This window comes from Roseburia inulinivorans DSM 16841 (assembly GCF_000174195.1).
GTDB lineage: Bacteria > Bacillota > Clostridia > Lachnospirales > Lachnospiraceae > Roseburia > Roseburia inulinivorans.
This window is the reverse complement of record NZ_ACFY01000140.1, coordinates 1-49,629: the sequence shown is the minus strand read 5'-3', so window position 1 is coordinate 49,629 and position 49,629 is coordinate 1. Positions and strand designations below refer to the sequence as shown.

The 49,629-nt window shown below is 44.6% G+C and carries 39 protein-coding genes and 7 pseudogenes; 40 read left to right on the top strand and 6 right to left on the bottom strand.

Features of this window, described 5'->3' with window-relative positions; all coding sequences use genetic code 11:
* The 7 genes and pseudogenes from ROSEINA2194_RS23635 to mobQ form a co-directional block, all read left to right on the top strand.
* A pseudogene (locus ROSEINA2194_RS23635) lies at positions 1-1,903 on the top strand (DUF4368 domain-containing protein); the annotation flags it as partial.
* Between the two features lie 68 nt (positions 1,904-1,971).
* A complete protein-coding gene (locus ROSEINA2194_RS14455) occupies positions 1,972-2,592 on the top strand; it encodes a CHC2 zinc finger domain-containing protein (protein WP_009860802.1) in 621 nt (206 codons plus the stop codon).
* Positions 2,570-3,949: a DNA primase family protein gene (locus ROSEINA2194_RS14450; protein ID WP_009860801.1), complete on the top strand. Its 1,380-nt coding sequence runs from the start codon at positions 2,570-2,572 to the stop codon at positions 3,947-3,949. The genes ROSEINA2194_RS14455 and ROSEINA2194_RS14450 overlap by 23 nt, the downstream gene beginning before the upstream one ends.
* 186 nt (positions 3,950-4,135) lie before the next feature.
* Positions 4,136-4,321, top strand: coding sequence for a hypothetical protein (locus ROSEINA2194_RS14445; protein WP_009860800.1), 186 nt, complete (start codon positions 4,136-4,138; stop codon positions 4,319-4,321).
* Positions 4,322-4,338: 17 nt separating this feature from the next.
* Positions 4,339-4,551: a DUF6471 domain-containing protein gene (locus ROSEINA2194_RS14440; protein WP_014078521.1), complete on the top strand. Its 213-nt coding sequence runs from the start codon at positions 4,339-4,341 to the stop codon at positions 4,549-4,551.
* Between the two features lie 4 nt (positions 4,552-4,555).
* Positions 4,556-4,762, top strand: a complete 207-nt coding sequence (locus ROSEINA2194_RS14435; RefSeq protein WP_009860798.1) for a hypothetical protein — start codon at positions 4,556-4,558, stop codon at positions 4,760-4,762.
* A 438-nt stretch (positions 4,763-5,200) separates the two neighbouring features.
* Positions 5,201-6,907, top strand: coding sequence for a MobQ family relaxase (gene mobQ / locus ROSEINA2194_RS14430; RefSeq protein ID WP_009860797.1), 1,707 nt, complete (start codon positions 5,201-5,203; stop codon positions 6,905-6,907).
* A gap of 19 nt (positions 6,908-6,926) precedes the next feature.
* Here the strand turns inward: mobQ and ROSEINA2194_RS14425 are convergent, their stop codons facing one another.
* The 4 genes from ROSEINA2194_RS14425 to ROSEINA2194_RS14410 are packed head-to-tail and all read right to left on the bottom strand — an operon-like array spanning position 6,927 to position 11,630.
* On the bottom strand, positions 6,927-10,082 hold the full coding sequence (locus tag ROSEINA2194_RS14425) for a type III restriction-modification system endonuclease (RefSeq protein ID WP_009860795.1): 3,156 nt from the start codon (positions 10,080-10,082) through the stop codon (positions 6,927-6,929).
* Between the two features lie 6 nt (positions 10,083-10,088).
* Complete coding sequence (locus ROSEINA2194_RS14420; RefSeq protein ID WP_009860794.1) at positions 10,089-10,607, bottom strand: hypothetical protein; 519 nt, start codon at positions 10,605-10,607, stop codon at positions 10,089-10,091.
* Between the two features lie 7 nt (positions 10,608-10,614).
* On the bottom strand, positions 10,615-10,926 hold the full coding sequence (locus ROSEINA2194_RS14415) for a hypothetical protein (protein WP_172727133.1): 312 nt from the start codon (positions 10,924-10,926) through the stop codon (positions 10,615-10,617).
* 5 nt (positions 10,927-10,931) lie between these two features.
* Positions 10,932-11,630: a DNA methyltransferase gene (locus tag ROSEINA2194_RS14410; protein WP_009860792.1), complete on the bottom strand. Its 699-nt coding sequence runs from the start codon at positions 11,628-11,630 to the stop codon at positions 10,932-10,934.
* A 105-nt stretch (positions 11,631-11,735) separates the two neighbouring features.
* On the opposite strand from ROSEINA2194_RS14410, the pseudogene ROSEINA2194_RS14405 reads away from it, so the two are divergent.
* From ROSEINA2194_RS14405 to ROSEINA2194_RS14395, 3 genes and pseudogenes are all read left to right on the top strand, one after another.
* Positions 11,736-12,137, top strand: a pseudogene (locus ROSEINA2194_RS14405) (GNAT family N-acetyltransferase); the annotation flags it as partial.
* A gap of 92 nt (positions 12,138-12,229) precedes the next feature.
* Complete coding sequence (gene aph(3')-IIIa, locus ROSEINA2194_RS14400; protein WP_001096887.1) at positions 12,230-13,024, top strand: aminoglycoside O-phosphotransferase APH(3')-IIIa; 795 nt, start codon at positions 12,230-12,232, stop codon at positions 13,022-13,024.
* A 488-nt stretch (positions 13,025-13,512) separates the two neighbouring features.
* Positions 13,513-14,121 (top strand): annotated as a pseudogene (locus ROSEINA2194_RS14395) (aminoglycoside 6-adenylyltransferase); the annotation flags it as partial.
* Positions 14,122-14,166: 45 nt separating this feature from the next.
* Here the strand turns inward: ROSEINA2194_RS14395 and ROSEINA2194_RS14390 are convergent.
* The gene (locus ROSEINA2194_RS14390; protein ID WP_007888782.1) at positions 14,167-16,755 is read right to left on the bottom strand and encodes an SNF2-related protein; all 2,589 of its coding nucleotides are present in this window, start codon (positions 16,753-16,755) and stop codon (positions 14,167-14,169) included.
* A 236-nt stretch (positions 16,756-16,991) separates the two neighbouring features.
* Here ROSEINA2194_RS14390 and ROSEINA2194_RS14385 point away from each other — a divergent pair, with 236 nt between their 5' ends.
* From ROSEINA2194_RS14385 to aguB, 21 genes and pseudogenes are all read left to right on the top strand, one after another.
* Positions 16,992-18,455, top strand: coding sequence for a recombinase family protein (locus tag ROSEINA2194_RS14385; RefSeq protein ID WP_007888780.1), 1,464 nt, complete (start codon positions 16,992-16,994; stop codon positions 18,453-18,455).
* Positions 18,456-18,597: 142 nt separating this feature from the next.
* Complete coding sequence (locus ROSEINA2194_RS14380) at positions 18,598-19,890, top strand: metallophosphoesterase (protein ID WP_007888779.1); 1,293 nt, start codon at positions 18,598-18,600, stop codon at positions 19,888-19,890.
* 12 nt (positions 19,891-19,902) lie between these two features.
* The gene (locus tag ROSEINA2194_RS14375; RefSeq protein ID WP_007888772.1) at positions 19,903-20,802 is read left to right on the top strand and encodes a GTPase-associated system all-helical protein GASH; all 900 of its coding nucleotides are present in this window, start codon (positions 19,903-19,905) and stop codon (positions 20,800-20,802) included.
* Between the two features lie 156 nt (positions 20,803-20,958).
* Complete coding sequence (locus ROSEINA2194_RS14370) at positions 20,959-21,939, top strand: TRAFAC clade GTPase domain-containing protein (RefSeq protein ID WP_007888762.1); 981 nt, start codon at positions 20,959-20,961, stop codon at positions 21,937-21,939.
* A 12-nt stretch (positions 21,940-21,951) separates the two neighbouring features.
* Positions 21,952-22,761, top strand: coding sequence for a TRAFAC clade GTPase domain-containing protein (locus ROSEINA2194_RS14365; protein ID WP_007888758.1), 810 nt, complete (start codon positions 21,952-21,954; stop codon positions 22,759-22,761).
* Complete coding sequence (locus ROSEINA2194_RS24070) at positions 22,751-22,858, top strand: GAP1-N1 domain-containing protein (protein ID WP_289844244.1); 108 nt, start codon at positions 22,751-22,753, stop codon at positions 22,856-22,858. The genes ROSEINA2194_RS14365 and ROSEINA2194_RS24070 overlap by 11 nt, the downstream gene beginning before the upstream one ends.
* On the top strand, positions 22,855-24,684 hold the full coding sequence (locus ROSEINA2194_RS14360) for a GAP1-N1 domain-containing protein (RefSeq protein WP_007888757.1): 1,830 nt from the start codon (positions 22,855-22,857) through the stop codon (positions 24,682-24,684). The genes ROSEINA2194_RS24070 and ROSEINA2194_RS14360 overlap by 4 nt, the downstream gene beginning before the upstream one ends.
* A 454-nt stretch (positions 24,685-25,138) precedes the next feature.
* Positions 25,139-26,284 carry a GGDEF domain-containing protein gene (locus ROSEINA2194_RS14355; protein WP_007888754.1) on the top strand — a complete coding sequence of 382 codons (1,146 nt, stop codon included), beginning with the start codon at positions 25,139-25,141 and terminating at the stop codon, positions 26,282-26,284.
* Positions 26,262-27,185 (top strand): diacylglycerol/lipid kinase family protein, encoded by a 924-nt coding sequence (locus ROSEINA2194_RS14350; protein ID WP_007888751.1) that lies wholly within the window; start codon positions 26,262-26,264, stop codon positions 27,183-27,185. Before ROSEINA2194_RS14355 ends, ROSEINA2194_RS14350 begins: the two co-directional genes overlap by 23 nt.
* A gap of 68 nt (positions 27,186-27,253) precedes the next feature.
* On the top strand, positions 27,254-28,759 hold the full coding sequence (spoIVA, locus tag ROSEINA2194_RS14345) for a stage IV sporulation protein A (RefSeq protein ID WP_007888749.1): 1,506 nt from the start codon (positions 27,254-27,256) through the stop codon (positions 28,757-28,759).
* Positions 28,760-28,910: 151 nt separating this feature from the next.
* Positions 28,911-30,217 (top strand): annotated as a pseudogene (locus ROSEINA2194_RS14340) (amidohydrolase).
* Positions 30,208-30,963 carry an MBL fold metallo-hydrolase gene (locus ROSEINA2194_RS14335; protein ID WP_007888740.1) on the top strand — a complete coding sequence of 252 codons (756 nt, stop codon included), beginning with the start codon at positions 30,208-30,210 and terminating at the stop codon, positions 30,961-30,963. Before ROSEINA2194_RS14340 ends, ROSEINA2194_RS14335 begins: the two are co-directional and overlap by 10 nt.
* 183 nt (positions 30,964-31,146) lie before the next feature.
* Positions 31,147-31,305 (top strand): hypothetical protein, encoded by a 159-nt coding sequence (locus tag ROSEINA2194_RS21275; protein ID WP_021923004.1) that lies wholly within the window; start codon positions 31,147-31,149, stop codon positions 31,303-31,305.
* 151 nt (positions 31,306-31,456) lie between these two features.
* Entirely contained in the window at positions 31,457-34,081 is a 2,625-nt protein-coding gene (alaS, locus tag ROSEINA2194_RS14330) for an alanine--tRNA ligase (protein ID WP_438942530.1), read from the top strand.
* 160 nt (positions 34,082-34,241) lie between these two features.
* Entirely contained in the window at positions 34,242-34,418 is a 177-nt protein-coding gene (rpsU, locus tag ROSEINA2194_RS14325) for a 30S ribosomal protein S21 (RefSeq protein WP_007888736.1), read from the top strand.
* Positions 34,419-35,043: 625 nt separating this feature from the next.
* Positions 35,044-36,492, top strand: a complete 1,449-nt coding sequence (locus ROSEINA2194_RS14320) for an aminotransferase class I/II-fold pyridoxal phosphate-dependent enzyme (protein ID WP_021923097.1) — start codon at positions 35,044-35,046, stop codon at positions 36,490-36,492.
* Positions 36,493-36,551: 59 nt separating this feature from the next.
* Positions 36,552-37,409 (top strand): polyamine aminopropyltransferase, encoded by an 858-nt coding sequence (gene speE / locus ROSEINA2194_RS14315; protein WP_007888724.1) that lies wholly within the window; start codon positions 36,552-36,554, stop codon positions 37,407-37,409.
* Between the two features lie 135 nt (positions 37,410-37,544).
* Positions 37,545-38,804 carry a saccharopine dehydrogenase family protein gene (locus tag ROSEINA2194_RS14310; protein WP_007888721.1) on the top strand — a complete coding sequence of 420 codons (1,260 nt, stop codon included), beginning with the start codon at positions 37,545-37,547 and terminating at the stop codon, positions 38,802-38,804.
* Between the two features lie 71 nt (positions 38,805-38,875).
* Complete coding sequence (gene nspC, locus ROSEINA2194_RS14305; RefSeq protein WP_007888718.1) at positions 38,876-40,009, top strand: carboxynorspermidine decarboxylase; 1,134 nt, start codon at positions 38,876-38,878, stop codon at positions 40,007-40,009.
* An 87-nt stretch (positions 40,010-40,096) separates the two neighbouring features.
* Complete coding sequence (aguA, locus tag ROSEINA2194_RS14300; RefSeq protein ID WP_021923094.1) at positions 40,097-41,194, top strand: agmatine deiminase; 1,098 nt, start codon at positions 40,097-40,099, stop codon at positions 41,192-41,194.
* Positions 41,195-41,322: 128 nt separating this feature from the next.
* Positions 41,323-42,207: an N-carbamoylputrescine amidase gene (gene aguB, locus ROSEINA2194_RS14295; protein ID WP_007888708.1), complete on the top strand. Its 885-nt coding sequence runs from the start codon at positions 41,323-41,325 to the stop codon at positions 42,205-42,207.
* Between the two features lie 126 nt (positions 42,208-42,333).
* Here the strand turns inward: aguB and ROSEINA2194_RS14290 are convergent, their stop codons facing one another.
* The gene (locus tag ROSEINA2194_RS14290) at positions 42,334-42,969 is read right to left on the bottom strand and encodes a lactate utilization protein (RefSeq protein WP_007888707.1); all 636 of its coding nucleotides are present in this window, start codon (positions 42,967-42,969) and stop codon (positions 42,334-42,336) included.
* Positions 42,970-43,168: 199 nt separating this feature from the next.
* Between ROSEINA2194_RS14290 and ROSEINA2194_RS14285 the strand changes: the two are divergent.
* The 9 genes and pseudogenes from ROSEINA2194_RS14285 to ROSEINA2194_RS14250 all read left to right on the top strand — a co-directional run.
* A pseudogene (locus ROSEINA2194_RS14285) lies at positions 43,169-43,839 on the top strand (response regulator transcription factor).
* Positions 43,840-43,858: 19 nt separating this feature from the next.
* Positions 43,859-44,917 (top strand): sensor histidine kinase, encoded by a 1,059-nt coding sequence (locus ROSEINA2194_RS14280; RefSeq protein WP_007888702.1) that lies wholly within the window; start codon positions 43,859-43,861, stop codon positions 44,915-44,917.
* 48 nt (positions 44,918-44,965) lie between these two features.
* Positions 44,966-45,385 (top strand): hypothetical protein, encoded by a 420-nt coding sequence (locus ROSEINA2194_RS14275; RefSeq protein WP_007888700.1) that lies wholly within the window; start codon positions 44,966-44,968, stop codon positions 45,383-45,385.
* Positions 45,386-45,644: 259 nt separating this feature from the next.
* Complete coding sequence (locus ROSEINA2194_RS14270; protein ID WP_007888697.1) at positions 45,645-46,658, top strand: NAD-dependent epimerase/dehydratase family protein; 1,014 nt, start codon at positions 45,645-45,647, stop codon at positions 46,656-46,658.
* Between the two features lie 45 nt (positions 46,659-46,703).
* A pseudogene (locus tag ROSEINA2194_RS14265) lies at positions 46,704-47,527 on the top strand (SDR family oxidoreductase).
* Positions 47,528-47,726: 199 nt separating this feature from the next.
* Positions 47,727-48,389 (top strand): hypothetical protein, encoded by a 663-nt coding sequence (locus ROSEINA2194_RS14260; protein WP_007888691.1) that lies wholly within the window; start codon positions 47,727-47,729, stop codon positions 48,387-48,389.
* Positions 48,390-48,400: 11 nt separating this feature from the next.
* A complete protein-coding gene (locus ROSEINA2194_RS22195) occupies positions 48,401-48,688 on the top strand; it encodes a macro domain-containing protein (RefSeq protein WP_007888690.1) in 288 nt (95 codons plus the stop codon).
* A 100-nt stretch (positions 48,689-48,788) separates the two neighbouring features.
* Positions 48,789-48,929 carry a hypothetical protein gene (locus tag ROSEINA2194_RS21270; RefSeq protein ID WP_007888689.1) on the top strand — a complete coding sequence of 47 codons (141 nt, stop codon included), beginning with the start codon at positions 48,789-48,791 and terminating at the stop codon, positions 48,927-48,929.
* A 148-nt stretch (positions 48,930-49,077) separates the two neighbouring features.
* Positions 49,078-49,557: pseudogene (locus tag ROSEINA2194_RS14250) on the top strand (ATP-binding protein); the annotation flags it as partial.
* Between the last annotated feature and the right edge of the window lie 72 nt (positions 49,558-49,629).

Here is a 49,629-nt window from a genome sequence, read left to right as displayed (position 1 = left end):
AAAAAATCACTGCGCTCTATGAGCGCCTGTCCCGTGACGATGACCTCACGGGCGACTCGAACTCCATTCTGAACCAGAAACGTTATCTTGAAAGCTATGCAGCACAGCGGGGCTACACCAATATCGTCCACTACACAGACGATGGGTGGTCCGGCGGCAACTTTGACCGTCCCGCATGGAAGCGCCTTGTGGCGGACATCGAGGCGGGAAAGGTGGCCCACCTGCTGTGTAAGGACCTAAGTCGGATCGGCAGAAACTATCTGCAAACCGGCTTTTACACCGAGGTAATGTTCCGGCAGAATGGGGTTCATTTTGTTGCTGTTGCCAATAACATTGACAGCGAGGAACAGGACAGCGGCGAGTTTGCCCCCTTTCTCAATATCATGAACGAATGGTATCTGCGTGACCAGTCCAAAAAGGTTTCGGCAGCATACCGTGTCAAGGGCAAGGCGGGCAAGCCCACCACCAACAACGCCATCTATGGCTACAAAAAAGACCCGGAGGACAAGGACCACTGGCTGGTGGACGAGGAAGCTGCCACTGTGGTGCGGCGAATTTTCCGGCTTGCGGTGGAGGGACACGGCCCCTATGAGATTTCCAAAAATGCTCACAGCCGAGAAGGTGGAGTGCCCCGCCTATTATCTGGCCCGCAACGGCAGGGGCAGCCGGAAGAATACCGTGGACACCAGCCGCCCCTATGACTGGTACGGCTTTACGGTCAGCTCCATGTTGGAGAAACCGGAATATATGGGGCATACCGTGAATTTCCGTTCCTCCAAAAAAGTCCTACCGGGATAAGCGGGTAAAAAATGACCCGTCCGACTGGCTGATTTTTGAGAATACCCACGAGGCCATTGTTGACCCGGAAACCTGGCAGCTGGCCCAGCAGGTGAAGCGGACGGTGCGCCGGACAGATACCACTGGCGTCGCCAATCCCCTGACCGGCCTTGTGTTCTGTGCCGACTGCGGAGCAAAGATGTATAACCACCGGGGCAAACACACACGGGCAGATGGCAAGGAGTACAGAAACGACACCTATAACTGTTCCACCTACTGCTTGACCATCGAACGAGAAACCCAGATGTGTTTTTCCCACAGCGTCAGCACCAAGGCTCTGAACGCCCTGATTCTGGAAACCATCCGCACTACCGCCAGCTATGCCATCCAGAACAGGGAGGAATTTATTCAGAAGGTTCGCAGCATTTCACAGGTTCGCCAGCAGGAAGCAGCCAAGGAGCTGAAACGCAAGGTCGCCAAGGAGCGCAGGCGCAGCGCCGAGCTGGACGTGCTGATTAAAAAGCTGTATGAAACCTATGCCATGGGCAAGTTGGAGGAAAAACGGTTCGAGCTGCTGTGTGCCGAATATGAGAAGGAACAGGCCGAGCTGGAACAGCTGCTTGCCTCCGAGCAGGCGCAGCTGAACCAGTTCCATGAGGACACGGACCGTGCCAGTCACTTTCTGGCGCTGGCACAGAAATATACAGATTTCACCGAGCTGACCGCCCCTATGATCCATGAATTTGTGGAGAAGATTCTGGTCCATGCCCCGGACAGAAGCACCGGGGAACGGGTTCAGGAAATCGAGATTTACCTGAACTTTATCGGGAAATTTGAAGTGCCCATGCCCGAACCCACCGAGGAAGAACTGGCTGCGGAGGAAAAGCGCCGCCAGAAGCGCATCCGTGACCATGAAAAATATCTGCGCCAGAAGGAGCGCAAACAGAAGATTGCCGAAGGGCTGATCGTTCCGGGTGAACCGTACCAGCTGGTGTGCCAGTGCTGCGGAGAGTCGTTCCAGTCTATCCGCCCCAACGCTAAATTCTGCAAACCCGCCTGCCGGGAGAAGTTCTACCGGCAGGAAAAGCGGAAAGCCAAAGAAACGGAAGCATCACAAACTGCATAAGGATTGCGGCCTGCCCAAATAAACCGGGCAGGCCGCATTTTTTATGCCCTGAAACGGAGGGATTTTTTATGACACTCTTTGAACTGGTAAAACAGAATATTTGTGTGCCCGATGCGGCTGAACACTATGGGCTGCAAGTCAGCCGAAACGGGATGTGCAGCTGTCCGTTCCATGAGGACCGGCACCCCAGCATGAAGCTGAACGAGCGTTATTTTTACTGTTTCGGCTGCGGAGCCACCGGCGATGTGATCGACCTTGTGGCGAAGCTGTTTGACCTGAGCAGCTACGAGGCAGCACAGAAGCTGGCCCAGGATTTTGGGATTGGCCCGGACAAGCCGCCTGCGGCAGCTGCCCTGCCCAAACCGGAGCGTCCCCTGCTGAAAGCATACCGGCAGGAGCAAGTGCGCTGCCTGCGGGTATTGTGCGATTATCTGCATCTTCTGGAACGCTGGAAGGTGCAGCACACACCCAAGACACCGGAAGATGTTCTGGATGACCGGTTTGTGGAAGCCTGCCAGATGCTGGACTATGTGGAGTATCTGGCAGATTTGCTCATTGCCGCCGAGCTGGAACAACGGGTAAAAATCGTAGAAATGCTGAACAAGGATGGTCTGATCGCCGGTTTGGAGGAACGGCTGGACAGGCTGAAAAAGGAGGACGATGCCCATGAAAAACAAAGCGCAGCTTGACGGGATGCCCGTCTGGTTTGATGGAAAAAGCATCAACGAAGCCCTGTTTTGTGAGGAGTTCTTGCAGACGCACAAGATCATCTTCACAAACGGGGCTTTTTTCACGCCCGAAGGCCGTGTGACAGACGAACTGCCCCTGCGGGGAGAGATTTTTGAGGAGCTGAAATGCTGTGCGGTCAGCAACATTCCCCGCAAAATCAGCAACATTGTGGAGCTGATGAAGCTGGCGGCGCTGGTGGAGGATTTTCCCCCGGAGCCGGACCGGATTCACCTTTCCAACGGGACGCTTTTTCTGGATGGAACCTTTGCGGAGGGAAAGCCGGAAAACGTCCGCAACCGTTTCCCCGTGGCCTACAACCCCAACGCCCCAAAGCCTGTTCTCTGGCTGCAATTTCTGGATGGTCTGCTCTACCCGGAGGATATTCCCACCTTGCAGGAATATATCGGCTACTGCCTGATCCCCAGCAATAAGGGACAGCGGATGATGGTGATTAAGGGCAGCGGCGGCGAAGGAAAGTCGCAGATCGGCGCTGTGCTGGGAACTTTGTTCGGTTCCAACATGAAGGACGGCAGCATCGGGAAAATATCCGAGAACCGGTTTGCCCGTGCTGATCTGGAGCATATCCTCCTGTGCGTGGATGACGATATGCGGATGGAGGCTCTGCGCCAGACCAACTATGTAAAATCCATCGTCACCGCCCAGGGCAAAATGGATTTGGAGCGCAAGGGCAAGCAGAGCTATCAGGGATGGATGTGCGCCCGGCTGCTGGCTTTCTCCAACGGAGATTTGCAGGCGCTGTTTGACCGGAGCGACGGATTTTACCGCCGTCAGCTGGTGCTGACCACAAAAGAAAAACCGGCTGGCCGTGTGGATGATCCCGACCTGGCCGAGAAGATGAAAGCCGAGGTGGAGGGTATTCTGCTGTGGGCTTTTGAGGGATTGCAGCGGCTGGCCGCCAACAACTTCAAGTTCACCGAAAGTGACCGCACCAGAGAAAACCGGGAGGCAGTCAAACGGGACAACAACAATGTCTATGATTTTCTGGATTCTGACGGGTATGTTCGCCTGAAAGCCGATCTATCTGCCAGCTCCAAAGAACTGTACGAAGCATACCAGATTTACTGCACCGAGAACAACCTGCCTGCCCTGAAACCACGCAGCTTCAGCGAAGCTCTGATCGCCTGCCAGAGCCGCTACAATCTGGAATACTGCAACAATGTGACCAACGCAGCCGGACGGCGGGTGCGTGGTTTTCTGGGGGTTGAAGTATTGGTGAGAAATCATATATCAGTGTTTTCCGGCGATTCGATGCGTACGTACGTACCGGAAGATGTGCCGGAGGAATGGCGGCGCTGAATCGTGTACGTACGTACGCTTTGATTGACAGTTGTTCTCCCTTTTATAGCAATTCAGCGGTTGTATATCAAAAATCGCTGGCAAAATCGGAGGGGTAAATCAAGGCAAGTGGGAATCGAAAAGTATTTGACGGTTGGAAGAAATCATTTTGCGAAACCGTGCTTCTCACCCCGGTGAACCGAGTGCATGGAACCATGGGAAAATGCACGGTTTCAAACCAAGTCACACGGAACGGGAAAGTCGGAAGGTGCGACCTATGGACGGGACATCACACCGGCAATTCTGAACGGATTTATTGATAAGAGAATTTTTCACGACACAGCGAAGCGGCTATGCCAGAGGGCGTACCGGCTTCGCTTTTTTATCAAGTAAATTTAGGAGGATTTTTGATGATGACGGTACGCAACGAAATTAAGGCACAGATCGTCCGGGCGGGATACACCATGCAGGAGCTGGTTGACCGGCTTCATGAGGAATACGGCTGGTCGGACAGTGTTTCCAACCTGTCCGCCAAGCTCCAGCGAGAATCTATTCGCTATAAAGAGGTCGTGGAGCTGGCCGATGTGCTGGGCTATGACCTGATCTGGCAGAAACGGAGGTAAACCTATGACAAGTGAAGAAAAGAAACTGTTACAGGCAAAGCACCGCTTGGAGGAAGCCCAGGCACGGGACCGGGTGAAGGCACGAAAAGCCCGGACAAGGCGGCTCATTCAGGAGGGCGCTGTGCTGGAAAAAGTGCTGCCGGAAGTACAGGCGGTAGGGCTTGATAATCTGGAAGAATACCTGCGGCGAAAGCTGGCAGCGCACGATTGAAAATGGCTGGGAGGTCTCCGGGAAACCGGGGGCCTTCCTCTTTTTCATCCCGAAGGGCGCACTTACTCACCACCTGCTAAAGCAGGCGGTGGTAGCCCTCCCGTTGGTCGGGCACGTGCGCTCTCCGAGAGGGATTGCGACTCCTGCGGGAGCCGCTGGACAAGGCTGCATTTCTGCCAAACTGCCAGCCTTGCCCATGCAGTCGGCGCAGGGGTTTTCGTTTTGGAATCCCCTGTTCATGGGGTGGTATATTGCCACCCCATCCCGCCGCCTGCCTGCGTCAACCTGCCACCGGCAGCTTGACACAGATACAGGGGTGGAACGATTCGCTCCACCCCTGCTGGTGGTACGTCGCATTTCACGACGTACCTGTTGTAATCGAGTACGGAAGAAGGGCTGCTGCGTTTCACAGTAGCCCTTCGGAAAGGACGATAGACAATGGCGATTTATCATTTGGAGGCCAAAATAGTCAGCCGTGGAGCTGGACGCTCCGCCGTAGCTGCTGCGGCCTATCTGAGCTGTTCCCGGATGCTCAACGAGTATGACGGGGTGCAGCACGACTACACCCGCAAACAGGGCCTTGGGTGGCGGCAGGTTTTTCTGCCAGCCACCGCCCCCGCAGAGTGGCAGGATCGAGAAATCCTGTGGAACGCTGTGGAGGAAACCGAAACCGCAAAGGACAGTCGCCTTGCCCGTGAATTTGTGGCGGCGCTGCCCATAGAGTTAAGCCGGGAGGAACAGATTCAGCTCCTGCAAGATTTCATCAAGGAGCAGTTTGTGGCAGACGGAATGTGCGCTGATGCTGCTATCCATGACCCGTATCCCCCCGGACACAATCCCCATGCCCATATCCTGCTGACAGTGCGCCCGCTGGATGAAAAGGGAAAATGGCAGTACAAGACCGAGAAAGAATATCTCTGCGTCAAAGACGGCGAAGAACAGGGCTTTACCGCCGCTGAGTTCAAACAGGCACAGGCCGACGGCTGGGAGAAACAGTACCAGTACAAAGTGGGCAAAAAGAAGGTGTATATGGCCCCGTCCGCAGCGCAGGCGCAGGGCTATGAACGGGTATCCAAATATCCTAAAAGCACCAAATATGGCAGGCAAAATCCCATCACGGAACACTGGAACAGCGACGAGCAGCTTGTTTTGTGGCGGGCTGCATGGGCGGATGTGGCAAACCGCCATCTGGAGCGCACCGGGCACGAAGAACGCATCGACCACCGCAGCCATGCCGAGCGTGCTCTGCTGGAGCGGCCCACGGTCCATGAGGGTGTGGTTGCCAGAGCCATGGAGAAAAAGGGCATTATCTCTGACCGGTGCGAACTAAACCGGCAGATCAAGGCGGACAATGCCCTGCTCCGGGAGCTGAGAGGACAGGTCAAAAAGCTGGCGCAGGCAGTTAAAAATACCATCCCGGCGCTCGCCGAGACCATGGAGAATCTGCGAAAAAATTTGCTTCTGTTCTGCTATCAGCTGGGGTATCTCCGCAAGGGCAAGGAACGCCTGAATGCTTCGCTGAATACGCTGCGCCCTGCCCTCACACAGTACAATCAGCTTGCAAAGGACATTCGGGATAAGACGAAGGAGCGCCGCAGTCTGCTTTCCGAGAAAAAGGCGCTCTCTGCGGTTCATGTATTCTGGCACCGGGAACTGGCGGCTAAGATTGCGGCACTGACAGAGGATTTGGAGGAACTGCGTTCGGAGAAAAATCTGCTTCTGGCGTCGCTGGCATATTCCGAGGAAGATGCCGCCGATAAATTTCCCAAAGACATCGCCGCCATGGAGCAGAGCCTGAAACGGCTGGAAGAACAGGAACAGAAATATTCCGCCGAGTTGGACGCTGCCCTGAACGAGTATGCCGGGCTTCGGGAGCAGGCCCAGGGCTTCGACCCAGTGCAGCTGTATGAAGCAAGACAGGCCATCCGCCCCGGCAAAGAACAGGAAGCGGAGAACCAGGCACAGCAGGTTTACGTTGAGAAGTACAGCCCACTTCTGATGTTTGACAGTAAAAAGGCGGTGTCCCGGATGCTGGACGAGGATGCAGAGCGGCTGGCCGTGCGGAGAATGGTGCGCCAGACGCAGAAGGAGCAGCAGATTTCCAACAAGGGAAAGCGCAAGAATCAAGGACGAGATGTGAGATAAAAAGCTCTTTCTATCTCTGTCAAATGCGCTTGCGCAGCTCCGTCCAACTGGTTGCAGTCTCCAGCTCCACACCTGCGTCCAGTGCTTTGAAATGCTCCTTGCCGCAGTGGATTTTTAGCTGCTCACTGGTTTTCAGGTGCATAAAGCTGGTGTCACCCTTGGTTTCCAGGACGAAGTACAGCTTTTCCTCACCGTTCTTATTCAGATACACAGCCCAGTCGGGGTTGTACGTGCCAATGGGGGTTTCAATTTTGAAGCGGCTGGGAATCTTGAAGAACATCTTCACATCCGGGTCGTTGTCCAGGGCCACCGCCACCGGCTTCTCTACCGTGGAGCTGTCGTAAACCACATAGTCATAGACGCTGTGTTCCACCTTTACGGCGTTTCGATCCAGGTTAGCAAGCAACTCCGTGGTGTCGAAGATTTCCTGCACATAATATTCCTGGCCATCCAGCTTCACATAACGGATACCGTCGATAGCCAAGGCGTGGCGGTGGCTGCGGATTAGCTCTACGGCTTGCTCCAGAAATGCCTCCGGATTGTTGAGGAAATCGCCACACCGTCCGCTCTCTACCAGAATCCGATTGACGGTAGCCGGGGTCAACAGCGTTTCATCGCTGATGGCGGTGATGATGTCCGGCAGGGCCTGATAATCGTTGGCAATCTCCATCGTCCGCATTTCCCGTTCCATGTGGCTGATCCCGGACTGCTGGATGTGAATATCGGCAGTCTGGGACACCAGACGGGTTTTGGGGATATGGGGCATTTCCTGAAAGGCTTTGACGCAGTTCTTCACCAGCTGCTCTGTGTCAATGCTCACCCGGTAGGCGGTTTTCTGCTTGATCTTGCTCCACAGCTCCAGGAACTCCGGGGAGAGCATGACCTGTTTGTTGAGCCGTACCACCACATCACGGGAGGCATCCCGCACCGGGGGCTTCCGGTCGGCATTGGCGATAATCTGCTCAAAACGCTCTCTGGCAGCTTCATATTTTTTCGGCAGGTCAAGGGTTCCGTTCTTCAAAGCGTTCTTCATGGTATCCTTGACCTTACCGGTGCTGGTGATATACCCCTTCTGCTCAAAATGCTCCAGCAGCTCCGTAGCTTCCTCGTGGGTGACGGTATGTTCCTCTACGGTAGTGATTGTACTGGTGATTCCAATAATTGCCTCTGCTGCCTGTTCAGCGGTCGCACCGTTTTTAATTTGGCGCATGACTTCCGTTACGGGGCTGGGCGGTTCGGTGATTTTCCCTGATTCCAATTCCGCTGTAATTTTTTCTTCCGCTGCCGTCATTTCGGGGTCGGCCATCCATTTGTCAATGGAGCCGTCGTCCATCCAGGTTTTTACCAGCTCGTGGGCCTCTTCTCTGTCAATCGTATGCTCACGGGTAACTTCTTCCTGATAGGTCATCCCAGCAAACAAACTGAGCTGGAGTACACCAAACTTGACGCCAGTTTCGTCCTCGATCTCTTTCTGGAGGGTGGAAGCAAACTCGGAAAAGCTCTCGTTGGCCATGACGTGAAGGACATTGATATTCTTGTCCTCGATGCGTTCACCGTCCTGGTTCACGCACAGGCGCAGGCCACGGCCCACCTTCTGGCGGCAGGTAAAGGTGGACTTCTGCTCGATCAGGGTGCAGACCTGAAACACGTTGGGGTTGTCCCAGCCTTCCCGCAGCGCCGAGTGGGAGAAAATAAACCGCAGCGGACACTCAAAGCTGAGAAGCCACTCCTTGTCCCGCATGATGGTGTTGTAGGTGTCATCGTCGGCCTGGGTGTCGCCCTTGGTGTCCTTCAGGCGTCCTTTCTTGTCCTGAGAGAAGTAGCCGTTATGTACCTTGCTCACATCTGTGGTGAATCGCTCTCGGAGGAGCGCATACTTGGGCTTTGCGATCAGCTCCTGATAGCACTCCTCAAACATAGTGGCGTAGATGCCGGGTGTGCCGTCCTCGTGGCGGTACTTGTCCACCTTATCGATGAAGAACAGGGACAGTACCTTGATCCCCTTGTCCAGATACCGCAGCTCTTTGTCAAGGTGGGTTTCGATGGTGCGCCGGATTTGCGCCTTCTTGACGATGTTCTCGTCCACGTCTCCAATGGCCTTGCCCAGCTTGACCTCCTGGGTATTGCCAAACTCGATATGTTCAAAATCGGGAGTGCAGTCAATTCCGGTAACGGTGTAGCCTTCGTACAGTTCCCGCCCGCCGGACAGCAGGAATAAATCGTCGCCCGGCTTGACAGTCATGGCCTTGCGGGTCACGGCTCCGGTCTTGCCCTTCACATCCAGTTCCACTCTGGCCTTAAAGCCCTTGTCGTTGCTGACGGAAAGCAGCCGCACATAGGCTTGATTGAAGCCACCGGCAACCTGATTGGAGGATACGGCGATCTGCTTGACCAGCCCCATCTGGTAGGCGTCTACCGGAGTCAGGCGGTAAAGCAGATTGATTTTTTCTCGGTGGGTGGCGGAGTACCGCAGCACACACAGGGGATTGAGCGTGGCAATGGCTTCCTTGGCCTTGGGGGTGTTGTCCACGCTCTGGGGTTCATCGATGATAACGATAGGGTGTGTGTTCTGAATAAAGCCCATAGCCGTTTCACCGTTGAGCCGATCCTGCGCTTGATTGATGATGTTCTCCGCTTTCTTGAAAGCGTCGATGTTAATAATCATCACTTCGATATTGGAACTGGTGGCAAATTGCCGCACGTCGGACAGCTTGGCAGAGTTGTAGATGAAGTACCGGCATGGCACGTTGTCGTATTGCAGGCCGAAATGCTCCTGCGTGACCTGAAAGGATTTGTAGACGCCCTCCCGGATGGCCACCGACGGCACCACGATAACAAACTTGGTGAATCCGTACTTGCGGTTCAGCTCAAAGATGGTCTTGGTGTAGACGTAGGTCTTGCCGGTGCCAGTTTCCATCTCAATACAGAACTGGCAGCCTTCCGCTGTGGGGGTCAGGGGCAGGTTATTCCGCTTCTGGACGGTGTGCATATTGGCGGTCAATGTTTCCTGGTCAATGTAGAGAGCATTGCCCTGGCCCAGCTCATTTAAGAAATTGGTCTGGGCTTCCTCCATGACGGAGAAGGTGCTCCGTGTTTTCTCCTGGCCGGCAAACAAATCCACCACAGCGTTGACTGCATCCATTTGGAAGGCTTGATTCTTGAATTTCAGTTTCATGCCTGTTCACCTCTTAAATAACCGCAGGAACAGGGTATAGTTCCATAAGAGATTATCTGCTTCAATGGAGTGCTGAATATTGATAATCTCATATTTGATTCCAACAATATTTTTGCTGTCCATGTAGAGCTTGAGATTTTTATAGCTCTGCACAACATCAAGTTGATTTAGTATCCCATTGTCAAGCACCTGATCTATTTTTGAAGTTAAGTTCCGATATATGTCTTGATTTCCTGTTTCACAATACAGGGCTGCTCGTTCGTAGGCGGTTTTTAGTGCTAATAGTGCATCTTTGCGTATGTCAATCTGCATTTTTCGCACACCAACAATAATTACTTCGTATATCGTAAAGCAAAAAGCAATCCGCTCAATCCAAAGCCACAAAGTATTACCGCTGGAGATAGGGGAAATGAATGTAGAAAGACAAGCAAGTAAAAATGGAATACCAATGTATTCGATTGTTCCAAGTAAGCAATGTACAATGGTTTTTGTGATTACATGAAACCATTTTAGAGTGTTATTCATATCTTTCTCACACCAGTTTCAGCTCAATCCCATGATCCCGCAGGATATAGTAGGCATTAGCCATAGCGGTATCGTCAGCAAAGCTGTCACGGGAGATGATGATTTTTGCCGGGGCATATTCGGTCATCTGCTCCACGTCCTCGGGCTGCACATCCTCGGCCAGACAGACCAGCAGCAGGCAGTCATCGCCCACGCCATAGACAGTCTTGTTATTGATGGAGAACGGTGTCACGGAGTAGGTCAGCGGCACACCCAGTTTGAGCATGATTTCATAAATCATATCCAGGTCGGTGCGCTCCGGCTTCACCCGATGAATCATGCTGTTCATCCGCCGATACAGCAGGTCGAGCTGCTCGTCCTCAATGGGGGTGGCGTCCCAGGTTTCCAGATTGGAGGTGTCCAGCTTGAAAACACGGAAGCCCACATCCAGTTTTGCTGCCATTTCTTTTTTGCATTGATTACCTCTGGACTTTCTTCCCACTCCGCATAAGCAAATCCTTCAAGTGAATCATGCTGATCTTGATGGCGTTTCATTGCACGAACAAACAAACCGGAACTTTCAAGCGCATCTTTTAGCATTTTACCAGCCCGCCGGATTCGCTCCTTACCGATCTCGCAGATATTCTTGTACCCGGTCTTGTATGCCTCGCTCTTTTCGTCGCACAGTTCGGGAAGCTGTACCAGAATAAAGCGCCGATTTCCACCGTCCTCAGCGTTGAGCTGCATCACTGCATGGGCGGTAGTAGCAGAACCGGAGAAGAAGTCAAGGATGATGTCATCCGTGTTAGACACTTGGGAAACTAATTGCTTAATAACCTCGACTGGCTTTGGAAAATCAAATAAATACTTATTAAACAATCCTCCAATTTCCTTGGTTGCAGTATTTGTATAAACGCCAGTGCTGAAAACAGATGAAAAACCAGGAAGATTGTCTGACAGCTCGTTCAAAAATGATTTTTTGCGCGGCCGCCCATCTGGGTTGTCGGGCCAAATAATCCTGCCCTCTTGAATGAGCCGATTCATGGTATTTCGATCATATCGCCAGCCTTTTTCGGGGCATCCGTAGTTTCTTCCATCTGCCGGATTGATTAAATCATAGTGCAAATTTGGACGAGCATCGGCAGTAGCAAGTCCTACCAAGACGAAGAGGATGAAGAGGATGAGGAGGCAGATTGCCTTGAATATATTGACAATACTGATAAGATAATATATCTTTACTACCAAGACGATAAATGCGTCGGAAAAGTTAAACTGCGAAAAAATTGGAACCGGTACGCTTATATAGAAGATATCGCCGTATGTAAGGATTTCAGGGGGCAAGGCATAGGCAGCGCGCTTATCAATATATCTATAGAATGGGCAAAGCATAAAAACTTGCATGGACTAATGCTTGAAACCCAGGACAATAACCTTATAGCTTGTAAATTCTATCATAATTGTGGTTTCAAAATCGGCTCCGTCGATACTATGTTATACGCCAACTTTGAAAACAACTTTGAAAAAGCTGTTTTCTGGTATTTAAGGTTTTAGAATGCAAGGAACAGTGAATTGGAGTTCGTCTTGTTATAATTAGCTTCTTGGGGTATCTTTAAATACTGTAGAAAAGAGGAAGGAAATAATAAATGGCTAAAATGAGAATATCACCGGAATTGAAAAAACTGATCGAAAAATACCGCTGCGTAAAAGATACGGAAGGAATGTCTCCTGCTAAGGTATATAAGCTGGTGGGAGAAAATGAAAACCTATATTTAAAAATGACGGACAGCCGGTATAAAGGGACCACCTATGATGTGGAACGGGAAAAGGACATGATGCTATGGCTGGAAGGAAAGCTGCCTGTTCCAAAGGTCCTGCACTTTGAACGGCATGATGGCTGGAGCAATCTGCTCATGAGTGAGGCCGATGGCGTCCTTTGCTCGGAAGAGTATGAAGATGAACAAAGCCCTGAAAAGATTATCGAGCTGTATGCGGAGTGCATCAGGCTCTTTCACTCCATCGACATATCGGATTGTCCCTATACGAATAGCTTAGACAGCCGCTTAGCCGAATTGGATTACTTACTGAATAACGATCTGGCCGATGTGGATTGCGAAAACTGGGAAGAAGACACTCCATTTAAAGATCCGCGCGAGCTGTATGATTTTTTAAAGACGGAAAAGCCCGAAGAGGAACTTGTCTTTTCCCACGGCGACCTGGGAGACAGCAACATCTTTGTGAAAGATGGCAAAGTAAGTGGCTTTATTGATCTTGGGAGAAGCGGCAGGGCGGACAAGTGGTATGACATTGCCTTCTGCGTCCGGTCGATCAGGGAGGATATCGGGGAAGAACAGTATGTCGAGCTATTTTTTGACTTACTGGGGATCAAGCCTGATTGGGAGAAAATAAAATATTATATTTTACTGGATGAATTGTTTTAGTACCTAGATTTAGATGTCTAAAAAGCTTTAACTACAAGCTTTTTAGACATCTAACTATTTGATAACCTTCTGTTATCTGAAAAAGTTAATTTGGAATTGCAGGGAACAGAGAATGCAGAACATGGCTGTCTGTCATTGCGCTATGCTGTGAAAAATAAGGATTAGTGCAGCATACTTTAAAAAGTGTCTGTTGGGACAGTGTCCTAAAGGAAGCATAAGCTCATGGCTAGCGGCGGTGTTAAAGTAACGGCACTCGGCCCCAATATATAGTTGATATGCCCCTAAGCCTTTGAGGGCAAGGCGGTCAACCGCGCCTTTTCCGGTCCGCATACAGTCGTTCAATGAGGGTATCAAGCTCGGCAATGCGGCGGTGCTTCTCGGTGGTTCGTTTCTTCGCCGCCGTTTTCGGCTAATTCTAATTGATCCGAACTGTAAGGATAAGCAATTATCCGGGGCTAGTTAAGTATCTTAGAGAGGAAGATAAAGATACCTTATTGCCCTTGGAAGAGTTAGATAATTACCTAAAGGGCGATAAATTAATAAAGGTTCTAATTGATAAAGATTGTAGAATTAAAAGGGACATAGTTCCGACTGATATAGATTATCATGTAAGAAAGCCAAGCGCAAGGGAGTATGATGATTGCTGCAATGAATTTTGGAATGTAACACCTTATGTTATTAAAGGATTGTGCCGTAAGGAAATTTTATTTGCTATTGATCATTTTAATCAGATTGTTCGCCATGAGCTGCTGAGAATGATATCATGGAAGGTCGGCATCGAAACAGGCTTTAAATTAAGTGTAGGCAAGAACTATAAGTTTATTGAAAGGTATATATCCGAGGATTTGTGGGAGAAACTTTTGTCCACCTACCGGATGGATTCCTATGAAAACATATGGGAAGCATTATTTCTATGCCATCAATTGTTCAGGGCGGTATCCGGTGAGGTGGCGGAAAGGCTTCATTATGCCTATCCGGAGTATGATACCATGTTAGCACTTGTCCAAGGGCCACGGGGGTCATTGTCAGGATTCTTATATTGTTCTGTTTTTCTGTCGGTTCCACGGAATACCCGGTGTCCGAATTGCTTTGTATAACACACTACATACTCGTGGTCTATTGAAACACCGGTAATGTTTCGATTATCTTTTCATTTTTTCTTCCAGCTCCATATCCAGCCGCATGGCGTCAAAGAACTGGCTCTCCTGGTGCTTCATATATTCCTGCCGAAGCTGGTTGATTTTCTTCTGTGCAGCCAGACGTTTCAGCCGGTCGCCGGTGACGGCCTCCAGCTCCGCTTGCGCCTGCTGTACCTGGCTGTCCAGGGTGTTCAGTTCTCGGCTCAATGCCGCCTTATCAGCGGACACTTGCTGCTTCATCCGCTCCATTTCCTCGGCCTGGGCAGGCGAAAGGCGCTCCAGTTGCTCCGCCATCATCTTATCACTCGGCACCAGCCGATCCAGCGGGTGGGGGCGGCTGGTTCCTTTTAACCAGTGGGGGGATCTCCGCTCATCCTCCGTGCTGCTCTCCACCGGCAAGTCAAAGATGCTGCGGCAAGCTGCATCGTCCAGGGCCTTGCCGCTATCCGTCAAACCGCACAGTACGGCGTGTTCTGTGCGGCTGGAGCCTGAAACCAGGGTGACAGTATAAAGGGCTATCTGGCACGGCGCCTGCACCGTCGGGATGGTCAGCACTCCCTCGTTGGCACACTCCAGCTCGTGGAGAATCCCACGGCCTATGATACTGGACAGGGTAATCTGTCCGGCCTTGGGTTTGAAGTCTTTTGCCATGCCGTACATCTTCTGGCTGCGATAGGGCCGGTTCCGGCTCCCCGTCCAGTAGTAGAACAGCACCGGCAGTTCCCGGTACTCCGTGGCCGTGATCGTACGGTTGAATTCGTCAATCACAAAACGGCAATCATCGTTCTTTTCATTATAACGAGTAAAAAACCATTTGGTAATTTCCCAGAGGTCGTTGTTCAGCTCCTGTCCACGGCGATTCACATACTTGGGATTGATCTTCACCTTGTCGGCCAGTTCCTTGGTGAAGGTGGTAAACAGAATATCCTCCGCTGCGGAGACGGTCTGCCGGTTATCTTCCTCGTGGGTACTCAGGGTCTGGCGGTATGCCTGCTCAATCTGTGCCCTGGGCCGCAACCGCTGGGCAATGACCGGAAAGGCTGCTTTTACATCATCTGTAAAACCGCCCAGCACGTCATCGGTAATACCAAAGACACCGTCTGTCACCAACATCCGCTTGTTGACCAGCTCCAGCTTGCGAACATCGGCAAAGTTGTTCTTGTCGATGAAGGCCACTGACAGCACATCGTTTTCCTGACCCAGCCGGTGGCAGCGGTCGATACGCTGCTCCAGCTTTAAGGTGTTGTACGGCAGGTCGTAGTGGATGATGAAAGCAGCCTCCTCCAGATTGAAGCCCTTGGCACCGTTATCGGTGGAAATCAGCACCTCGCCATCCTCCTTGAACTGGCGGATCACGGAGTAATCGGCGCTGCCGTTGTAGGCCAGAGTGCGGTACCGGTCAGAAAGAAGATTCTGGAGCATCTTCTGGGTTTCCACGCTCTCGGTGAAGATAACCGCTTTCTGTTTGGCTCCCGTTTTCTTCATCAGGGAAAATCCCTGTTTGAGAACGGTCAGCAGCTCACCGGCCTTGGCATCCTGGGGAATGCTTTCGGCTGCGGTTTGAATCTCTTGCCATTGGCTTAGTTCGTCCGCTGCGTTTTCCAGCCCCTGGAGCCGCTTGACGATACCTTTGATGGTTTGCAAAATTGCCGCCGTAGAGGAACCCAACAGGCCCAGCAGCCGCAGAGCCAGGTCATATTGGTTCATTTCGGGAAAGGCTCGCTTTTCCGGCTGGTTGATGTAGGCGTACAGCAGCTCATAGAGCTGCCGCTCTGCCTTGCCGGGGGTGTACTCCACGGTCAGCAGCACACGTTCCGTCACCTTGGCGTAGTGCTTGGCCTGGGAACGGAGGGTACGGAAACAATAGCGGCTGACCTGTTCGCTGAGTTCCGGGTAGTTCTCTGGTCGGCGCAGATACCGGGCCAGAAACTCTTTTTCTCCCGGCAGCAGCGTTTCGTCGATGAACCAGATCAGACCGTATAAGTCCATGATGTTCTTTTCAATGGGAGTGCCGGTCAGCAGCAGCTTGAAGGAGTCTCCGGCGATCCGCTTGAGGGCCTTGGCCTGCTTGTTGTCCTCCCGGTAGACTGGAGAGAGGGCATTGGCTTCCTCGAATACCGTCAGATCCCAGTTAACTACCTTTGCGGCCTCCTCATTGTCGGCGGCGAAGTCGTAGGTAGTAATAACAATGGCATCTTGGATAAAAGCGTTGGAGTTGTCCTCACTGGTGTTCTGCCGCCATTGGTCCCGATTGGTCAGCACCACATATGGGACGGTATAGAATCGCTCCAGCATTTCCGTCCACTGGTGCAGCAGGTCGGCATTGGGAATGACCAACAGAATCCGGCTGTATCCCTCCAGCCACTTTTGATTGATGACCAGCATGGCCTCGTGGCTCTTGCCCATACCTGCTTCATCGCACAGAACGGCACCTTTCTGATAGGGGGAACGCAGGGCAAAGCTGGCCGCTGCAATCTGAAACGGATAGATTTCAATATCCGATGATGCAAAGACCGGAAGGAACTGTTCTGCTTCCGGCAGTTGTTCCAAAAGTCGGGCCTTGTAATAGGCATGAAACGGTGTTTGCGGCATGGCAATTCCCCCTTTTTCTTTTATTTACACTTCTTTTTATTATGGCAGATATTGACGAAAAACGCAACGACGATTGATTCCTTTATTTAAGGGGAAAATGTCATTTCCAAAATAAAGACCACAATCAGTGCCGGACTGATTGTGGTCAAAAAGCATTATAAAAATGTGATATTGTTTATGCCTTAATTCGTTGCTGAATGGTAAAACACCCTTGACAAATCTCTTTCCAGCGGAAAATGCTTTTAGATTATATCAGAAATGATGCTGAACTAATGGGACAGGAGGTTGCAGAATTTTGTGATGACGGATTTTCCGGTACGAATATGGACAGACCGGGGCTGCAGGAGATGTTAAAACAGGTAAAGCAGAGTAAAATTAGTTGTATTCTGGTAAAGGATATGTCCCGGTTTGCAAGGAATTACATAGAACTGGGTGATTATCTCAACCAGATTTTCCCCTTTATGGGAGTGCGGTTCATTGCCGTAAATGACCATTATGACAGCAGGGAGCATGAAGGAAGTACCACCCCGCTGGATACTGCTTTCCAGACGCTTCTCTATGACCTGTACAGCAAGGATATATCAGTCAAAGTAAAAACTTCATTTCAAAATAAATGTGCAAATGGGGAATATGTATTCGGACAGGTTCCTTTTGGCTATGCCAAGAGTGAAATTGAAAAAAATACGGTGATTGTCAATGAAAAGGAGGCAGAAATCGTCCGCCATATCTTTTCACTGGCAGAAGAGGGAATGGGAAGTACGCAGATAGCAAAAGAATTGATTGCGGAACACACGCCGACTATCACGCAGATGCGTTATCCTGAGAGGAAAATGACAAGGGAGCATCCTGCATGGAGCAATACGGCTGTGAGGGGAATCCTGAATAACCGTTTCTATCTGGGCGAAATGGCTTATGGCAAATCAGTCCGCAAATCTGTGGGAAGCAAAAACGGGATTGCTGTGCCAAAGGATGAGTGGAAAGTCATTACAGATCATCACGAGCCGTTAGTAACGCCGGAGGTATTTGCACGGGTGTCTGCATTCCGACCGGAACAATCCACAAAAAGGAAACGTGAAAAGCATCCACTGACAGGGAAAATATACTGCGGCGGGTGTGGGTATTCGATCAACTATAAGCCGCAGAGCAGTAATGGCAAGATGCCGAACCATTTCTGGTGCAGGAAACATTCCCTGTTACAGATACCGGATTGCTGTACTTATTTTAGGGCAGACATTTTGGAAGAGATTGTGTTGACAGAATTGTACCGGGAGTTGATGCGCCGTGGAGACTTGATAAAACAGCGTGGGAGCCTTGAACAATTCCAGAAAGAGGAATGGAGCAGACTGAATAAAGAGCTGGGTAATTATCGGACGCAGTATCGGAGTTTGCAGACAGAGAAAGATACATTGTACGAAAACTATGCTGTAAAGAAGATAGGAGCCGGAGAATACCGCAGCAGGGCGGATGGAATTGCTTTGCAGATGCAGGAGCTGTCATGTAAAATAGAAGAAACCGAGCTTGCATTTAGCAGGCTTACGGAGGAATACCACCAGCCTAAACAGGATATAAAAGAAATTATCCGTTTTTCACAGATGGAGAAGCTGACGCAGGAAGCGGTGGATGTATTTATTAAAAAGGTTATCATATACAGGGACAAGAGAGTAGAGATTGAATGGAATTATGCTTTTGGGGAGGAGTAAACCTCCCCAAAGCAACTTGACAACTAATCATTCTATTTTCATGGAAATATTGATAGAACTATGATACAATAAATGAAGTAATAACAAACATAATTCACTATAAGTTTGTAATTATAATATAGTTATAAAACAGAGGAGTTCAATGGGAGAAATAGCGTTCATTCATTTGTCAGATATTCATTTTCGTAAATCAAGTGGAAATAGAGCAGATATAGATGCTGATTTAAGAAATGCGATATTAATGGATATAAAGTACAATGCAAAAGCATACTTGAGTAATGTAAAAGGAATATTAGTTGGAGGAGATGTTGCTTTTGCAGGACAAAGAGAAGAGTATGATATTGCAAAAGAATTTTTGAAAGAAATGGCATCAATTTTAGAAATTGATGAAAAGAGTATCTACTGTGTTCCCGGCAATCATGATGTAGACCAACAATTTATAAAATCATCTAAAAGTATACTTGATGCTCAATCAGAAATTGAAAAAGCAGAGACATTGGATTCAGCAGATTTACTTTTAGAGAGATATATATTAGATCAAGCAAGTCCTAATTTATTATTTAAATCAATTGAAGAGTATAATAATTTTGTCGCGGCGTATGGGTGTAATATAAATTCCGAAAAGCCTGTGTGGATAGAAGAATTTAAATTGGATAATAATTTGCGGCTAAAAATATGTGGTATGAATTCCTGCATTATTTCAAGCCATAAAGACCATGAGGATTCAGCAGTTATTCGTAAGATGATTATTGGACAAAGTCAAATACCTTTTTATGAGGATAGTGTTATATGGGTTTCGCTATGTCATCATCCTGTAGAGTTTTGGAAATTTGCCGATGAGCTTCAATCTAAATTAGATAAGCGTATAGACATTCAATTGTATGGTCATAAACATGAACAAGCCATTGAAGCAAACGCTGAAAGATTAGTTATTAGTGCTGGGGCAACGCACCCAACAAGAGGAAAGAGTTGGAAACCAAGATATAATTGGATAAGTTTTGAATGTGTTAGAAAAAAGGATGATAGGTTTGTAGAGGTAAAAACATTTCCAAGGGTATTATCAAAAGATAGAGATAAATTTGAAGCGGATAGGCAGACTTGCGATGCGGAAACCAACTTTTTTAAATATGAAATAAATATTGATGAAAAGAGAAGAAAGAATTTGCAGGATGATAATCTTATTCAAGCTGAAGGAAAGGCAAAAAATAATAACAATAGTGTAGTGTTTCAAGGAATTGAAAAAGAAATTGTCTATAATTTTTTTGAATTATCATACGTTCAACAAAATGAGATATTATTAAAATTAAATTTATTTAGAAATGAATATGCAGGAAAAAGATATATTGAACTTATAGACAAAATATTAGTAGATGCAAAAGAAAAAAATTGTTTATATCAATTGAACGAGATGATAAAACAGAAAATACAAAACTAGGAGGATAGTAATATGGAATTAGAAAAATTATTTGTTAAAAGTTATAAAAGAGTATGTATTAATCCCTCTGAAGAGCAAATTAGTAGTAGGCTTGAAGGAATTAATGCTGCGAAAGAAGCTTATAGTAATGCTGAGAAGATAGCGGAGTTGCTAAAAATTTATTACAAGCTTGTATTATCAAAAGAGAAAAAAGATGAATTTGTTGAATGCTTTTATTCTATAGATAGAACATTTGATGAGCAAAATGAGGAAGAAATATGTATTTTAGCAGGATGTGTATTAGCCACTATACTTCAAGAGGATGAGGAGATATCAATTGCATATTCTATAAAAGTACTTGATGAATTTTTTGATAGTCCAATAAAAGAATTGTCAGATATGGCTAATAAGGCAATTATTGAACAAACAAAAGAGTCAGAACCACTTTCAAAGTTTACGCTTGATAATTTAAAAAATGGATTAGAGAAAGAGTTAGTCGAGGAAGGAAGTTTTTCGTCAACGGCACCAGATAATATCGCTGAATCTTTGAAAAAAATCAGAACCAATTTTACTAAAATAGTAAATTATTCAAATTCGCTTAGGGAGGAAAATTGTAAGTGCCAAGAGAAAATCCAAGTTTTAAGCTGGATTGTTGGAGAGTGGAGTAATCTATTTAAAAAGCCATTATTTGAGGTGAAAGATGTAGAGGGGGCTATGGTGTTGGGAGTAGAATTGGCAGATTTAGTTGATGCACCAGGGCCTTTATCGGCTGAGGCGTTTTTATGTAAAATGATAACCAAATGTGAAAAGACTGTTGAGGAGATTACATTAACAGATTTGATAGACTACCAAACCGAGGAAATTAGAAGAACAATTATAGAAAAATATGGGGAAAATCTTATAGAAAAAATTTACCAATTTTATCTGCGTTGAATATATCATTAACTGTGGATGAAAAAAGAGAATGGTTACCTGCATATAAAAAAGCGTGGAAGATCAATCCGGATGAAATCAAATTTTCAGTAAGTAAATGGTCAAAGTTGATTTATTTTGAATGTATAATTAGCAAATTAATTTGAGGGAATAAGAATGGAAATTGATGAGAAGGACGAAAGAATTGATAAGATAGATCAAATTCTAAATGATGAAATTGATATTGACGTGAATCAGGAAGGTGAAGAAGCGGAATTTTCTTCTTTACAAGATAAGTATCAAATCAACTCAGGTGAAGCACTTAATAGCAGTGATATTTATAGAATTGCAGCTAAAGAAAGTACAAGAATGATAGTATTAGTTGGACCAGTTGCTAGTGGGAAGACGACAATGGAGACAAGCTTGTATCAATTGTTTCAAAATAGTCCTGTTAATGACTTTTGTTTTGCAGGTTCGTATAGTTTACAAGGATTTGAACAAAGAGCTTTTTATACAAGAATAAAATCTAAAGGAAATGAACCTACGACTCAACGCACAAGTTTAGAAGATAATCAGGCCTTTTTGCATATAAGATTGTGGAATAGAAACAATAATGTGATTAGTAATCTGATTTTGGCGGATATTTCAGGAGAGGCATTTACTAATCATATTGGACAGGTGGATGAGGCTAAAATAAGTTTTCCATTTATTGAAAGAGCTGATTATGTTGTGGGAATCATAGATGGAGAAAAATTGTGTAATAAGAAAACTAGAAATAGCATTGTCTCTGAAATGATAGAAATGATAAGGACATTTTGGGATGCTGAATTGATTACGGATGGTTGTGTACTGCAGATTGTATTTAGTAAATTCGATCTTTTTAGTAAGGTTGAAAATCACAACTTGATATTAGAGAAAATTAAACAGCAGATTGTAGCACGACTCTCAGAGCTTTTTATGGATATAGAGTATTATAATGTAGCAGCAATGCCGAGTACCATAGATGAATTTAGTGTCGGGTATGGTTTGGAAGATTTACTACAGGGATGGGTAAGGAAACATGTGCGTAAAAGTTCAAGGAAAATGGAAGAGCCATTTGATGAATTAACAGAATATGATAGGCTATATTATAAATTTCTGGGGGAATTAAATGAATAAAAAATTTTTATTATGGGAGCGCCGAATGCAGGAAAAAGTACCTTTTTGGGTGCGTTATGGAATAGCGTTAATCAAAAGGAAATACATACAGAACTTACTTTGAAAAAGATGGTTGGTGATTCGCAGTACCTTTATCGCCTTGAACAAAAGTGGCTTGAGGTTGAAAGGCTAGAAAGAACAGTAATAGGTCAAGAAAAAGAGAAATTATCAGTTTTACTGACAAATGGTGTGGATGATTTAGAGGTAGAATTTCCTGATCTTTCAGGTGAAACATTTCAAAATATATACGAGAGTAGAGAGATATCTTTTGAATTGTGGGATAAAATAAGTAAGGCAGATGCTATATTGTATTTTATTAATGTTGAAGATATTCATTCTCCTGAATTTATTTCGGAAATTTCGCCAGAGCTTCGACAAGAAGGAGTAAAACTGAAAGAAAGAAATCCATGTGAAGATGATCCTACTCAAGTACAAATAATAGATTTGCTACAAATGGTTCTAGAAATAAGAAAAAGAAGAACTAATTTAGGCATTATTTTTTCAGCATGGGATTTAGTTAATCAGTCTGAACAAAATGATGTGAGAGCTTTTTTAGCGAATCACATGAATATGTTATGGCAATATTTAGAAGCTAATAAAAGTGTAATTAACACAAAAGTTTGGGGAGTTAGCGCAATAGGTGGAAAAATAGAAGAGTCAGAAAAATTGTTAGATATTGAAGATCCAATAAAGCGTATTAAGATTGTCGATGATAAAATGGTAAATTCGTGTGATTTAACATCTATTATTTTAGAAATGTCGGGAGATAAATATGATAGTTGATGAGTTTTATGTTGAACAAACATTACATGGATATTCCAATGGACATAGGTTGTTACAAGCATCTTTAAAATTATCAGAACAAGACAGTAAAAAATGATGATACTAAGTGACTTATCTGGAAATGAATTTGTCAATGGATTTGAGAGATACTTTACAGGGTATAATCTTGATAATAATCATATAGTTTTAGCATGCACATGGTATGCAGAAGAGATGAAAAGACCTGGTTGTGTTTGGACCCATTCATTAATATTTGATGTTAAAGATTTATATCTTGCGAGTGAGGATATTACATCTATTATTGCAATGTTTAAAAAACCAGATAAGGATAGTGATTTTTTATCATATAGCAATCCTTTGAAGTTTGAACGAAGTAGCACTGAAGAATTAGATGAGAATAATCTGAAATATTTAATATGGTGTGTTTGGGGTAATAGAAGACCTTTGATAATATTTGATGATGTGTCCACCAATTTTGAAAAAGAAATGATATTTTTATTTTTAGCGCAACATGACTTGCTTGAAGAAGATTTCTCCTTTTGCACAGGATCAGTTGCTTTGCGTGTATATGGTGGAAAAACTTTGCAGCTTCAGATTGTACCACGTAAAATATCAAGAAGCAAATTGCATATAGGGGAGAAAACATATGAAGCAAAAGATAAGAATGTTATTAAAAATTATCCGTTGTGGGTGAATAAAATGTTTGATAATTTGAAAAAAAATGGTCTAAAGAAGTATAGAAAATTTGTAGCAGGATTTTCTAAAGATTATAAACAGCCCATGTATGTTTCAGCATTTATGAAATTGTATGTGGGATCACGTGCAGATGAAAAAGAAGCAAGTTTAGTAACTCTTTTAGAAATGGCATGTGCCATTTTTGAAGATAAAAAAAAGATATGTAATGAAATTCTAACTCTATATAGTAAGAATTATTTTTCGAGTTGGTGCGGAAAAGAAGATTATAATGAAGTTTTAGATTATTTCATTAATAATAGGTGGTTAGACATTTCATCAATTGATCTTCGGAGAATGCTAAGAGAAGGTTATATTTCGGATTATACAGGTTCGCAGAGATTACTTAAGAATATTATAAAAGGAGAGGAAAATTCTTTAAATGAAGTATTACTTAAAGCATATACTGATATTATTCCTAACAATCAATTTGTAGATTTTACCGGATTAGAATATGATTGTTGTAGCACTTTAATTTCCATTAAGAATGAATTTGCTATATGTCAAGAAATATGGAGAAGAAGCAAAGGATATCAACAAGGGATAATTAGATGCCTCAGTCGAAAAGAAGAAAGGTTAGATAAGAAAATTATACAAATAGTTTTACAGACAAGTGAATATGATTTATCTTATGACTTATATAGGGTATACGAAAAAGAGTGTATACAAGTGTATTGGGACTATTTGTTGGATAATCGGGAAAGCAAAAAGGTAAAAGGAATTATAGATATTGTCAAGGATGATACAGAAAGTGAAGTTAAGTTAATCTTATGTTATTTAACTGAAAGGGATATATTGCTTTTTCTAGTAAGCTTAGTGGATCCTTATGATAAGGAAATTCAGAGACTGAGTAAAGAAGATGTTAATAGAATATATAATACAATAATAGAAAATAATTGTGCTGAAACTGAAAAAGAGATTTTAGCTAAATTTCTTTTGCCGATTTGTATTTTAGAAGATTATATGTTAGAAACAGAAATTGCAAAGTTTTCTTTTGACATTGTAAATGGACTGCTCGCAACTCAAAACTTTCCGGAAAATGAATGGGATAAATTAGAAAAAATACTTCCGGAAGTTGCTTATTATAATAATTGGGACAGATGCAAAAGATTACGAAAAGGATTTCGGAAAAAAGGATATACTTTTATTGAAAAAAGCGAAGAGGAGGAGTTGCCGACATATCTTCTTTAAGGTTTTCAAGAATAGTCGTAAGAAAAGCCAGAGAGAAATCTTTGGCTTTCATTTATTAAATGACTTGACACTAATTTACCATCAATTGCATCAAACTTGACACTAACTTACCATAACCCCAAAGAAGTTATGCGGGTTTCCGGGATTTTGAATCAAAAAAGTTTGTGACATTAACTTGACATAAGAGGGATGGGGAGCATTGTGTACAGCAAACAGTATACCATGAAAATACCGTAGGATCGCTGCCGGAACGGAGTCCGTGTAAACAGCAGCCCATAAAATGTTAAAAAACAGAAAAAATAAAAAATTTAACAGAACTATAACGTTTTGTGTTATACTTTACCATATGTAGTGGAGATTAAGGTATCAGGGTACTTATCGTTGGGCAGAAAGTGATTAGAAGTACCGGATAATGACAGGTATGGGATAATTACGAGAGTATGAGGGACAGAAGATGACTAATTTTGGGGAACATTATAATGAGGAATTAGCGCAGCAGGAGATTGAGATCAATAAGAAGACCCTGAGGGAGATGGTCGGAGCGTTTATTGTTTTGACGGCGGTCTGGGGACTGGCGTTTGGCCGTTTTCCGACAGTAAATGCAATTGTGTTCAGTGTGACATATGCAATTTCTGCTGGCTTTTTTATTGCGTCTGTGATCTTATTTTTTAAAGCAGATCCATCGGATGAGCGTATGAAGTGTTTTTTTGTGACCGGCATCTGCATAATTTCAGCAGCAATGAACCTTATGTTCAGTTACCACATGGTTCTGGTGTATGTATTTCCACTCATCGTGGCAGTTCAGTATAAAGAGAAAAACGTATTATGGCTGTCTTATGCACTGGAAGTTTTTCTGCTGCCGGTCAGCATGATCGTGGGATTTTATTACGGGATCTGTGATCTGAACCTGCTGCTGCAGGGAAATCATACCAGGACATGGTATTTGTCTGAACTGGCAGATGGATTTGCGAGGATCCCTTTTTCGAAGATGCCGGTTGTGGTCATTATAGTTTACCGGATATTACCGCAGCTTCTGATCCTATTTGTGTTCGTGATGATCATCCAGCATACCATTGGCAGCATGCGGGAGGATGCTTACAGGATTGCAGAACTTACCTACCGCAAGGAGGTCGATTCTGCAACAAGGCTTTATAATAAGAATAAATATGAAGATATGCTTGCCAATTACTATACGATGGTGGAGCGTGTCGCCGTGGTTTTGTGGGATATCAATAATCTGAAAGAAATCAACGACCGCATGGGACATGGCATGGGAGATAAACTGATCGAGACAATGTCCGATGCAATCTATGCACAGACAGATAGCCGGAAAAAGGCATATCGTATCGGTGGGGATGAATTTGTCATGCTCATCGAAAATCCGGAGAAACAGGAGGCAGAGCAGATCATCCAGAATGTCAGGGACAAACTTGCAAGACACAGGGAAGAAGGCGGTCTCAGGGTTTCGAGTGCAACCGGTACAGCGGAGGGAAACGGAATCGATATCTTAAAAATAGTACATGACGCGGATGAACGGATGTATGAGGATAAGAAGAGAGGAAAGGAGAGCCGCGAATATGCTATGTTTTATAGTGAATGAGCATTCCAGAAGCGGTAAAGGCGCAAAGATCTGGAAAGAAGCGGAAGCAGTTTTAAAAAAGAAAAACATTGCTTACGAATCATACGTCACCCAATATGAGGGGCATGCCTTTTCACTGGCACATGACATCTGTGAATGTGGGGCGGATGACATTCAACTTGTCGTGGTAGGTGGTGATGGGACCGCAAATGAAGTCATCAACGGAATGACGCATTTTGAGAAGGTACGCTTTGGTGTGATCCCGACCGGTTCCGGCAATGACCTCGCAAGGGGACTTGGGATCATGGGAACGCCTACAGAGGTGATCGGGCATATTTTAAACTGCAGGGAAGATTATGTGATGGATCTGGGGCAGGTGAGCTGGAACGGCTGTGAGAAGCCGAGATTATTTGCAATCAGTGCCGGGGCAGGACTGGATGCATTAGTCTGCAAGAAGGCTTTGAAGTCCAAGGTAAAAGACGCTTTGAATAAGCTGCATCTCGGAAAGCTTACCTATCTGTTTCTGACGGTACAGTCGTTATTTACCATGCAGACAACAGATGCAGGTGCAGTTTTTGATGGAAAAGGACAGAAAAACCATAAGAAAATGATTTTCGCTGCGGCAATGAATTTCCGGGCTGAGGGCGGCGGTGTGCCGATGGCACCGGGGGCAGATGCGCAGGACGGAAAGCTTTCGGTGTGTATGGCGTGGGGAATCCCGAAATGGCGCACTTTTTTATGTCTGCCATTGCTTGTGACAGCCAATCATCTGCGGATCAGAGGGTTTGAGGTGACAAACTGTAAGGAATATGACCTGAAGCTGAAAACACCTATGGTACTTCATGCAGACGGAGAGTACTGTGGGGATGTCACAGAGATGCACTTTCAATGTCTGCCCAAAAAACTGCATGTGATGTGGTGATCGAATAAATACGAATAAAACAAAAATTCCCTTCATACAATGTGATAACATATGGAGGGAATTTTTTTATGGACAATTATAGCGGAAATAAAGAGTATAACATTTACAGGGATATCAGAAACCGTACCAACGGGGAGATTTACCTCGGGATCGTAGGTCCGGTGCGCACTGGAAAATCCACCTTCATCAAACGGTTTATGGAGTTGATGGTACTTCCTTTTATGGAAGGAGAAGCAGAAAAAGAGAGAGCCATGGATGAACTTCCGCAGGCGGCAGCCGGAAAAACCATTATGACGACGGAACCAAAATTCATTCCACAGCAGGCGGCGGAGATCCGGCTCTCTGATTTTAAGACGGAAGAAGAGCCATTAAAGCTGCGTGTAAGACTGATCGACTGTGTCGGTTTTCTGGCGGACGGGGCAGTGGGACATATGGAAGGAAATGGAAGCAGAATGGTAAAGACACCGTGGTCAGACCAGGAAATCCCATTTGCGGAGGCAGCATCGATCGGAACCGAGAAGGTCATCAGAGACCATGCGACGATCGGCATTGTAGTGACGACCGACGGAACAATCGGAGAACTGGCACGGGAAAATTACATAAATGCAGAAGAGAGAACCGTTCAGGAACTGAAAAATATCGGAAAGCCGTTTGTGATCCTGTTAAATTCGGCAAAACCTTATGCGCAGGAGACAATAAAACTTGCGTCGGAGATGGAGGAAAACTATCAGACAACGGTTGTGCCGGTCAACTGTGAGCAGCTGCGCAGAGAGGATGTCTTAAAAATTTTAGAGAGTGTGCTGTATGAATTTCCGATTGAACGGGTGGAATTTTTTATCCCGAAATGGACGGAAATGCTCTCCGCAGATCATCCGGTAAAAAGTGAGATCATTGCACAGGCATCGGATATTTTAAGTCATATGGAGCGCACGAAAGACGTTTACCAGCAGCAGTCAGAACCGGGAGACTGCATCTCAAAGATTAAAATGGATGAGATGGATCTCGCCTGCGGCTGTGTGAAAATACAGATGGAGGTTGCAGAGCCGTATTACTATGAAAATATGAGTGAACTTGCAGGAGTTCCTATCCATGGTGAGTATGAACTGATCTCGATGATCCGCGAGATGGCGGCGAGGAAAGAATCTTATGAGAAAGTCGCAGGGGCTTTTGAGGAAGTGCAGATGAAAGGATATGGTGTTGTAAATCCGGGGTTAAAGGACATTGAACTTGCGGAGCCGGAACTGATCCATCATGGAAACAAGTTTGGGGTAAAAATCAAGGCAGTCTCCCCATCCATTCATATGATCCGTGCCAATATTGAGACGGAGATCGCACCGATCGTGGGAAGTGAAGATCAGGCAAATGACCTGATCCGTTACATTAAAGAGGGACAGCAGAGCGAGGAGGGCGTCTGGAAAACCAATATTTTCGGCAAATCCATAGGGGAGCTTATGGAGGACGGAATCCGGAATAAAATCGCCATGATGGATGATGAATGCCAACTTAAACTGCAGGATACCATGCAGAAAATCGTAAATGATAATAACGGTGGAATGGTTTGCATTATCCTATGAAATTTGGTAAGATTTAAGAATCAAAAACAGTGTATCCCGTCGGGAAAATCATAGATTTTTCCGGCGCGCACTGCAATTTATGACGATCGGATGCCCACAGTGCGGGCATTCTGCTGCAGGATACAGGCAGTGATAAAAGTGGGGGATCGGTATGAATATTCGTTTTTATCATGCAAAAATATTATTGACGAAAGCAGATCACACCTTTGAGGTGGCGGAGGGGGAACTCTGGGTAAGAGGAGACCATATCTGTTATATCGGGGATGGCACAGATACTTCTGATGTCTGCAAAGAAGATGATATCATTATCTGGGACCGGGAGATCGATGCAAAGGGAAATCTTTTAATGCCGGGATTTAAGAATGCACACACGCATACACCGATGACATTTTTACGATCTTTTGCAGATGATCTTCCGCTGCAGGAATGGCTGCAGCAGAAAGTGTTCCCGAACGAGGCAAGGCTGAAAGGGGAGGATACTTACTGGCTTGCGATCCTCGGAATTATGGAGTATCTGACGAGTGGTATCACCTCAAATTTTGATATGTACATTATGCAGGACTATCATATCAATGCCTATGTGGATACGGGGTTTCGGACTGTTTTTACAAGTGGATTGAACAACTTTACCGACAGTCTGGAAGTGCTTGAGGAAAATTATTTAAGGATCAATAAACTGAGTGACCTCACTTCCTATGTGCCGGGATTTCATGCAGAATACACCACATCACGCCCACTGCTTGAGGGGGTTGCCAAGATTGCGGACAAGTATCACGCACCGGTCTGGACGCACAATTCTGAGACAGAGCGCGAGGTGGCAGAGTGTAAGGCACGCTGGGGAATGACACCAATGCAGTTTACAGAAAGTCTGGGGCTGTATGAACATGGCGGCGGCGGTTATCACTGTGTCTGGCTGGAGGAGAAAGATATTGAGATATTGAAAAACATCACATGTCGGTAGTGACGAACCCCGGTTCGAACACAAAGCTTGCTTCCGGTATCTGCCCGGTCAAAAGACTGCTGGATGAGGGAATCAATCTTGCAATCGGTACGGATGGACCGGCGAGCAACAACTGTCTGGACATGTTCCGGGAGATGTTTCTTGTGACAGGACTGGCAAAACTCAGGGAACGGGACGCTTCCTGCATGCCGGCGGAGGAGGTGCTTTATATGGCGACCGCCGGAGGCGCGTATGCGATGGGACTGCCGGATTGTGACTGTCTTGCAGCCGGGAAAAAGGCAGACCTTGTCATGATCGATCTGCAGCAGCCGAATATGCAGCCGGAGAACAACCTTGTGAAAAATCTGGTTTACAGCGGCAGCAAGCAGAATGTGAAACTGACGATGGTAAACGGAAAAGTACTTTACGAGGATGGAACATTTCTCATCGGAACTGATCCGGCAGAAATATATACAAAAGCAAATGAGATAATTGGAAGGATGAAGGAATGCAGGTAATATTTATACATCACAGCTGCTTTTTAGTGGAAGTGGATGAGAAGGTTTTGATTTTTGACTGGTTTGCGGGAGACCGGGTGAACGGCTATACGTTCCGTGGACAGATCCCGGAGTATGAGCCGGATACCCCGGTTTATGTGTTTGCAAGCCACAAACACAGAGATCATTTTGACATGGATGTGCTCCACTGGGCAGAGCGTTACAGCAACATACATTATATTTTCTCAAAAGACTGCAGGATGTCACCTCATTTTCTGGAAAAACACGGGTTTGACCTGTCTGTCCGGGAATTGATCACATACGTTAGTCCGTGCGAAAAATATCAGGTGGATGACTTGGAGATTGAGACGCTGCGCTCCACGGACGCGGGAGTCGCCTTTTATGTGAAGACAAACGGGGCAAGTTTTTATCATGCCGGGGATCTCAACAACTGGAAATGGGATGGAGCAGGGGAACTTGTCAATGGCATTATGGATGTCAATTATAAGAACCAGATTAAAAAACTTGCAAAGAAAGACATCAACCTGGCATTTGTGCCGTTTGATCCAAAACTTGGGATGTATCAGTCACTTGGCATGGAATATTTTCTGGAGAACACGAATGCAGAGTATGTGTTTCCAATGCATATGTGGCAGGATTATTCCGGGATACAGCCTTTTATCAAAAGACTGAGCAATCAGGCGATGGCGGACCGGATCGTGCCAATCGTCCATGAGAATCAGGTATTTGAAATCCGGGAAGAATAAAAGATGGTAGTTTTTGCTGGAAAAGATGACATTTTTTTTAATAAAAGATGACAGCTTTTAGAAGAAAAGATGTTGAATACTTGACGATAAACAAATAAGTGAGCTATAATATTTAAATTGTGAGCCGGCTTTCATTTTTGCAGTGCATAAGTGTCAGCCATAGCAGAAAGGCAGGTAGAAGAAATGGCATTTTTAGGATCATTTTTACAGTATGCAATTATTATGGTGATTTTGGCAGCAATCGCTCTGGCGGGATTTTTTGCAGGCAAAAAGCTGCGGGAAAACAAAGATGCAAAAGCAGCGGCGGAAGCTGATACGGCAGCAGAACACGAGGTTAAATAATTTGTAACTATATAGATAGTTTCTTAGAAGGAAACAGCTGGTAATTACAATTTTATTAAATAAAAAATGTACGGCAGAGAAGTGCCTGTACAAAAGATTTTGGAGGAACTTAGTCGTGAAGAAATTTTACGGTGAAAACGAATTACGAAGAATGTACCTTGAATTTTTCGAGAGCAAGGGACATCTTAAAATGAACAGCTTTTCATTGGTACCACACAATGATAACAGCTTATTACTGATCAATGCAGGTATGGCACCATTAAAGCCATATTTTACAGGACAGGAAATTCCACCTCGCAGAAGAGTGACAACCTGCCAGAAATGTATCCGTACCGGTGATATCGAGAACGTTGGTAAGACAGCAAGACATCTTACATTCTTTGAGATGCTTGGTAACTTCTCTTTCGGAGATTATTTTAAGCATGAAGCGATCGCATGGTCCTGGGAGTTTTTGACAAAGGTTCTCGGATTAGAGGAGGACAGACTGTATCCATCCATTTACGGTGAGGATGATGAAGCATTCAATATCTGGACAAAAGAAGTCGGAGTTCCGGCAGAGAGAATCACAAGATTTTACCGCGATCCGGAAACCGGAGAGTGTGATAACTTCTGGGAGCACGGTGCCGGTCCTTGCGGTCCATGTTCTGAGATTTACTATGACCGCGGAGAAAAATACGGCTGTGGCAAACCGGACTGTAAAGTAGGATGTGACTGTGACCGTTTCATGGAAGTATGGAACAACGTATTTACCCAGTTTGAGGGAGATGGAAAGGGTGGTTACACCGAACTTTCCCAGAAGAACATTGATACAGGTATGGGACTTGAGCGTCTTGCAGTTGTCATGCAGGATGTAGATTCCGTATTTGATATCGATACCATGAAAGCAATCCGTGACAGAGTATGTGAGCTGTCAGGTAAGAAATATGAAGTGGATGCAATGGATGATGTTTCGATCCGTCTGATCACAGACCATATCCGTTCCTCAACATTTATGATCTCCGATGGTATTATGCCATCCAATGAAGGACGTGGTTATGTACTCCGCCGTATCATCCGCCGTGCTGCACGTCATGGAAGAATGCTTGGAATCGACGGCATTTTTATGGCAGAGCTTGCAAAGACTGTGATCAACGAGAGCAAAGACGGTTATCCGGAATTAGAAGAAAAGAAAGATTTTATCTTAAAAGTACTTGCACAGGAAGAAGAGAAGTTTGCAAAGACGATCGATCAGGGTCTTGCAATCTTAGAGGATATGGAAAAAGAGATGATCGCATCCGGTTCTAAAGTATTATCCGGAGACAATGCGTTCAAGCTTTATGATACTTATGGATTCCCGATGGATCTGACTTCTGAGATCTTAGAAGAAAAAGGCTTCACGATTGACGAAGACGGCTTCAAAAAGGCTATGGAAGTACAGCGTACAACAGCAAGAAAGAATCGTAAGACTACAAACTATATGGGAGCAGATGCGACTGTTTATGATGAGATCGATCCTTCCGTCACAACAGAGTTTGTCGGATATGATAAATTAGAGACAGCATCTACGGTGACAGTACTTACTTCTGAGACTGAGATCGTGGAAGCATTATCCGATGGTGAGATCGGAACGATCATCGTAGAGGAGACACCATTCTATGCTACCATGGGTGGACAGCAGGGAGATAAAGGTGTGATCTACACTGCTGATGGTACATTCAAAGTGGAAGATACCATCAAGTTATTAGGTGGAAAAGTGGGACATGTCGGCAAAATGACAAGCGGCATGATCAAGTCCGGTGATAAAGTTACATTATCAGTTGATGCAGATCTTCGTGGCAAGACATGTAAGAACCATTCTGCAACACACTTATTACAGAAAGCACTCCGTGAAGTATTAGGTACTCACGTAGAGCAGGCTGGTTCTTATCAGGATGCTGAGAGAACACGTTTTGACTTCAGCCATTTCCAGGCTATGACAGCAGAGGAGATCGCAAAAGTTGAGAAGATCGTAAATGATGAGATCGCTGCAGACCTTGAGGTGCGTACGGATGTCATGACCGTAGAAGAAGCGAAAAAGACAGGCGCTATGGCGTTATTCGGTGAGAAATATGGTGAGAAAGTACGTGTCGTATCCATGGGAGAATTTTCCAAGGAGTTCTGTGGTGGTACACATGTAAAACACACAGGCGAGATCGCTGCATTCAAGATCATTTCTGAGAGCGGTGTTGCTGCCGGTGTACGTCGTATTGAGGCGTTGACAGGTGATAATGTATTCGCATATTATAAGAATATCGAAGCTGAATTAGAGAGAGCTGCAAAAGCTGCAAAGACAACTCCGGCTGCTTTGGTTGAGAAGATCGAGCATATGATGGCTGAGATCAAGGCGTTAAATGCAGAGAATGAGTCCTTAAAGAGCAAAGCTGCCAAAGAGGCACTTGGCGATGTTATGGATCAGGTTGTAGAAGTAAAAGGTGTAAAACTTCTTGCAACAAGTGTTGCAGGGGTTGACATGAACGGCTTGAGAGACCTTGGTGACCAGCTCAAAGGAAAACTCGGAGAGGGCGTTGTAGTGCTTGCTTCTGAGGCAGACGGCAAAGTAAATCTTGTCGCTATGGCAACAGAGGAGGCAATGAAGAAAGGCGCTCATGCAGGAAACCTCATCAAAGCGATCGCAGGAAAAGTTGGCGGTGGCGGCGGCGGACGTCCAAACATGGCACAGGCTGGCGGTAAGAATCCGGCAGGAATCCCGGATGCGGTAGCCGAGGCTAAGGTAGCGCTGGAAAATCAGATTAAATAATAATTTGATGAAAAAATAGAATTGTCTGAATTTTTCTAAATATAAGAAAAACTATTGACGTGAACATTTTTTATGCTATAATAACTTATAGTGCAATGAAATTTACCCAAACAGTTGAATATGCACAATACGCAACTGGAGGGAGGTTAGGTGTGAGATAATGTCTAGTGTAATAGTAAAAGAGAACGAGACTTTAGATAGCGCTTTACGTAGATTTAAGAGAAACTGTGCTAAAGCAGGTATCCAGCAGGAGATTCGTAAAAGAGAACATTACGAGAAACCAAGCGTAAGACGTAAGAAAAAATCTGAAGCAGCAAGAAAAAGAAAATACAATTAATGTATGTAAAAGAAGCTATCGTGTATGCGGTAGCTTCTTTTTTTGAAATTTAAAGTCAGTTTGTCAGAATCAGTTTTTTATTGGATCGTTTTACCTGAAGTTTACAATTAGAAAACAAAAAAATACAATTAATATCATAAATATCTTGACACTGAAATATGTGTATGATAGACTTTTTTTCGTGTGAAAAATAAAAATCGTTTTTTCATGCAAATGTATGACCACTCAGATTACTGAGGCAGCCTAACGGACAGGCGGGTCGGTTGCCGGTGTGGTGAGGAGACCACGTTATTGATTGAGTCAGAAGCTCAAATTTTATAAGTTGATTACTTTATAATCAGTGTGTAAGCACATCATCTTGTGAAACGGTCAATAAGAGTGACATATATTTGCAGTTGCGATGCAGACAAAGGCAGAAAGCAGAGAGCGGCAGGCAACGGATTCTTTGAAAAACGATATTTGGGATCGCATCGAGAGTAAAAAGGATTCCAATATGGAGAACGAAGGTCAACAGAGATGATTGCTCAGGCAGTTGTCTCTTTTTTATGTAATCGAAAACATCATTTCTATTACATAAAATGTGAAAATGATTATCTTAAAATTATAAATTGCAATGGAGAAAGTTATGAACAGAGAAGATCAGAAAAGAGCTCCCATTTATGAAGCACTGGAAAAATTCAGGAAACAGCGTGTCGTACCATTCGATGTGCCGGGGCATAAGCGGGGCCGTGGCAATCCTGAATTAGTGGAATTATTAGGGGAAAAATGTGTAGGGATCGATGTGAATTCCATGAAGCCACTCGATAACCTCTGTCATCCGGTATCGGTTATAAGAGATGCGGAGGAACTTGCAGCAGATGCATTTCATGCAGAACATGCATTTTTGATGGTGGGAGGAACTACTTCTGCAGTGCAGAGCATGATTTTGTCAGTCTGTAAGAGAGGGGATAAAATTATCCTTCCGCGAAATGTACATAAAAGTGCCATCAATGCACTGGTGCTTTGCGGAGCAATTCCGGTTTATGTGAATCCGGAAGTGAATCCAAAACTCGGAATTTCTCTTGGAATGGAAGTGCCGTGTGTAGAGCAGGCGATCAAAGAGAACCCGGATGCAGTTGCAGTGCTTGTGAACAATCCGACTTATTACGGTATCTGTTCGGATATCCGTTCTATCGTAAAGCTTGCACATGCGCATGGCATGAAAGTGCTCGCAGACGAGGCACATGGAACACACTTGTATTTTGGAAAAAACCTTCCGGTTTCAGGCATGGAAGCCGGTGCTGATCTGGCAGCAATTTCCATGCATAAGTCCGGTGGAAGCCTGACGCAGAGCTCCATTCTGCTTGTAAACAAAGGTGTCAATGCAGATTATGTCAGACAGATCATCAATCTCACACAGACTACAAGCGCATCGTATCTTCTTCTGTCAAGCCTTGATATTTCAAGAAGAAACCTTGCGTTAAGAGGTGAGGAATCCTTTGCCAAAGTGTCCGAGATGGCAGAATATGCAAGAAATGAGATCAACAATATCGGTGGATATTATGCTTATGGGAAGGATCTGATCAACGGAACCAGCATCTACGACTATGATGTGACAAAGCTTTCTATCTACACGCTTGGTATCGGGCTGGCAGGGATCGAAGTGTATGATCTTCTTCGCGATGAATATGATATTCAGATCGAATTTGGGGATATCTGTAATATTTTGGCCTATATTTCCATTGGAGACCGGACACAGGATATTGAGCGCCTGGTGGGGGCGCTGGCAGATATCGCAAGACTGTATAAAAAAGATAAGGCAGGACTTTTATCCGGTGAATATATAGCACCGAAAGTCATCCGTTCACCACAGGAAGCTTTCTATGCGGAAAAGAAATCCCTTCAGATCCGTGAGACCAGCGGCTGTATTTCCGGTGAATTTGTCATGTGCTATCCGCCGGGAATCCCAATCCTGGCACCGGGTGAGATGATTACAGATGAAATCATCGAATATATCATTTATGCGAAGGAAAAAGGCTGCTCCATGCAGGGAACGGAAGATCCGGCAGTGGAACATCTGATGGTGCTGGTGTAAGAGATGAGTGATCCCGGAGAAAACGGTGGAAACCGGGACAGGGAAGGAGAAGCAGAAAAATGGAAATGTGGTTTTCGGAGCTTCACACATCGAATGTAAAGCTCTCAATGAGAATCGAAAAACAATTATTCAGCGGTAACAGTGACTGCCAGAGGATCGATGTTCTGGAATCGGTAGAATTTGGCAAGTTTCTGGCTTTGGATGGAGATATCCTTTTTTCGGAAAAGGATGAATTTATTTATGACGAGATGGTAACGCATGTGCCGATGGCAGTACATCCGGACGTGCGTCACGTGCTGATCATCGGTGGCGGTGATGGCGGCGTTGCAAAAGAACTGACACAGTATGATTCCATAGAAAAGATTGATGTTGTGGAACCGGATGAGATGTTAGTGGAAGTCTGCCGGGAGCATTTCCCGGAGCTTGCCTGTGGTCTGGATGATCCGCGTGTGAATGTGTATTATCAGGATGGACTTCGTTTCCTGAGAAACAAAACGGAGGAGTATGATCTGATCATCAATGACGCAACCGATCCATTTGGGCATACTGAGGGACTTTTTACCAAGGAATTTTACGGAAGCTGCTATAAGGCGTTAAAAGAGGACGGAATCATGGTTTATCAGCATGGAAGTCCATTTTATGATGAGGATAAGGAAGAGTGCATGAAGATGCACCGCAAGGCATTCCGGGCATTTCCGGTAAGCCGTGTATATCAGGCACATATCCCGACGTGTTCGTCCGGCTACTGGCTGTTTGGATTTGCTTCCAAAAAATATCACCCACTCAACAATCTGCGCGTGAAAGAGTGGAAAAAATTACATATCAAAACAAGATATTACACAACGAATCTTCACCGGGGAGCCTTCATGCTCCCAAAATATTTAGAAGATATGTTAGAGGACGAGGAAGACCGGTAGAAAAATATATTAAGTAAATAATGACATGGATAATTGCAAAACTCATAAAAACCTAAATTGAACAATTGAAAGAAGAGTAGGAAGGAGTTTCGCAATTATCTAAAAAACAATAACGTAAAAAAAGGAGAGAAAAAAATGAGCAAGGTAATGATTATCGGATGTGGAGGCGTAGCTTCCGTAGCAATCGCAAAATGTTGTCAGAACAGTGATGTTTTCACTGAGATTATGATCGCTAGCAGGACAAAATCCAAATGCGATGCAATGAAAGAAAAATTACAGCCGACAACCAAAACAGTCATCACAACCGCACAGGTAGATGCTGACAACACAGAGGAACTGATCGCACTGATCAACGAATATAAACCGGATGCAGTTTTAAATGTGGCACTTCCATATCAGGATCTGACCATCATGGATGCCTGCCTTGCAACAGGAGTGGATTACATTGATACTGCAAACTACGAAGCAGAGAACACAGATGATCCGGAATGGAGAAAAATCTACGAAGAGCGCTGCAAGAAAGAGGGATTTACAGCATACTTTGATTATTCCTGGCAGTGGGCTTACAAGAAAAAGTTTGAAGATGCAGGTATTACAGCAATCCTCGGAAGCGGATTTGATCCGGGTGTGACAAGTGTTTATTCCGCATATGCATTAAAACATTATTTCGATGAGATCCACTACATTGATATTTTAGACTGCAACGGCGGTGACCATGGCTATCCATTTGCAACAAACTTTAATCCTGAGATCAATTTAAGAGAAGTATCTGCAATGGGTTCTTATTGGGAAGATGGCCATTGGGTAGAAGTAGAGCCAATGTCTATTAAGCGTGAATATGATTTTCCGGAAGTTGGAGAAAAAGATATGTATCTGCTTCATCATGAGGAGATTGAATCACTTGCAAAAAATATTCCGGGAATCAAGAGAATCCGTTTCTTCATGACATTCGGACAGAGTTATTTAACACATATGAAATGTCTGGAAAACGTTGGAATGCTTTCCACAACACCGATCAACTTTGAAGGAAAAGAGATCGTGCCGATCCAGTTCTTAAAAGCATTATTGCCGGATCCTGCAAGCCTTGGACCAAGAACGGTAGGAAAAACAAACATCGGATGTATTTTCAAAGGTGTAAAAGACGGAAAAGAAAAGACCATCTACATTTACAATGTATGCGATCATCAGGAGTGCTACAAAGAGGTTGGTTCTCAGGCAATCTCCTACACAACAGGAGTTCCGGCTATGATCGGAACAATGATGGTAGTAGAGGGACTCTGGAAAAAACCTGGCGTATTCAATGTAGAGGAGTTTGATCCGGATCCATATATGGAAGCACTGAATAAATGGGGACTTCCTTGGGTAGTCTGCGAGAATCCGCAGGAAGTTGAGTAAGAACCTACTTCAAGAAGAAGGAAAAATGTCCTTCTCATGTGAAATGACAGAAAAAGGAATGAACAGACAGAATGAGAATTGAAGAATTAAAAACACCGTGCTATGTCATAGATGAAAAACAGCTGAAAAAAAATCTTTCCATTCTCCAGAAAGTGGAAAAGGATACCGGATGTAAAATCCTTCTTGCACAGAAAGCCTTTTCCTGCTTTTACGAATACCCGCTGATCGGTCAGTATATCAGTGGAACAACGGCAAGCGGACTTTTTGAGGCTCGTCTCGGAAAAGAGGAAATGGGAAAAGAAAACCATGTATTTGCTCCGGCATATAAAGAAGAGGACGTGAAGGAACTGGTTAAAATCTGCGATCACATGGTTTTTAATTCTTTTTCCCAGCTGGAAAAATATAAAAATTTCTGCAAAGAGACCAGCGTGGGAATCCGTATTAACCCGGAGTGTTCCACACAGGGGGATCATGCGATCTATGATCCATGTGCAAAGGGTTCGCGTCTCGGTGTGACAATTGCGCATTTTAAAGAGCAGTTTACGGATGAGATGTATGATTATGTGGATGGACTGCATTTTCACACGCTCTGTGAGCAGAATGCGGATGATCTTGCAAAAACCTTAGAGGCGGTAGAAGAAAAATTCGGCAGTTATCTTTACAAAATGAAATGGCTGAATTTTGGCGGCGGACACCATATTACAAGAGCAGATTATGACATCGGACTGTTAGAAAAATGCATTCTGCACATGAAGGAAAAATATGATCTTGACATTTATTTAGAACCGGGCGAAGCGATTGCATTGAATGCCGGATATCTTGCCACAACCGTTATGGATGTGGTAGATAACGATATACAGACGTTGATTCTGGACGCATCCGCAGCATGCCATATGCCGGATGTGCTGGAAATGCCGTATCGTCCGCCACTTCGCAGTTCGGGAATGCCGGAGGAAAAGAAGTATACTTACCGGTTATCTTCCTATACCTGCCTTGCAGGCGATATTATCGGGGATTATTCTTTTGACGAAGAGAAAAAAGTGGATGACAGACTGTATTTTGAGGATATGGCGATTTACTCCATGGTGAAAAACAATACATTTAACGGAATCCCGCTGCCGGATATCGCAGTGATGGATGAGAGTGGTGAATGTAAAGTGATCCGCAGTTTTTCTTATGAGGATTTTAAAGGAAGACTGTCATGAGAAAATCCGGCCGGATGGAAGAACATGTGACAGGATGAAGCTATGATTCATGAAAAGACAACACGGAAAAGGCAGGAAAACAGAAGTATGAAGATAGAAAACAGAACTCCGCATCAGGATGGATTTTATATGCCGGGGGAATTTGAACCGCAGGATGGTGTGATCTTAATCTGGCCGAAACGTCCGGGTTCCTGGCCATATGAGGCAAAAGAAGCCGGAAAAGTATTTGCAGAGATTGCCAATAAGCTGGCAGAGACAGAAAAAGTATATATGCTGACAGAACCGGAAACGGAAGCGGCGGCAAGAGAGCTGCTGTGTGAGAATGTAGAAATTTTAACAATTCCGACAGACGATGCATGGGCAAGGGATGTCGGACCAACCTTTGTGACGGATGGAAAAGAAGTCCGTGGGGTCAACTGGAGCTTTAATGCCTGGGGCGGAACCTATGATGGTCTTTATCAGGACTGGCAAAAGGATGATAAGGTTGCAGAAGAATTTTGTAAACTGACCGGTTATGATTATTATGATGCGGCTCCTTTTGTGCTGGAAGGCGGTTCCATCCATTCAGACGGACAGGGAACGGTGATCGCAACGGAAGCCTGTCTGCTCAGTAAGGGAAGAAATCCGGAACTTACGAAAGAGCAGATCGAAGCAAAATTGCAGGAATATCTCGGCGCAGAGAAGATCATCTGGCTTCCAAACGGAATCTATCAGGATGAAACAAATGAACATGTAGACAATGTCTGTGCATTTATAAAACCGGGTGAGGTTGTCCTTGCATGGACAGATGACGAGAGTGATCCGCAGTACGCACTTTCAGCGGAAGATCTTAAGGTTCTTGAACAGGAGACAGACGCCAAAGGAAGGAAGTTCCGTGTGCATAAAATGCTGATCCCGAAGAAACCGGTCTGTATTACGGAAAAAGAACTGGCAGGTTACGTGTTTGAAGAAGGCGAGGATACAAGAGAAGCAGGAGAACGGTTAGCTGCAAGCTATGTGAATTTTTATATTGGAAATCAGGTTGTGCTTGTGCCGCAGTTTGGAGACGAGCATGATGTTCTGGCAACAGATTTATTGCAGAAGCTGTTCCCGGAGCGTGAGATCGTGCCAGTCTTTGCAAGGGAGATCATCATTGGCGGTGGCAATATCCACTGCATCACACAGCAGATACCGGTACGCAGATGACGGATAGCAGGAAATCATATAAAGTATCGTTGCAAGACAGATGGAAAGATAAAAATGCCGGATTTCAGAATAAACAGGAATAGAACGAAAAAGCATGGAAAATATTAAGAAGCGGGAGACAGCATATTATGAGCAGAAAACGTAACGTCACAGTAGCCGCAGTTCAGATGAAATGCAGCACACATGTGGAAGAAAATATCGCAAAGGCAGATGCACTTGTCCGGGAAGCGGCAGAAAAAGGAGCACAGATCATCCTTTTGCCGGAGCTTTTTGAAAGACAGTATTTTTGTCAGGAACGCAGATATGAATACTATGAATTTGCAAAAAAAGTGAATGAAAATGATGCGGTAAAACATTTTTCTGTACTGGCAAAGGAATTGTCTGTTGTGATCCCGGTCAGCTTTTATGAAAAGGATGTGAACCGCCTGTTCAATACTGTTGCAGTGATCGATGCAGACGGAAGCAATCTTGGCATATACCGCAAGACACATATCCCGGATGACCATTATTATCAGGAAAAATTTTACTTTGTTCCGGGAGATACCGGATTTCAAGTGTTTGATACAGCGTATGGAAAAATCGGTGTCGGCATCTGCTGGGATCAGTGGTTTCCGGAGACAGCAAGAGCCATGGCGGTCAAAGGAGCAGAGCTGCTCTTTTACCCGACCGCAATCGGCAGTGAACCAATCTTAGAGTGTGACAGCATGCCGCACTGGAGAAGGGCGATGCAGGGACATGCAGCAGCAAACCTCATGCCGGTGATCGCAGCAAACCGTATCGGAACAGAAGAAGTAGTTCCATGTGAGGAAAACGGCGGACAGAGATCAGCACTTACATTTTACGGATCCTCTTTTATCACAGACCAGACCGGAGAACTTGTGGCAGAGGCAGATCGCAAGACGGAACAGGTGATACTTGCAACGTTCGACTTAAATGAAATGCAGGAGAACCGTCTTTCATGGGGAATCTTCCGGGACAGAAGACCGGAGTGCTACGGGGATATCTGTAAATAAGCAAAAGGACGCATGAAAATACCCTCTTTACTGGACAAACCAGTAAGGAGGGTATTTTATGCGTCCCTTTGCTTATTGTGGATACAAGAGTGGTTATACTCCATAAAAAAGTGCCTTTAGTATCTTTTAGTAGCCAAGTTCCTCTCCAATTAAAATAACTTTAATCCTTCCCTGAATACCGCTTCGTCTTGTGATCACGACCTGATTGCAGATACAGTCAGGAGAGAGGCAGTCGGCACAGACTCCGGTGACAGCACATGGTGTCTGCTTGTTCAGACGTACGCAGTTCATAGGAGTTGCGGTTAAGTGGACACGGTCAACAGCTTCTGCAACGTCCTTTGCAACCTTGTTCATTCCGGCAAGAATAATGACATTTTCAGGACCATAGATCAAAGCAGCGACCCGGTTTCCATTACCATCGATATTGACTAATTCTCCATCAATTGTCATGGCGTTGGTGCTCATGAAATAGTAGTCAGCCATCAGTGCGTCGTGGAATATTTTTCTGGAATCTTCCGGCGTCTTACAGACAGCCCGGTCTAAAAACTCAATATCGGCTGAACGCAGTGCATCCATCATGCCGGTTTCCTCTAGTGTCATGGAGCCGCCGTGAGCCACGACTGCACCGGATGGCAGGAAAGAAAGTGCTTTCTCTACGGCTTCTTTTGCGGACGGGCAGTAGTATGCTTCCATTCTTCTTTTTTCAAAATTTTTGATCATGGTATTGGCGAGTGTTTCGTAATATTTTGCTTTTGGTGTCATATGATCCTTCTCCTCCTATTTAACTTTTTGACTTTTATTATAAGCGGATTTTTTCGTTATGCAAGCGCTATTAAAATAATTGAAAACGATCAGATTTTCTTCTATTAACAATTCTGAAACAAAACTCAAACAAATTCAAAATAATATATGTTATGATGTAATCAATGGACAATGATAGAAACCAGAAAGGAACAGAAAAATGATACACATTCTTGTAGTGGATGATGATAAAAATTTAAACCAGACGGTCTGCACCTATTTAAATGACTGTGGATTTGAGGCAAAAGGCGTTTTGAGTGCGAACGAAGCCTATGACGAGATGTATAACAATCTCTACGAGCTGATCATTTCCGACATTATGATGCCGGAGATCGACGGATTTGAATTTGCGGAGACAGTGCGTCAGGTCAATAAACAGATCCCGATCCTTTTCATGTCGGCTAAGGATGATCTTCCTTCCAAACGGAAAGGATTTTTAGTTGGAATTGATGATTATATGGTAAAACCGGTGGAGTTAGCAGAACTTGAGATGCGTGTGAGGGCACTGCTCCGGAGAAGTAATATTGAGATGGAGCGCAAACTTATTGTCGGAAATCTGGAGATGGATGCGGACGGCATGACTGCAACGATAAATGGGGAGGAGATACCGGTCACAACACGCGAATTCAATATTTTATATAAACTGTTGTCTTACCCGAAAAAACATTTACAAGGGCACAGCTTATGGATGAGTTCTGGGGGCTTGATTCGGGAACGAGCCTGCGGGCTGTGGATGTCTATGTGACAAAGCTCCGCGACAAGTTTTCCACCTGCGATGGATTCGAGATCAAAACCGTGCGTGGACTTGGATACAAAGCGGTATTGCTATAGAAAGGGACTGCCTGAAACCATGAACAAATTGAACCATACCAATACAATCAAAAATGACCGTTTTCCATCTTCCCTGTTTCTGGTGTATTTTCTCGTATTGCTGTTAATGTCCGGTATTCATACAGGAATTATCGTAGGTATGAATGCACTGGGGTGGAACAAAATCATACAGGTGATTTTACCGCTTGGTTACTGGACTGTTGTGGCAGTTGGATTGACACTTTTTACGAAAAATGTGATCCGGAAAAGCTATGAAAAGCCGATGCATGACCTGGCAGATGCAACTAAAAAAGTGGCAGAGGGCGATTTTTCAGTGTATGTTCCAACACTTCACACCGCTGACCGGCTGGATTATCTGGATGTCATGATCATTGATTTTAATAAAATGGTGGAGGAACTCGGCAGCATTGAGACGTTGAAAACAGACTTTTTCTCCAATGTTTCCCATGAGATCAAGACGCCGCTTGCAATTATCCAGAACAATGCGGAGCTGCTCTGTATGGAAAAGACGCCGGAGAAACAAAAAGAATATGCCGAAGTGATCTTTCAGACTACAAAGCGTCTGTCGGAACTTATCAGTAATATTTTAAAACTGAACAAGCTTGAAAAACAGGCGATCACGCCGGTAGCAGAAGAGTACGATCTGTGTGGACAGCTTGCGGAATGTGCCGTGAATTATGAGCCGGTGTGGGAGAAAAAAGATATTGGATTTGATGCAGATATGGAAGATTCTGTAAAGATCACGGCAGACGCTGCGTTGATGGAGTTAGTCTGGAATAACCTTTTTTCCAATGCAGTGAAGTTCACAGAACCGGGAGGAACGATAAAGCTGACCGAGCAGTCGGATGATTCTGAGATCCGTGTGTCGGTGGAGGATAACGGCTGCGGAATGACGGAAGAGACAAGGAAACATATTTTTGAAAAATTTTATCAGGGGGATACGTCCCACGCAATGGCTGGAAATGGACTTGGACTGGCACTTTCCCTGCGTGTTTTGCAGTTAAATGATTATAAAATCGAAGTGGAAAGCGAACCGGGACGCGGCAGTAAGTTTACGGTGATCATTCCGAAAAGGTAGAATATTGGATAACAGACAGAAAGCGAATTTCTGGGAAAGCGTAGAAAAATGAGTGAGTTTGAGAGTTTTGATTATACGAAAGTGACGGTCGCCGAGAATCAGATGTCACAGTATATGGATGGCTACGAGCATTTTGGATGGAAGGTAGATTCCAATGTACCCATAGAAAAAGGAATGGGAAAAGTAACAATCCATTTAAAGCGGAGCAGGGCAGTTTTAAATAAAATGGAACTGACACGGTTACAGAGACATTTTGAGGCGTGCATGGGTGAGATTGCGGCGCTCGAAAATTCCACAGAATCTTTTGCAATGATCGCGGCACTGACCAGTGGGGTTTCAGGCTGTGCATTTATGGCGGGTTCGGTATTCGCTGTGACGGCTGCAAAACCGATCATTTGGCTGATGATTTTGCTTGCAATCCCGGGATTTTTCTGTGGGGAATCGCATATCCGCTTTATAAAAATGTGAAAAAGTGGAGAGCGGAGAAAGTGAAGCCTCTCATTGAGGCAAAGCTTGATGAGGCGGAAAAAGTGTGCGAGAAAGGGCATGCGCTGTTATAGCTGTAAAGCATCTGACGGAAAAATACGGTGGCACGATTGTGGCAAGCCAGGAGAAATACATTTTAATAATTCCGAAACAAAACAGAAGCAATTCGCAAACAAATCCTCTCTATGATACAGACAACGAATGAAACACAGATCATTACAAAAAAGAGAGGAAACATAAAATGAGCGAAACATTATATTTAGTAACAGGAGCAGCAGGATTTTTAGGAAGTCATGTATGTCATCAGTTGTTGGAGCGTGGAGAAAAAGTAAGAGCATTTGTTCTTGATGGTGATCCGGCAATCAAATATATTCCAAAAGAGGCAGAGATTGTAAAGGGAGATCTCTGTGATATCGATTCACTCGAAAACTTTTTCAAAGCACCGGAGGGAACAGAGACGATCGTGCTCCATGTGGCAAGCATGGTCAGTGTCAATCCTGATTTTAACCAGAAACTTGTGGATGTGAATGTGGGTGGAACCAAAAATATCATCCAGAAATGTTTAGAACACAAAGAGTGCAAAAACCTTGTCTACGTAAGTTCTACCGGAGCGATTCCGGAACTTCCAAAGGGACAGAAGATCAAAGAGGTAAATGAGTTTGATGCAGAGAAAGTCGTGGGCTGGTACAGCAAGACCAAGGCGATGGCAACACAGGCTGTTTTGGATGCAGTGAAAAAGGAAGGATTAAACGCATGCGTCGTACACCCGAGTGGTATTTTAGGGCCACAGGACTATGCAGTGGGGGAGACTACAGGAACCATTATTAAAATCATCAATGGCGAAATGCCGATCGGCATGGGCGGAAGTTTTAACCTCTGTGACGTGCGTGACCTTGCAGCGGGCTGTATCGCAGCAGCCGATAGAGGACGAAAAGGCGAATGTTACATTCTTGGAAATGAGGAAGTAACGTTAAAGAAAATGTGTGAACTGTTAGACAAAGATCTTCACTGTGGTACCTGTAAATTTTATCTGCCGCTCGGATTGGCAAAACTGCTCGCAAAGCAGATGGAGAGAAAGGCAGCGAAAACCGGTGCGAAAGCATTGATGACGACATTTTCTGTCTACAATCTGGAACGCAATAATGCATTTGACTATTCCAAGGCAGAAAAGGAACTGGGCTATCATACAAGAAGCTATGCGGAGACATTGCATGATGAGGCAGTGTGGCTTAGAGCAGAAGGAAAAATTGCATAAAAGGCAGTGGAAAGGAAAAAAGTTTATAACGGAGATTTTTGTGATATGAAAAAAGTATGTGTTGTAACCGGAGGCGGCTCCGGAATCGGTTTTGCAGCTGCAAAAGAGGCAGCAAAAAAAGGGTACTATGTAATGATAGTTGGACGAAATGAAAAAAACTTGCAGGTGCAGTAGAAGAATTGAGAAAAGACGGATGCGAAGCAGAAGCGTATAGCTGTGACGTTTCAGACAGGGAACACTGCTTTGCATTGGCAAGGCATGCGGCAGAATGTGGGGCAGTAAAGGCCGTGTTGCATATTGCCGGAATGAGTCCGCATATGGGAGATGCGGAGAAAATCATGCAGGCAAACGCACTTGGAACCGTCAATATCAACGATGCATTTTTTGAAGTGATCGCAGAGGGCGGCTGTGTGATCGACACAAGTTCCACTTCTGCTTACATGGCACCGTCGTTTATTATGCCAAAAAGGGTTTATCCGCTTGCATGTACAGACCGGAAGCTTTTTATGGATAAAATGATGAAAAAAGTAAAAATGTTTCCACGGAAAACAAGAGAGGGTGTCGCCTACAGTATGAGTAAGCATTTTACTATCTGGTTTGCAAAGCAGGATGCAGCACGTTTTGCCAGAAAGAATGCCCGGGTGTTAAGTATTACGCCAGGAAACTTTGAGACACCGCTCGGAAATCTCGAAAAAGAGGAAGCGTCCACCTATCTGAAATTTGCGGCAATCAAGAGAAATGGACTCCCGGAGGAGATTGCACCGCTTTATGTTGCACTGATCGATGAGAGGTTAAGTTATCTGACCGGCACAGACATTCTCTGCGATGGAGGCTGTATCGCAGGCGGAGCCAGTGCCTTTGCGAGATAAAAGTTATAGTAATTAGCCAATCAAATTGAATCAATTGTATTTTTATAAAGAATCCGCTATACTGAAACAGATTTAGTATAGTGGATTTTTTGTATTGGGGAGAACATTTTGATTACAGTAGCAATCGTAGAGGATGAAGCGGCAGTCACAAGGAAGCTGACGAATATGGCGCAGGATGGAAAAACATGGGAGAAGATGAATGCATAAAATGAATGCTAAAAAATCCGCAGATTATTGCAGCCTGATAGAAAATGTAAAAAACAAATATCGAAAAAATCCTATATATGCTAAGAACACACCACATATTAAATATATGCTGATAGGTCAGGATTTCGGACCGCCTGAAAAGGAAGAGATAAAGGGTACGATTGCAAATGTCCGTAAGATGAATGATGGTATAGATGTGATGTTCCATGATAAAGTGAACTTGAAAGCAAGGGATTCACAGACGGATAAAAATATTGTCGGATACTTTGAACTGCTTGGTAAAAATGAAATTGACAAGAAAAAATATCCAGATTTGTTTTTCTGCAATTGTAATTTGGGCTATCGCAGAGATAAGTATTCTGGAAATATGACCAGAAAGATATTGGCAAATGATGCAGCTGAAATAAAATCATTGATTGACATTATAGAGCCGGAAAACATAATCTGTCTGGGGCTTGATACATCTGTGGTTGTAATACGAACTCTGATTGATAAAAAGTTTTCCTGCAATAGAGTATCTGAACTTATAGGAACTGGAGAACCTTATATTTATGGAGAAACATATATATATTCTGTAGCACATCCGGGGTATTGGGGTACAAGTACAAGAGGGGAAGATAATGTTATTGCAGATTGGATGAGAATTAGAAAATAGGAGGTGCCACAATGCCATTTAAGATTGTCCGCAACGATATAACAAAGGTAAAAGCAGATGTAATCGTGAATACTGCCAATCCAAATCCAATATGCGCAAGTGGCACTGACTTAGCAATATATGAAGCAGCAGGAAAAGAAAAGCTTCTCGCAGAAAGAGCAAATATCGGCAAAATTGCAAGAGGTGATATTGATTCTTACATAGATGCTAATTATGTCAGGGAAAGTCATAGAAAAGAATATCCGGTGCGAAGCAGAAGCAACGCCCGCATGAGAGGATTGACAGAGGAACGAGAATAAAGATCCATACAATATATTAGTTGAGAACAATCGAGTATATAAACTTGGAGGATGGGAATTTCTTGATATAGCCAATAAGCTTTTTGACAATGGAAAGCAGGTGGACTGGGGAAGCTATGCATATCAGTGCACAAAGGAGCAACTGGAAAAACTGATGGAACAGACTGGATGTGAAATAGATAAGATGAATGAACTGGCATCTGAGAAAATCTATGGTATTGTGTTTGTTGAAGAGGTGTAAATCTTTTAGAGACCGGAGAAATTCTGGTCTCTTTATTTCGATTACCACTGTCAAATAAAGACAAAATGGTTTATACTTTTTATCAAGTGAAAGAAGAAAGCATTAAAAGTAGATTTGATGGCAAAATTATAAAAGGAATGATGGATATACTATCAGGGTAACAAAAGAAGAATTTTATGCTGGTGGCAATAGTGATCCACGAAATCCGAATATCTTAAAAATGTTTGGTTTTGTAAATGTTGGTGAGCGTGCCGGAAGTGGTGTCGATAAGATTATGACTGCATGGGCAGAACAAAACTGGAAAAAACCGGAATTTGATTTCTCAGAGCGCAGTGACAGGGTAACATTAAAGCTCGAAGTTGGACAAGTGATATATATTCCGGGAGTTGCTGATATAAGAAACACAACTGAGAGTGATGAAGCAGAGACAATAACAACTATGTCGAAAGTTGACAAAGTACTTGCTTATATCCGGCAAAATGGAAGTGTTTCAATGCAAAAAGTAATGGAAACCTGTAACTACAGATCTAGAACTGGAGCAAGAAAGTTAATAGATAAAATGATAAATGCGGATTTTATAGAAAAAACTGGAGAAGGAAACAAAACGATATATAAAATTAAAGAATAGCTTAGTGGTCTCTTTAAATAATAAAGTGACCAGCAGTGGTGCTAGAATATAAATAGTACAAGCCAAAATGAA

Bases quoted from the DNA above. Each gene is read 5' to 3' on its own strand.
- ROSEINA2194_RS14455 (WP_009860802.1), top strand. From the start codon at position 1,972: ATGACACTCTTTGAACTGGTAAAACAGAATATTTGTGTGCCCGATGCG.
- ROSEINA2194_RS14450 (WP_009860801.1), top strand. From the start codon at position 2,570: ATGAAAAACAAAGCGCAGCTTGACGGGATGCCCGTCTGGTTTGATGGA.
- ROSEINA2194_RS14445 (WP_009860800.1), top strand. From the start codon at position 4,136: ATGGAACCATGGGAAAATGCACGGTTTCAAACCAAGTCACACGGAACG.
- ROSEINA2194_RS14440 (WP_014078521.1), top strand. From the start codon at position 4,339: ATGATGACGGTACGCAACGAAATTAAGGCACAGATCGTCCGGGCGGGA.
- ROSEINA2194_RS14435 (WP_009860798.1), top strand. From the start codon at position 4,556: ATGACAAGTGAAGAAAAGAAACTGTTACAGGCAAAGCACCGCTTGGAG.
- mobQ (WP_009860797.1), top strand. From the start codon at position 5,201: ATGGCGATTTATCATTTGGAGGCCAAAATAGTCAGCCGTGGAGCTGGA.
- ROSEINA2194_RS14425 (WP_009860795.1), bottom strand. From the start codon at position 10,082: ATGAAACTGAAATTCAAGAATCAAGCCTTCCAAATGGATGCAGTCAAC.
- ROSEINA2194_RS14420 (WP_009860794.1), bottom strand. From the start codon at position 10,607: ATGAATAACACTCTAAAATGGTTTCATGTAATCACAAAAACCATTGTA.
- ROSEINA2194_RS14415 (WP_172727133.1), bottom strand. From the start codon at position 10,926: ATGATTCATCGGGTGAAGCCGGAGCGCACCGACCTGGATATGATTTAT.
- ROSEINA2194_RS14410 (WP_009860792.1), bottom strand. From the start codon at position 11,630: ATGAATCGGCTCATTCAAGAGGGCAGGATTATTTGGCCCGACAACCCA.
- ROSEINA2194_RS14390 (WP_007888782.1), bottom strand. From the start codon at position 16,755: ATGCCGCAAACACCGTTTCATGCCTATTACAAGGCCCGACTTTTGGAA.
- ROSEINA2194_RS14385 (WP_007888780.1), top strand. From the start codon at position 16,992: ATGCTTTTAGATTATATCAGAAATGATGCTGAACTAATGGGACAGGAG.
- ROSEINA2194_RS14380 (WP_007888779.1), top strand. From the start codon at position 18,598: ATGGGAGAAATAGCGTTCATTCATTTGTCAGATATTCATTTTCGTAAA.
- ROSEINA2194_RS14375 (WP_007888772.1), top strand. From the start codon at position 19,903: ATGGAATTAGAAAAATTATTTGTTAAAAGTTATAAAAGAGTATGTATT.
- ROSEINA2194_RS14370 (WP_007888762.1), top strand. From the start codon at position 20,959: ATGGAAATTGATGAGAAGGACGAAAGAATTGATAAGATAGATCAAATT.
- ROSEINA2194_RS14365 (WP_007888758.1), top strand. From the start codon at position 21,952: ATGGGAGCGCCGAATGCAGGAAAAAGTACCTTTTTGGGTGCGTTATGG.
- ROSEINA2194_RS24070 (WP_289844244.1), top strand. From the start codon at position 22,751: ATGATAGTTGATGAGTTTTATGTTGAACAAACATTACATGGATATTCC.
- ROSEINA2194_RS14360 (WP_007888757.1), top strand. From the start codon at position 22,855: ATGATGATACTAAGTGACTTATCTGGAAATGAATTTGTCAATGGATTT.
- ROSEINA2194_RS14355 (WP_007888754.1), top strand. From the start codon at position 25,139: ATGACTAATTTTGGGGAACATTATAATGAGGAATTAGCGCAGCAGGAG.
- ROSEINA2194_RS14350 (WP_007888751.1), top strand. From the start codon at position 26,262: ATGCTATGTTTTATAGTGAATGAGCATTCCAGAAGCGGTAAAGGCGCA.
- spoIVA (WP_007888749.1), top strand. From the start codon at position 27,254: ATGGACAATTATAGCGGAAATAAAGAGTATAACATTTACAGGGATATC.
- ROSEINA2194_RS14335 (WP_007888740.1), top strand. From the start codon at position 30,208: ATGCAGGTAATATTTATACATCACAGCTGCTTTTTAGTGGAAGTGGAT.
- ROSEINA2194_RS21275 (WP_021923004.1), top strand. From the start codon at position 31,147: ATGGCATTTTTAGGATCATTTTTACAGTATGCAATTATTATGGTGATT.
- alaS (WP_438942530.1), top strand. From the start codon at position 31,457: ATGTACCTTGAATTTTTCGAGAGCAAGGGACATCTTAAAATGAACAGC.
- rpsU (WP_007888736.1), top strand. From the start codon at position 34,242: ATGTCTAGTGTAATAGTAAAAGAGAACGAGACTTTAGATAGCGCTTTA.
- ROSEINA2194_RS14320 (WP_021923097.1), top strand. From the start codon at position 35,044: ATGAACAGAGAAGATCAGAAAAGAGCTCCCATTTATGAAGCACTGGAA.
- speE (WP_007888724.1), top strand. From the start codon at position 36,552: ATGGAAATGTGGTTTTCGGAGCTTCACACATCGAATGTAAAGCTCTCA.
- ROSEINA2194_RS14310 (WP_007888721.1), top strand. From the start codon at position 37,545: ATGAGCAAGGTAATGATTATCGGATGTGGAGGCGTAGCTTCCGTAGCA.
- nspC (WP_007888718.1), top strand. From the start codon at position 38,876: ATGAGAATTGAAGAATTAAAAACACCGTGCTATGTCATAGATGAAAAA.
- aguA (WP_021923094.1), top strand. From the start codon at position 40,097: ATGAAGATAGAAAACAGAACTCCGCATCAGGATGGATTTTATATGCCG.
- aguB (WP_007888708.1), top strand. From the start codon at position 41,323: ATGAGCAGAAAACGTAACGTCACAGTAGCCGCAGTTCAGATGAAATGC.
- ROSEINA2194_RS14290 (WP_007888707.1), bottom strand. From the start codon at position 42,969: ATGACACCAAAAGCAAAATATTACGAAACACTCGCCAATACCATGATC.
- ROSEINA2194_RS14280 (WP_007888702.1), top strand. From the start codon at position 43,859: ATGAACAAATTGAACCATACCAATACAATCAAAAATGACCGTTTTCCA.
- ROSEINA2194_RS14275 (WP_007888700.1), top strand. From the start codon at position 44,966: ATGAGTGAGTTTGAGAGTTTTGATTATACGAAAGTGACGGTCGCCGAG.
- ROSEINA2194_RS14270 (WP_007888697.1), top strand. From the start codon at position 45,645: ATGAGCGAAACATTATATTTAGTAACAGGAGCAGCAGGATTTTTAGGA.
- ROSEINA2194_RS14260 (WP_007888691.1), top strand. From the start codon at position 47,727: ATGCATAAAATGAATGCTAAAAAATCCGCAGATTATTGCAGCCTGATA.
- ROSEINA2194_RS22195 (WP_007888690.1), top strand. From the start codon at position 48,401: ATGCCATTTAAGATTGTCCGCAACGATATAACAAAGGTAAAAGCAGAT.